At 67.1% G+C, this 44103-nt stretch carries 43 protein-coding genes (1 of these 43 running past the window's edge); 20 read left to right on the forward strand and 23 right to left on the reverse strand.

Annotation, left to right across the window (positions count from 1 at the left end; genetic code table 11):
• Window positions 1-831: the 5' portion of a metallophosphoesterase gene (locus tag VFI59_11790; protein HET6714375.1), read on the reverse strand. The gene continues 3 nt to the left of window position 1, outside the view; only the first 831 of its 834 coding nucleotides appear in the window; the start codon lies at window positions 829-831; its stop codon lies off the left edge, out of view.
• 78 nt (window positions 832-909) lie between these two features.
• Between VFI59_11790 and VFI59_11795 the strand changes: the two genes are divergently transcribed.
• On the forward strand, window positions 910-1317 hold the full coding sequence (locus VFI59_11795; protein ID HET6714376.1) for a hypothetical protein: 408 nt from the start codon (window positions 910-912) through the stop codon (window positions 1315-1317).
• A 90-nt stretch (window positions 1318-1407) separates the two neighbouring features.
• Here the strand turns inward: VFI59_11795 and VFI59_11800 are convergent, their stop codons facing one another.
• Together VFI59_11800 and VFI59_11805 are read right to left on the reverse strand one after the other, a co-directional pair.
• Window positions 1408-1932, reverse strand: coding sequence for an SRPBCC family protein (locus tag VFI59_11800; protein ID HET6714377.1), 525 nt, complete (start codon window positions 1930-1932; stop codon window positions 1408-1410).
• Window positions 1929-2255, reverse strand: a complete 327-nt coding sequence (locus VFI59_11805) for a metalloregulator ArsR/SmtB family transcription factor (GenBank protein HET6714378.1) — start codon at window positions 2253-2255, stop codon at window positions 1929-1931. Before VFI59_11805 ends, VFI59_11800 begins: the two co-directional genes overlap by 4 nt.
• A 101-nt stretch (window positions 2256-2356) precedes the next feature.
• On the opposite strand from VFI59_11805, the gene VFI59_11810 reads away from it, so the two are divergent.
• Window positions 2357-5383, forward strand: a complete 3027-nt coding sequence (locus VFI59_11810; GenBank protein ID HET6714379.1) for an Npt1/Npt2 family nucleotide transporter — start codon at window positions 2357-2359, stop codon at window positions 5381-5383.
• Here VFI59_11810 and VFI59_11815 read toward each other — a convergent pair.
• Window positions 5302-6129 (reverse strand): adenylate/guanylate cyclase domain-containing protein, encoded by an 828-nt coding sequence (locus VFI59_11815; protein ID HET6714380.1) that lies wholly within the window; start codon window positions 6127-6129, stop codon window positions 5302-5304. The genes VFI59_11810 and VFI59_11815 overlap by 82 nt on opposite strands.
• Before the next feature lie 4 nt (window positions 6130-6133).
• On the reverse strand, window positions 6134-8089 hold the full coding sequence (locus VFI59_11820; GenBank protein HET6714381.1) for an adenylate/guanylate cyclase domain-containing protein: 1956 nt from the start codon (window positions 8087-8089) through the stop codon (window positions 6134-6136).
• Window positions 8090-8180: 91 nt separating this feature from the next.
• On the opposite strand from VFI59_11820, the gene VFI59_11825 reads away from it, so the two are divergent.
• Window positions 8181-9506, forward strand: coding sequence for an adenylate/guanylate cyclase domain-containing protein (locus tag VFI59_11825; GenBank protein ID HET6714382.1), 1326 nt, complete (start codon window positions 8181-8183; stop codon window positions 9504-9506).
• 1 nt (window position 9507) lies between these two features.
• Window positions 9508-11052, forward strand: coding sequence for an aromatic amino acid ammonia-lyase (locus VFI59_11830; protein HET6714383.1), 1545 nt, complete (start codon window positions 9508-9510; stop codon window positions 11050-11052).
• Between the two features lie 31 nt (window positions 11053-11083).
• Here VFI59_11830 and VFI59_11835 read toward each other — a convergent pair whose 3' ends face one another.
• From VFI59_11835 to VFI59_11850, 4 genes are all read right to left on the reverse strand, one after another.
• Entirely contained in the window at window positions 11084-11464 is a 381-nt protein-coding gene (locus tag VFI59_11835; protein ID HET6714384.1) for a hypothetical protein, read from the reverse strand.
• Window positions 11465-11656: 192 nt separating this feature from the next.
• Window positions 11657-12811 (reverse strand): DUF222 domain-containing protein, encoded by a 1155-nt coding sequence (locus tag VFI59_11840; protein HET6714385.1) that lies wholly within the window; start codon window positions 12809-12811, stop codon window positions 11657-11659.
• 397 nt (window positions 12812-13208) lie between these two features.
• A complete protein-coding gene (locus VFI59_11845) occupies window positions 13209-14264 on the reverse strand; it encodes a pyruvate kinase (GenBank protein ID HET6714386.1) in 1056 nt (351 codons plus the stop codon).
• Between the two features lie 191 nt (window positions 14265-14455).
• Window positions 14456-14815, reverse strand: a complete 360-nt coding sequence (locus VFI59_11850; GenBank protein ID HET6714387.1) for a spore germination protein GerW family protein — start codon at window positions 14813-14815, stop codon at window positions 14456-14458.
• Window positions 14816-15153: 338 nt separating this feature from the next.
• Between VFI59_11850 and sthA the strand changes: the two genes are divergently transcribed.
• Window positions 15154-16584 carry a Si-specific NAD(P)(+) transhydrogenase gene (gene sthA / locus VFI59_11855; protein ID HET6714388.1) on the forward strand — a complete coding sequence of 477 codons (1431 nt, stop codon included), beginning with the start codon at window positions 15154-15156 and terminating at the stop codon, window positions 16582-16584.
• Window positions 16585-16663: 79 nt separating this feature from the next.
• Here the strand turns inward: sthA and VFI59_11860 are convergent, their stop codons facing one another.
• Window positions 16664-17986 carry a sulfatase gene (locus VFI59_11860; GenBank protein ID HET6714389.1) on the reverse strand — a complete coding sequence of 441 codons (1323 nt, stop codon included), beginning with the start codon at window positions 17984-17986 and terminating at the stop codon, window positions 16664-16666.
• 176 nt (window positions 17987-18162) lie between these two features.
• Window positions 18163-19032 (reverse strand): hypothetical protein, encoded by an 870-nt coding sequence (locus tag VFI59_11865; GenBank protein ID HET6714390.1) that lies wholly within the window; start codon window positions 19030-19032, stop codon window positions 18163-18165.
• 496 nt (window positions 19033-19528) lie between these two features.
• Between VFI59_11865 and VFI59_11870 the strand changes: the two genes are divergently transcribed.
• The 3 genes from VFI59_11870 (at window position 19529) to VFI59_11880 (ending at window position 20618) form a co-directional block, all read left to right on the forward strand.
• Window positions 19529-19834 carry an antibiotic biosynthesis monooxygenase gene (locus VFI59_11870; protein ID HET6714391.1) on the forward strand — a complete coding sequence of 102 codons (306 nt, stop codon included), beginning with the start codon at window positions 19529-19531 and terminating at the stop codon, window positions 19832-19834.
• 173 nt (window positions 19835-20007) lie between these two features.
• The gene (locus VFI59_11875; GenBank protein ID HET6714392.1) at window positions 20008-20190 is read left to right on the forward strand and encodes a hypothetical protein; all 183 of its coding nucleotides are present in this window, start codon (window positions 20008-20010) and stop codon (window positions 20188-20190) included.
• A gap of 272 nt (window positions 20191-20462) precedes the next feature.
• Complete coding sequence (locus tag VFI59_11880; protein HET6714393.1) at window positions 20463-20618, forward strand: hypothetical protein; 156 nt, start codon at window positions 20463-20465, stop codon at window positions 20616-20618.
• Between the two features lie 158 nt (window positions 20619-20776).
• Here the strand turns inward: VFI59_11880 and VFI59_11885 are convergent, their stop codons facing one another.
• Window positions 20777-21256: a CHRD domain-containing protein gene (locus VFI59_11885; GenBank protein ID HET6714394.1), complete on the reverse strand. Its 480-nt coding sequence runs from the start codon at window positions 21254-21256 to the stop codon at window positions 20777-20779.
• 168 nt (window positions 21257-21424) lie between these two features.
• Here VFI59_11885 and VFI59_11890 point away from each other — a divergent pair, with 168 nt between their 5' ends.
• Entirely contained in the window at window positions 21425-22684 is a 1260-nt protein-coding gene (locus VFI59_11890) for a hypothetical protein (GenBank protein ID HET6714395.1), read from the forward strand.
• Between the two features lie 142 nt (window positions 22685-22826).
• Here the strand turns inward: VFI59_11890 and VFI59_11895 are convergent, their stop codons facing one another.
• The 3 genes from VFI59_11895 to VFI59_11905 all read right to left on the reverse strand — a co-directional run bounded on the left by VFI59_11895 (window position 22827) and on the right by VFI59_11905 (window position 24142).
• Window positions 22827-23132 carry an antibiotic biosynthesis monooxygenase gene (locus VFI59_11895; protein HET6714396.1) on the reverse strand — a complete coding sequence of 102 codons (306 nt, stop codon included), beginning with the start codon at window positions 23130-23132 and terminating at the stop codon, window positions 22827-22829.
• Window positions 23133-23195: 63 nt separating this feature from the next.
• Window positions 23196-23546, reverse strand: coding sequence for a hypothetical protein (locus tag VFI59_11900; protein HET6714397.1), 351 nt, complete (start codon window positions 23544-23546; stop codon window positions 23196-23198).
• 164 nt (window positions 23547-23710) lie between these two features.
• On the reverse strand, window positions 23711-24142 hold the full coding sequence (locus tag VFI59_11905) for a group 1 truncated hemoglobin (GenBank protein ID HET6714398.1): 432 nt from the start codon (window positions 24140-24142) through the stop codon (window positions 23711-23713).
• Between the two features lie 301 nt (window positions 24143-24443).
• Here VFI59_11905 and VFI59_11910 point away from each other — a divergent pair, with 301 nt between their 5' ends.
• On the forward strand, window positions 24444-24917 hold the full coding sequence (locus tag VFI59_11910; GenBank protein HET6714399.1) for a GNAT family N-acetyltransferase: 474 nt from the start codon (window positions 24444-24446) through the stop codon (window positions 24915-24917).
• 221 nt (window positions 24918-25138) lie between these two features.
• Here VFI59_11910 and VFI59_11915 read toward each other — a convergent pair whose 3' ends face one another.
• The gene (locus VFI59_11915) at window positions 25139-26017 is read right to left on the reverse strand and encodes a phosphotransferase (protein HET6714400.1); all 879 of its coding nucleotides are present in this window, start codon (window positions 26015-26017) and stop codon (window positions 25139-25141) included.
• 809 nt (window positions 26018-26826) lie between these two features.
• Between VFI59_11915 and VFI59_11920 the strand changes: the two genes are divergently transcribed.
• Entirely contained in the window at window positions 26827-27318 is a 492-nt protein-coding gene (locus VFI59_11920) for a hypothetical protein (GenBank protein ID HET6714401.1), read from the forward strand.
• A gap of 24 nt (window positions 27319-27342) precedes the next feature.
• On the forward strand, window positions 27343-27597 hold the full coding sequence (locus VFI59_11925) for a YciI family protein (GenBank protein HET6714402.1): 255 nt from the start codon (window positions 27343-27345) through the stop codon (window positions 27595-27597).
• 159 nt (window positions 27598-27756) lie between these two features.
• Here VFI59_11925 and VFI59_11930 read toward each other — a convergent pair whose 3' ends face one another.
• Window positions 27757-29049, reverse strand: a complete 1293-nt coding sequence (locus VFI59_11930) for an adenylate/guanylate cyclase domain-containing protein (GenBank protein HET6714403.1) — start codon at window positions 29047-29049, stop codon at window positions 27757-27759.
• A gap of 1163 nt (window positions 29050-30212) precedes the next feature.
• On the opposite strand from VFI59_11930, the gene VFI59_11935 reads away from it, so the two are divergent.
• Both VFI59_11935 and VFI59_11940 read left to right on the forward strand, forming a co-directional pair.
• Entirely contained in the window at window positions 30213-30629 is a 417-nt protein-coding gene (locus tag VFI59_11935) for a CBS domain-containing protein (GenBank protein HET6714404.1), read from the forward strand.
• Between the two features lie 71 nt (window positions 30630-30700).
• On the forward strand, window positions 30701-31147 hold the full coding sequence (locus tag VFI59_11940) for a hypothetical protein (protein ID HET6714405.1): 447 nt from the start codon (window positions 30701-30703) through the stop codon (window positions 31145-31147).
• 195 nt (window positions 31148-31342) lie between these two features.
• Here VFI59_11940 and VFI59_11945 read toward each other — a convergent pair whose 3' ends face one another.
• Window positions 31343-32161, reverse strand: coding sequence for an aquaporin (locus VFI59_11945; protein ID HET6714406.1), 819 nt, complete (start codon window positions 32159-32161; stop codon window positions 31343-31345).
• Between the two features lie 194 nt (window positions 32162-32355).
• Here VFI59_11945 and VFI59_11950 point away from each other — a divergent pair, with 194 nt between their 5' ends.
• Window positions 32356-32589, forward strand: coding sequence for a hypothetical protein (locus VFI59_11950; GenBank protein ID HET6714407.1), 234 nt, complete (start codon window positions 32356-32358; stop codon window positions 32587-32589).
• A gap of 324 nt (window positions 32590-32913) precedes the next feature.
• Here the strand turns inward: VFI59_11950 and VFI59_11955 are convergent, their stop codons facing one another.
• Window positions 32914-34479, reverse strand: coding sequence for an adenylate/guanylate cyclase domain-containing protein (locus tag VFI59_11955; protein ID HET6714408.1), 1566 nt, complete (start codon window positions 34477-34479; stop codon window positions 32914-32916).
• A 340-nt stretch (window positions 34480-34819) separates the two neighbouring features.
• Here VFI59_11955 and VFI59_11960 point away from each other — a divergent pair, with 340 nt between their 5' ends.
• Together VFI59_11960 and VFI59_11965 are read left to right on the forward strand one after the other, a co-directional pair.
• The gene (locus VFI59_11960) at window positions 34820-35500 is read left to right on the forward strand and encodes a hypothetical protein (protein ID HET6714409.1); all 681 of its coding nucleotides are present in this window, start codon (window positions 34820-34822) and stop codon (window positions 35498-35500) included.
• A gap of 399 nt (window positions 35501-35899) precedes the next feature.
• Window positions 35900-36490 (forward strand): hypothetical protein, encoded by a 591-nt coding sequence (locus VFI59_11965; GenBank protein HET6714410.1) that lies wholly within the window; start codon window positions 35900-35902, stop codon window positions 36488-36490.
• A gap of 614 nt (window positions 36491-37104) precedes the next feature.
• Here VFI59_11965 and VFI59_11970 read toward each other — a convergent pair.
• From VFI59_11970 to VFI59_11985, 4 genes are all read right to left on the reverse strand, one after another.
• Window positions 37105-37389, reverse strand: a complete 285-nt coding sequence (locus VFI59_11970) for a hypothetical protein (GenBank protein HET6714411.1) — start codon at window positions 37387-37389, stop codon at window positions 37105-37107.
• A gap of 854 nt (window positions 37390-38243) precedes the next feature.
• Complete coding sequence (locus VFI59_11975; protein ID HET6714412.1) at window positions 38244-38594, reverse strand: STAS domain-containing protein; 351 nt, start codon at window positions 38592-38594, stop codon at window positions 38244-38246.
• 15 nt (window positions 38595-38609) lie between these two features.
• Window positions 38610-39176 carry a hypothetical protein gene (locus tag VFI59_11980; protein HET6714413.1) on the reverse strand — a complete coding sequence of 189 codons (567 nt, stop codon included), beginning with the start codon at window positions 39174-39176 and terminating at the stop codon, window positions 38610-38612.
• Window positions 39177-39639: 463 nt separating this feature from the next.
• The gene (locus VFI59_11985) at window positions 39640-40644 is read right to left on the reverse strand and encodes a DUF6544 family protein (GenBank protein HET6714414.1); all 1005 of its coding nucleotides are present in this window, start codon (window positions 40642-40644) and stop codon (window positions 39640-39642) included.
• A gap of 763 nt (window positions 40645-41407) precedes the next feature.
• On the opposite strand from VFI59_11985, the gene VFI59_11990 reads away from it, so the two are divergent.
• The 3 genes from VFI59_11990 to VFI59_12000 all read left to right on the forward strand — a co-directional run bounded on the left by VFI59_11990 (window position 41408) and on the right by VFI59_12000 (window position 44006).
• Window positions 41408-42184 (forward strand): hypothetical protein, encoded by a 777-nt coding sequence (locus tag VFI59_11990; GenBank protein ID HET6714415.1) that lies wholly within the window; start codon window positions 41408-41410, stop codon window positions 42182-42184.
• Between the two features lie 763 nt (window positions 42185-42947).
• Entirely contained in the window at window positions 42948-43427 is a 480-nt protein-coding gene (locus VFI59_11995) for a VOC family protein (protein HET6714416.1), read from the forward strand.
• A 183-nt stretch (window positions 43428-43610) separates the two neighbouring features.
• Window positions 43611-44006: a YbhB/YbcL family Raf kinase inhibitor-like protein gene (locus tag VFI59_12000; GenBank protein HET6714417.1), complete on the forward strand. Its 396-nt coding sequence runs from the start codon at window positions 43611-43613 to the stop codon at window positions 44004-44006.
• Window positions 44007-44103: the final 97 nt, after the last annotated feature.

A 44103-nucleotide genomic window follows, 5' to 3' on the forward strand; every position in this document is an offset into this window, starting at 1 on the left:
CGCGTGGCATCTCGAAAGACCGGCGTCGAGCCGATCCCCGGAATCGGCATCGATGAAGCGCCATCGGTAGGCTCCCGGGCGCAACGCGAGATCCAGCACCCCCCAGTTGTCGTTGCCGGTGATCCGCTTCTGCGAGCCGGACTTCCTCGAGCTGAACGACCGTGTCTCGACCCCGCCCATCCCGACCACGAACTCTCGGATGCCGTCGGCCGCGACCCTCCCGGACGGTCGCTTCCTCGCGAATCGTTCGTAGTCGTGGTCGTGCCCGTTCAGGATCACGTCGACACCGTTCGCATAAGCGGTGCGCCACCAGGCGGCGACGCCCTGCTGATTCCCGTTCTGGCCCGAGCTCCACCGCGGGTGGTGGAAGAAGAGGAGCTCGCACCGGCGGTCGTCGCTCGAGAGCACGGTGGCGAGGCGGGTCCGCTGGCGCGCGATGCGGACGTTGGAATCCAGGGAGACGACGAGCCAGCTCCCGAGCACGAACGACCGGACCCTCCCTGCCTGCACGTGGAAGTAGGACTCGTATCCGGCAGCGCCCCGCGTCATCCAGTCGTGGTTGCCCGGGCTCGGCCTGGTGATGCTCCGGAACCGTCCCCACGTGGGCTCGTAGTATCGGTTGAATTGGCTCCCCGTTCCGTCGGGGTAGGCGTGATCGCCGACCGTGAGCACGAAGTCGGGGTCGAGGGCGATCACTCGATCGGCGGTCTGGGTGTCGCCGGAACCGCTCGACCCGATGTCCCCGGCGACGACCACGTGCACGGCCTCGGCGGGCGTGACCGTGGCCAGGGTGAACGTCACCGACAGCGCGAACGTCACGATCCTCGCCATGCGCACCTCCTCACCGCCATGCCGTTGACAGGGTCCTGCTCCAAGGATAGGAGGAGGCTCCATCGAGAGGAGGGCCAGATGCACCGGAACCTCGCATCGTTGTTGGTACTCGCGAGCCTCGTGATCGGCGCCTTCGCGTTCTCGGCGGTCGCCGACGTGCGCGGAGGCGGCCAGTCGCTCGCACAACGGGTGACCGCGCTCGAGGCGAGCGCGGAGCGTCAGCGCCGGGCGATCGACGGCCTGCGTGAAGAGAACCGCCAGCAGGATCGAACGATCCAGCGACTCCTCCGCTTCCGCACCTCGGCCAACGAGCGCATCGCGGTGCTCGAGCGGCGCACCTCGAGGCTCAGCGGGCGAGGCGTGTACTCCGGTCCGGTCGACAACGGACAGGTCCGGCTCGGGGCCGACCCGGCCGACTGCGCCGGTGCGGTCGCGGAGTGGAACGCGGCCGGCACGTCGCTCGGCTGCGTCCCGCCCCCTGCGTAGACACTACGGCCCCGGACGCGAGGCGGGGGCGGACGTCGCGAACGCTCGCGACGTCCGCCCCCGGGCGGCCTTCCCTCGCAGGTACCGAACTCAGCCCTGGTTGAGCGCGTCCTCCGGAGTCATCGGGTCGCCGGTCTCCAGCAGCGACTTGAGATCGCTGAGCACCCATGCCCAACCGCCGCCGGCGCCCACCTCTTCCAGGCCGCCGGACAGCAGGGTCGCGAGACCGGGCGCGCCGTCGAGCTCGTGGGTCAGCGTCAGCTTCGTCACGCCACCCTTCCCCTCGGCGATGTCGTAGGTGAGCCTCGTGAACCCCTCGGCTTCCATCTGGGGGTCCATCACCATGCGCCAGGTCTGCACGAGCCGGTTCGGCGGGTCGGCCTCGATCACCTCGCCGTCGATCGCGACGTCGGGGGCTCCGGTCTGCCGCATCGCCTCGCTCGTATAGGCGATGTACTTCCCGCCTGGGCGCAGGTCGTAGTCGACCGTACCGCCGTAGCCGTATCGGGCCGTCCAGGCCGGGTCGGTGATCGCCTGCCAGATGCGCTCGGGTGAGGCCTTGATGTACACGCGGTACACCTGGGTGGTGACCGCCGTCTCGGTGCTTGTCGTCATGCCGTTCCCTCCCCTTCCAGCTCGTGCTTGAGCTCCGCGAGCGCCGACACCCGGCGCTCCGTGTACTTGTCGATCCACCGGTCGTGGATCAGCCGGACCGGCACCGGGTTGAGGAAGTGCAGCTTCTCCCGGCCCTGCCGGTGCGTGACGACGAGGCCGGCATCCTCGAGCACCCGCAGATGCTTCATGACCCCGAAGCGCGACATCTCGAGCTCGGACTCGAGCTGCGTCAGCGTGCGGCCGTCACGCTCGAACAGCAGGTCGAGCAGGAAGCGTCGCGTCGGGTCTGCGAGCGCCTTGAACACACGGTCGTCGTCGTTCACGGGTCGCAGCATAGGTGACCATATGGTCACATGTCAAGCGGGAGCAGCCAGTCGCGTAATGTTCGCGGCATGCTCGAGTCACCGATCCGGCCGGCATCGCCGTGAGCATCTCGAGAGCACAGCGATCGCTCGCGCTGAGGCCAGGCGAGGGGGCCCCGGTCGCGCTCATCGTCGCGATCTCGTTCTTCGTCGCGGCCGGGCTGATGATCGGCCAGAGCGGCATCGAGGCATTGTTCTTCGATCGGTACGGGGTCGATCGTCTGCCCGTGATGTACCTCGTCTTGGGAGGGACGATGTTCCTCGCGACCCTCGGGTTCGGATGGCTCGTCGTCCGCCTCGGGCGGGGCGGGGCCTGCATCGTGATCCCGATCTCGGTCGCGGCGTTCGCGCTCGCGGGAAGGGCGGCGATCGCGGCCGATGTCGCATGGATCACGCAGGCGCTGTGGCTCCTGCAAGGGGTGGGCTACTTCGTTCTCGGGCTGACGGTTTGGGGGTTGGCAGGCATCGTCACCGACACCCGTCAGGCCAAACGCTTCTTCCCGTTGATCGGCGCCGGAAGCGTGCTCGGATACGTGATCGGCGGGCTCGTGACGAAGCCGCTCGCGACGTGGCTCGGCACTCCCAACCTGCTGCTCGTCTGGGTCGCGACCCTCGTCGGCGCCGTCGGGCTGAGCACCGTACTCCTCGCTCGGGCGAACCGGCAGGCCGTGGGCACCGATCGCCGCCCCGACGCGACCGGGCAGCTGACCGTCGGCCTTCGGTACGTGGCTCGCTCCACCCTGATGCGATGGCTCGCCCTCGGGTCGATCCTGTTCTCCCTATTGTTCTTCTCTCTCTACCTGCCGTTCTCGCGCGCGGCGACCGACCGGTTCCCGAACCCCGATGACCTGGCCGGGTTCTTCGGTCTGTTCTTCGGCGTGTCGACAGGCGTCGCGTTCGTGCTGTCGCTGTTCGTGACGAACCGAGCGTTGGCCCGGTTCGGGGTGCCGACGGTGCTGCTCGTGCTGCCGCTGCTCTACGTCGTGGCGTTCGGGGTGCTCGCGATCGAGGACGGCTTCGCCACCCTCATGGTCTTCAGGTTCGCGCAGGTCGCATGGCTCCAGGGCGGCGCTTCGAGCACCACCGAGGCCGTGATCAACACGGTGCCGCCCGATCGACGTGATCAGACCAGGGCGTTCATCTACGGCGGGCCGACGCAGGTCGGCACGATCCTCGCCGGCGTGATCGCGCTCGTCGGCGAACGCGCCCTCGCTCCTCGCGTGCTCTACCTCATCGGTCTGACCGCGGCGGTGCTCGCGACGATCGCGATGATCGGCGTCCGCCGGGCTTACCCCAGGGAACTCGTGCAGGCGCTCCGTGAAGGCCGGCCCCGCGTGTTCGGTGCCGACCAGTACGGATCGGTCGCGCCCGAGCCTTTCGGACTGGCGCGGGCGGATGCCTCTGCCCTCGAGGTCGCCGTCGGGGGGCTCGGAGATCCCGACGCGCGCGTGCGCCGGGTCGCGGCGACCGTGCTCGGGGATCTGGACGCTCCGGTCGCTCGGGATGCCCTCGTCGGTGCGCTCGACGACGGCGACGACGCTGTGCGCGCGGACGCCCTCCGCTCGCTCGCCCGCTCCGGCGCGATCGAGGCCGTCCCCGACATCCTTCGACGGACGACCGATCGGGCACCGGCGGTGCGGGTCGCGACGGCCCACGCCCTGCGCACGCTCGGCGTACCGCCGGAAGCCGCATCCCATGCAGCGGCGCCCCTCATGCACGACCCCGACCCGTTCGTGCGAGTGAGCGCCGCCGCGGCGCTCGCCGCCCTCGACGACCATCGGGCCGCGACGATCACGCTGATCGAGCTCGCCGGGTCGGTCGATGACGACGTACGGATCGCCGCGTTCCGAGAGATGCGGGGGCTCGGGTCGAAGGTCACGCTCGATGTCGTGCTCGGCGGCATGCAGGACGACGCTCCGCTCGTGCGAGCCGAAGCCGCCCGTGTGTGCGCGGAGCTCGCCCGAATCAACACCGACGCCGAGGGCGCCCGCGCTCTCGACGCGTTGGTTTCGGCCGCGTGCGATCGACAGCGCGTGGTGCGGGAGGCCGCGCGCGACGGACTCGCCACGATCGGCGAGCCAGCGGTCGATCCGCTCATGCGCTCCTTGGACGCACGCAACCTGCGAGCGGGCGCGCTGGCCGCGCTCGAGCGGCTTCCCGTGGGGAACCGTGCCGACCAACTCCGCGCCTTCGCAGCCTCGACCGTGCAGGAGGCCGTGGAGCGGCACGGAGTGGGCACAGCGCTCGAGGACGACGGTGGCGAGGCCGTCCGCCTGCTCAAGGATTCGCTGCTCTTCCTGTCCGAGCGCGACGCGGTGCTCGGCCTTCGAGCCGCCGCGCTGATCGATGGCGGTGCGCAGATGCGCGTCGCGCTCGAGAACCTCTCGGCGACCGACCCAGGTCAGCGGGCCAACGCCCTCGAGGTGATCGAGAGCGTGGCAGAGCGTGACATCGTGCGACCCCTGCTGACGATCTGGGAGGGCACCCCGGCGCGCCTCGAACTCCAGACCGTGCAGCAACGACTGGAACACGACCCCGACGATTGGATCAGAGCGTGCGTCGCGCTGGCGGCACGCTCGCGAGGAGGAACGATGACCGAGACCCTGTCCACGCTCTCGACGATGGAACGTGTGCTCTTCCTGCGGAAGGTGCCGCTGTTCTCGGCGCTCCCGCCGCCCGACCTGGAGCCGATCGCCTCGGTCGCCCGGGAACAGGCCTTCGCGGACGGCGACACGATCGCCGAGCAAGGCGAGCCCGGTGAAGCGATGTTCATCATCGTGAGTGGCGACGTCGCGGTGACCTCGGGCCGCGGCGAGGAGCGGAGGGTGCTCGCCACTCGTTCGCAGGGCGACGTCGTGGGCGAGATGGCCGTGATCACGAGCGAGCCCCGCATCGCCGATCTCGTCTGCGATGGGCCCGTCCGCGTGCTGTCGATCGATCGGCCGCGCTTCGAGGCGATCCTGCGAGAACGGCCCGAGACCTCCCTCGGCGTGATCCGCGTGCTGTGTCAGCGATTGGCAGAGGGTGGGGACGAAGGCCGGTTTGACGTTGCCGACGGCACCGGGACCACGACAGCGTCGACGGGGTGACCTTTCAGCGACAGGCTCCTGCGTTCGAGCCCGTCGAGATCGATCCCCGAAGCGGCTGCGGCGGCATCGGTGACCAGGATCTCGCCCGGCCCCGCTTGGGCGGCGACGTGGGCGGCGACGTTGATCGCATCTCCCAAGGCCGTGAAGTCGCTCGTTGCCCCGCTCGAGACCACCCCGACGAACGCCGTGCCCGTATGCACCCCCGCACCGAGGGGCAGCCACGGGCCGTCGTCGTCTCCGTGCCCAGTCGCGACCAGCAGGTGCTCCGCCGCGCGCACCGCCGCGGCGGCGTGATCCTCACCCGCCGTGAGCGGCATGAAGAAGCCTACGACCTCGTCCCCAACGAACTTCTCCACGATCGCGTCGTGAGCGAGGAGCGCGTCTGTCGCGACCCTGTAGAAGCGCTGCATCAGGTGCGCGAACTCCATCGTGCCGATCTGCCTCGCGATGTCGCTCGAGCTCCGCACGTCGGCGAACAGGAAGGAGAGTTCGATCTCCGCGCCGCTGACGTCCTTCGTCGACAACCACGTCACGCATCGCGAACAGAGGTTGGGGTTCTTCGCCCACGGGGTGAAGCCGAACGGCCCCAGGAGAAGCGGCCCCACGCCCGCGAACGGGACCGAGCACAGCCTGCACCGGGGTCCCTTGGGCAGGAGGCGGAACACGAAGTGCCCGAAGTGCGCGGACGGATGTGACCCGTCGAGGTAGGCGCGCCATTCGTCCTCGGCGGTCGCGTACCTCGGCATCCTCTCAGCTCCCCGCCGTGCCGGAATCGGTGGGCTGCCAACGGAGGGTGACGACCCGTACGGGGTCGGCGATGCCTCTCAGCGAGACCGCGCGCTCACGCTCAACGGGGAAGGGCATCGGCTCGCTCTCGACGGTGCTGCACGTCACGACGATCTCACTCGACTCCGCCAACGCGCCGACTCGAGCCGCCTGATGCACACCGATACCCGCGTAGTCGTCGCCGAGCACGGTGGCCTCCGCCGCGTGCAGTCCGATCCGGACCTGCGGTGCGAACCCGTGGAGGCGGCGATGCTCAGCCAGCGTGCGCTGGATCGCCACCGCACAGGTCGCCGCATCGTCCGCGGCGCTGAACGCGGCGAAGTAGCCGTCGCCGGTCGTGTGAACGACCGCACCCCCATGTCGCTCGATGAGCGTGCTCAGGGTCTCGTTGTGCCAGCGCATGATGCCTTCCCACGCCTCGTCGCCGATCGTCTCGAGCAGATCCGTCGATCCGACGATATCCGTGAACATGAACGTCCGCCCGACCCGCCGCCCCTGGGCCTTCTCCCCCGACCTGATCAGGTCGAGGCAGCGCTGTGCCTCGAGTGCGGCGCCGAGTTGGTCGAACGTAGCGTGCGCAGCTCGGAGCTCCAGCATCGCCGACGCCTCATCGCCGTCCAGCCGGTGCGCGTTCGCCAGGCATCGGCGGGCCCCGGCGGTCTCGAACGGCAGGTCGGCCTCCGTCCACAATCTGATGGCCAGGCGGAGTTCCTTGATGGCCCCGCCGGCATCGCCTTCGAACGTGAGGACGCTTCCCAGGGCCTGGTGCGCGCTCGCCTGCCATACGGCCGCGTCGTAGCTCTGGGCGATCGTGCCGAGCTCCTCAGCCGCTGAACGCGCCTCTGCCGCATGGTGGGATGCGAGCGCGATCTCGACCGCCGCGGGGAGCAACCGGGCTCTTGCGACGGCCATCGGCTGTTCCGCGAGCGCTCCTCGGATCGACGAACGCGCCGCCACGAACTGCCCGCGTGCGAGCTGCAACAACGCCAGGCCCGGTTGGGCATCGTTGCCACGTTGGTGGGCCATGGCGAATGCTTCGTCCGCAGCGTCGAGGTCGCCCATACGCAGACGGATCTCCCCGATCTCGCGGAATCCGACGGCGGATACGGGGAGTTCGCCGAACGCCGTCAGCTCTCGGACGGCTCGTCGCGCCTCGCTCTCGGCCTCGGCGAACGCGCCTCGCAACCGCATGATCTCGGCCTGCCGCACACGGCAATGGCCGGGGAATCCGTTGATCGACTGGCGCTCGCACCATCGCTTCGTCGCTTCCGTCCATTCGCCCGCCCGACGATAATCGGCGAGATCGATGCACGCGACGATCGTGAAGCAGTAGACGATCCCGGTCGCGATCGGCGTGAGCTCGCCGGCGACCGCGGCGACCGTGGCCTCGTCGATCAGGTCCATGCCATCCTTGACGTGGGCTTGGCCGATGTGAGCCATGCCTTGGCACATCAACCCGAACGCCTGCAGGTCCGGGTCGCCGTAGCGCGTGCCGATATCAAGCATCGCCGTCGCGTGCTGCATCATCTCCTCGAAGCTCTCGCTGCTGCGAGCCTTCGCCAGCTCGAGGTAGCCGTGCTCCACCCCCTCGGACTGAGCCGCGAGCAGTCGCGCAGCACGGCGGAACCAGCCTGCCGCCTGCGCGGAACCCAATCGGTCTCCCCAACGATCGGCCAGCTGCAGCGCGACGTACGCGGCGCGCCGCTCGTTCCCTTCGTGGTTGTACGCGGCGAATGCCTGCTCGAGCGCATCGATGCATCGGGCGGGATTGGCCGTCCACCACGCCGCCTCCGCCAACAGCTCCAATTCCTCGCCGGTGAGCGAGCCTTCCGCGGATGCGTCCGCGAACGCCTCGTACGCGTCCTGCCAGGCGTGGTCCTCAAGCGCCTGACGTGCGCGACCCAGCGTGCTGGCATCCATCCCGCGGTCCTCCGAGCTTCGATGTTGCCACGACGGTCCGCCACCGGGAAGCGACCTTGTGGCGAGCGGCACGACCGGCGAGACTGCCCACGTGACGCTCCCCGAGACCCAGTACACGCTCGCTCCCGACGGCGTGCACATCGCCTATCAGGTCTCGGGCTCCGGCGACATCGACCTCCTGCTGATGCACGGCACCGTGTCGCACCTCGAGATCGCCTGGGAGGACCCCAAGCTTCGGCGCCTGTACGAGCGGCTGGGCGAGTTCTCGCGCCTGATCCGCTTCGACCGCCGGGGCATGGGCATGTCGGATCCGCTGGACCGCTTACCGACCTTCGACGAGCAGGTCGGTGACTTCCTCACGGTGATGGACGAGGTGCAGGCGGAGCGACCCGCCGTGATGGGCACCACCGATGCCGGCATGCTCGCGCTGGCGTTCGTCGCCGAACACATCGATCGGGTCTCCGCGGCGGTCGCGTTCGAGACCGCTCCCCGCCTCGTGCCCTCCGAGGACGACGACTTCGGCGTGGACCCGGAGATGCTCGCACGGATGGCGAACGCGAGCGTCGTGATCGACATCGACACCCACATCGGGATCGTGGCGCCGGCGCGCAGGGACGAGCCGGGCTTCAGGTCATGGTTCCGCCGGTACAACCGCTCGGCCTCCAGCGGCATCCGCATCGACGAGTTCATCAGGGAGAACACGCACTGGGACATCCGCGAGCTCTTGCCCTCGATCGACGTCCCCGTGCTGGTCATGAACCGCAGCCAGAACACGATCCTGCCGATGCGGAACGCGCACGCACTGGTCGCGGCGCTCCCGAACGCCCGGCTCGCCGAGATCGACGGGACCGGCACGGCGATCTTCGCGGACGACGTCGAGGACATCGCCGACGAGATCGAAGCGTTCCTGACGGGCACACGGCCGCCGCCCAGGCGCGACCGGGTGCTCGCGACCGTGCTCTTCACCGACGTGGTGGACTCCACGCGGCTCGCGGCCGAGCTCGGCGATCAGCGCTGGCGGGAGATGCTCGAGCGCCACCACCGGTTGCTCCGTGCCGAGCTCGACCGCTTCGGCGGGCACGAGGTGCACACGGCCGGAGACGGGTTCCTCGCGACGTTCGACTCACCCCGACACGCCATCCTGTGCGCACGGGCAGCAGCCGCCGCGCTCGGCTCTCTCGGCCTCGAGATCCGCGCAGGAGTCCACACGGGGGAGGTCGAGCGTTCCGACGGCGATGTGCAGGGCCTCGCGGTGCACATCGGCGCTCGCATCTCGGCCATGGCGGGCGCCGGCCAGGTCTTCGTCTCGTCGACGGTGACGGAACTCGTCGTGGGCTCGGGTCTGGAGTTCCTCGACCGCGGCGAGCACGAGTTGAAGGGCGTGCCCGGCCAGTGGCACGTGTACGAGGTGGCCTGACATGCGCGAGGTGACGATCGGCGCCGCTCCCCTCGAGATCGAGGATCTGCTCGCGATCGCGCGAGGCGCCAGGGTCGAGCTCGACGACGATGCGCGCTCGACGATCGCGTCGAGCCGGGCGGTCATCGACCGGATGCTCGAGAGCGACCAGCCCGTCTACGGCCTGAATACGGGCGTGGGACACATGAAAGACGTCGTCCTCCCCGACCAGGCACTGCGAAGCGGCCAGGTGACGCTGCTGATGACGCACGCCGGGGGGACCGGCCCGCCCCTGTCCGCCGAGCGGGTGCGTGGCTCGATGGCCGTGCGGCTGAACGGCATCGCTCGAGGAGGAGCTGGAGCGAGCCCCCGGGTGGCCGAGGTGCTCGTCGCGATGCTGAACGCCGGCGTCCATCCGGTCGTGCCGTCCCGCGGTTCGGTCGGTGCCGGCGACCTCGGCCAGATGGCCAGCATCGGACAGGTCATGATCGGCCGCGGCCTTGCCGAGCTCGGCGGCGACGTGCACGCAGGCTCGGACGCGATGCGGCAGGCCGGCGTCGAGCCGTTGCGTCTCGAGCCCAAGGACGGACTCACGATCGTGTCGTCGAACGCGGTCTCGATCGCCGAGGCAGCGATCGTGATCGAGCGGGCGCAGCGAGTCGCCGAACGCGCGGACGTGGTGGCGGCGCTCTCGCTCGAGGCGACGAGCGGCAATCCGTCGGTCGTCCGTCCGGCGGTGGGCCGGGCCAAGCCCTTCCCCGGCCAGATCGCCGCGTGCGCGGGGGTCGATGAGGCGCTCTCGGGGAGTTTCCTGTTCGAGCCCGGTGCTTCGAGGTCGGTGCAGGATCCCTTGTCGTTCCGGGTCATCCCTCAGGTGCACGGTGCTTTCCGCGTCGCGATCGCCGCCGCGCGCAGCGCCGTGCACATCGAGCTGAACGGGCGCGGCGACAATCCACTCGTCTCGATCGAGGACGACGCGATCGTGCACAACGGCAACTTCCACCCGCTCGTGATGGCGATCGCCTTCGATCAGTTGCGCGTCGCGATGACGCACGTGGCCCAGATCAGCGAGCGGCGGATGAGCCACCTGTGGGATCTGTTCTTCGAACGGATCGCCGGGGCGGGCGGGCCGCCGCCGGGCTGGACGCCCCCGCAGATGCTCGGACTGCAGCTGCGCTACCCCGCGGCCGCGACGTACTCCGCGCTGCGACACCTTGCGTCGCCGGCGACCCTGGACACCCCGCCCCTCGACATCGGCGTCGAGGATCACGCCACCGCTGCCCCCCTCGCGGTGCGCATGACCGAAGACGCCCTCGCCCTGCTCGAGGAGATCCTGTCGATCGAGGTGCTGATGGCCAACGACCTGCTCGGCATGGCGACCGACGGATCCGTCGGGCCGGATCGTCCGGTGCCCTCGCTGGGAACCGGGACCGACGCGCTCTCATCGAGCGCTCGCCGGGCGATCGGCGAGCTCGACACCGACCGGTCGACGGCGGACGTTCAGCGTGCCGTCGCGACCGCCATCTTCGGAGCTCGGACGAACGACGAGCCGACCGTCGGGACCTGAGCGCCGACGCTGCTGCGTCGCGGCTGCGCGCCTACGGTTGCTGCCAGGTCACCGACCGGACGTGGATGTAGCAGCCGAACGGCACCTCGATGCGCATCGTGCGGATCGGGCCCATCCAGCGGTAGGACGCGCATCCCTCGGCATCACGCAGGTCGGCCGAGATCGTCGCCGGCCCGATGACACCGCCGACGTCCCTGAGGAACCGGTAGCGGATGAACGCCGCCCCGGTCGCGCCGACCGAGGCCACGCACTTCACGTGCAGCTCGGGACCGTCTTCCGGGAACACCTCGCAGCCGCCCGGATTCCGCACACCAGAATAATCGGCTCCATCGCGGGTGATCGGCCCCGCGGCGAGCGCAGGCGTCGCGATCGCGGCGACGAGGGCGAGGATCAACAGCGTTCGCTTCATCATCGCTTTCCTCCTCCTGTTCGGTGGTCACGCGGCTGACCGTCGAAGCGGGGGGTGAGGCCCGTGGGGACAAGCCTGGGGAAGCCGATGGGAAGCGTGCCGGACCCATCGTTACCCGGTTCTCGTTCTCGACCACCCTAACGGTTCACGAGGATCGGCGGGAGTCGGTCGTGCGGGCGACGGCACCGCAGTACATCAGCCGGTATCGAGGAACGACCGGCGGTCGACCTGCGTCGGGCCTCGCTCGGGTCCGCCGCGATAAGGGGAGCCGTCGGCTCGGAACCATCGGACCCTTCCATCGGGGGCGCGTGCGACGCTCCACCCGTGCTCGTGGACGAGCCGGTGGTGGAAGCCGCAGACCAGCAGCAGGTTGTCGAGGTCGGTGGCGCCCCCACGCGACCACCACACGATGTGGTGGGCGTTCACGAACGCGGTCGATCCACACCCCGGGAATCGGCAACCGCGGTCGCGGTGTCGCAGCTGCCGCATCATCGAAGCGGACGGCTCCCGCCTCGTGCGCCCGAAGGCAACCGGGTCGCCCGCGTCGCTCTCGGCGACGACCTGCACGCGCGCGTCGCATGCGAGGCGCTGCAGGGTCTCGGGTGGCATCACCGCCCCGTGCTCGGTCTCGACGTTCCGCCTCCCCGCGAGGGCCTCGAGCGATGCATGGACCACCAGGGTCGCGCGATCGGCGTCGGCGTCGGCCCCGATGCGTTGCGAGCACAGTGCGAGCAGCGCATCGGCCCGTCGGGCCTCGATGTACGCACCGTCGTGCTCGTCCGGCATGATCGGGATCTGGTCGACGACACGCTGGAGCGCCTTCGCCACGACCGCGCCCTGCGCCGACGGCATGCGGGCCTCGAGGCCGAATCGCCGCCCGCCGTCCTGGTACCAGTAGCGCAGCGAACGGTCCCGCTCGAACTCTGCGGTCTCGTCGTGGGCGGCCCTCACCTCGAGGTCGGCACGGCGCCGGATCGTGGCGCACGTGACGTCGCCGGCCCACTCGACGAGCTCGCCCTCGGTCTGCGGCGTCGCGAACCGACTGAGCTCGATCACCTTGTCGATCCCGAGCATCCCGGCCTCGAACGCGGCGGCGATCTGGGGGAGATCGTGGAGCGTGGTCGCCGACTTGATGACGCGATCGGCCTTCCACCACGACATGCCGTAGCGGATCGACAGCCAGTGCGCCAGATCTCGAGCGCCCGAATCACGCCATGCGCCACGACGGTCGACCTCGGCGATCACGCCGAACAGCGCCACCTGCGCCGCTGCGATGTGGCGGTTCAGGGCGTCGGCGACGCCGATCAGTCCGTCGTCGTCGAGCTCAGCGCTCGCGAGGGATCCGTACATGGGTTCGATCGTATGCGGGAGCCGACGTTTGGACCGTGACCTGTGTCACGTGCGCGAGCACCCGCCGAGATCGGCTCTGAGCACGACGCCATCCATCCTTCGTACCTTTGCTCACCCTCGTCACGACCCGTACTCGGCGCGGAAATGGCGGAACATGGTGTCGATGATGCGGTGGCTCGCGATCTCGGGAGTGGCGGCGCTGGCGTTCGGTGCCGTGGCTCCGTCGGTCAGCCAGGCCAGGCTGCGCGACCCCTGAGGTCGCCCCCGCCGAACGACGGGTGCATATCGGGGGGCGCATCGACGTTCGTCTGCCGGAGTTCTCCAGGACTGCGCGAGGCGCGGTCGAGAGACCGGCCATGTATTCCTCGACGCTCGTGGGTGTCGCCGTGTCGATCTCCTATCGGGTCGGCAGCTCCGGCCGGCCGTCCTCCAGCAGGTCGACCTTCGTGGAGCGCTCGAACGCGCGGACGCCGCGAAGGACCATGTCGACCGATCCCACGGGATCGATGCCCACAGCCGTCTCGGCCGCCAACACGAGCCCGTGCACGCCGTCGAGGAGCGTGTTGGCGATGTCGTTGGATTCGGCGATCGTCGGCACCCGACCGGTGACCATCGACTCCAGGAGGTTCGTCGCGACGTACACCGGGCGATTCCATCGGTTCGCGTGCCGGATGATCGTCTTCTGCACGTAAGGAACGACCTCGAACGGGATCTCCCGAGACAGGTCACCTCGGTCGATCAGGACCGCGTCGGAGGCGTCGATGATGGCGTCCATGTTCCTCACCCCCGCGCGGCTTTCGATCTTGGCGATGATGCTCGACCCCTGCGGCGCCAACGATCGGATGCGTGACACGTCGTCGGCGCCCGCCGCGAACGAGAGGGCGTAGTCCGCGACCCCGCGCCGGGCTCCCAGTTCGATCGCGGCGATGTCCTTCTGCGACAGCGCCGGCAGGTCGGGCGGCGGATCGATGGTCACGCCCTTGTTGGAACCTATGCGTCCGGCGTTCGTCACCACCGCCCGCGCCAAGCGCTCGGATACCTCCGTCACGCGCACCACCGCACCATCGAAATCGATCTCGAGCACGCTGCCGACGGCCAACGCTTCGAAGAGTGACTCCGGCCACAACGTCACCGACGACGCCGATCCACTGACCGGATCGGCCGAGAGCAGGATCTCGCTACCCTCGTCGAGCACCACGCCATCGGCGACCTCACCGCATCGCACCTGGGCGCCCTCGGTATCGAGACAGATCGGGGTGGACGAGCAACCCTGCACCAGCTCGATCGAGGGCTCCACTCGTTCGAGCGGGGTGTGCGAGAGGTTGATCCGGAACAGGTCGACATCCCGAGCGTCGAGCTCACGGATGATCTCGGGGTCCATGGACGCCGGACCGAGCGTGCAGAGGATCTGGATCTTCAACGTGCGGCCTCCGGGGGCGACGGTGTCGTTCACGATATCCGTCGCAACCCGGCCACGTCCGGGAGTCGCACCCCGGAGGCGAAGGGAAGTCGGCCCTAGAGCCCGCAGAAGGATGGGTCGACAGGATCCAGCCTCGGTCGGGCGGCCGAGGCTGGGCTCCCGTCACCGGGCGTCCGCTCGCCGGCGACATCACCCCGGCCATCGCCAGCAGCCGGATCGGACGTTCAGGACTCGCGTGGCGCTCGAGCCTTGATCGCCGTTCGGGCGACCATGAGCGCCGCGAACGCGATGATCGCCGCGCCGATGATGACCTTGTTCGGGTCGACCGCGGGCCGCCAATCGACCTCGTCGCCGTGGATCACGTAGGCGCCGGCCGGACGAGCGTTCAGCCCGAAGCCGCTGCCGCTGCCCTTGCCTTCCCCTTCAGGACCCTCGCCGTTCCCGCCTCCCGCCGCTCCCTGCACCCGAGCGGCCGGGATGATCGTGACGCCGTTCTTCTCGTACGGGTCGCCGAACACCCGCCGGACGGTCAACGCGTCCTTCGCCTGCTCGATCGTCTCGAGCACATCGGACTTCGTCTCCATGAGACGCCTCCTCCCTCGGTGATTCCGACGCTCCCTACTCAACCATCGTCGCGGAGTTCTTGCAGCGTCGAGGTGCGGTTCGGCCAGGTCGCTGCAGGCCTTGGGCCCCGGATCCCGGGAGTCTTGCGACGAATGGCTCTCGCAGCCTCGGATTCGTCCTCGGCTCCGGCGTGCAGGAGTCGATCCAGGCTCCACCCGGGAACAGGTCGATCATCGTGGCATCCACCTCACCCTCGTGGAGCACGGGTTCGGAGATGAACATCGGGCGAACGACGGCGAGAGTGAGGTAGAAGGGACTCAGCGCATGGTGCGGAGCGCGTGAGTGAGAGAAGGACGGCATGGCTGAACGCTACGACCTGGTGGTCATCGGGGCCGGCCCCGCCGGAGAGAAGGGGGCCGCCCAAGCCGCGTACTTCGGGAAGCGTGTGGCGGTGATCGATCGGCGACCGCACCCTGGAGGCGCGCCGGTCGCTTCCACAGGGATCCCCACGAAGACCCTCCGAGAGACCGCGCTGTACGTCACCGGCTTCCGGAACCGTGACGTGTACGGCCTCAGCCTCGAGCTCGACCGAGAGGCCGTGCTGGAGCACCTGATGTCGCGCAAGAGCGAGGTCAGGCACACGATGGAACGAGCCGTCGAGGACAACCTGCGACGCCACGGTATCCGCTACATCCAAGGGGAAGCATCGCTCGGGCACGATCGGACGGTTCGGGTCGCCCTCGACGACGGGGAGCAACTCTCGCTGCAGGCGGAGATCATCCTGATCGCCTCGGGGTCCCGTCCGTTCAGGCCGTCCGGTGTTCCTTTCGACGATCCCGACGTTCACGACTCCGAAGAGATCCTGGAGATCCGGGAGCTTCCCGCACGCATGGCGGTGATCGGTGGCGGTCCCGTCGCATGCGAGTACGCCTCCATCTTCACCGCCCTCGGGACCGATGTGACGCTCATCGATGCCGCGGATCGCCTCCTCCCGTTCATGGACGAGGAGATCTCGCGACTGCTCGCCGAGACCTTCGAGCGGATGGGGATGAGGTTGGTCCTGGGAGCCGGGGTGGCGACGATCGAGCGATCGGACGGTGGGCTCCGCGTGCGCGTCGAGAACGGGGATGTCCTCCTCCCCGAGCAGGTGCTGTTCGCGGCCGGGCGATCGGGCAACACCGAGGGACTCGGCCTCGAGGAGCGCGGAGCGGAGCTCGACGCTCGGGGTCGGATCAAGGTGGACGAGCACTTCCAGACCGCCGCGGAGGGAATCTACGCTGCGGGCGACGTGATCGGCCCGCCGGCGCTCGCTTCCGTCTCCATGGAGCAGGGGCGCGTGGCCGTCTGCCATGCCTTCGGATTCCCGTTCAAGGAGACCGTCGACCCACTCCCGCCGTTCGCGGTGTACTCGATCCCCGAGGCCGCCATGGTCGGCCTCACCGAGGAGGCGGCCCGGGCCCGGCAGGTGGAGCACGAGGTCGGTCGTGGATGGTTCGCCGGGAACGCGAGGGCGACCATCTCGGGGTTCCCCGAAGGACTGGTGAAGTTGGTGTTCCGTCGTGAGGACAAGGCGCTCCTCGGAGTGCACATCCTGAGCGAATCAGCCAGCGAGTTGATCCACATCGGCCAGGCCGTCGTCCACGCCGGGGGAACCATCGATCGGTTCATCCACACCACGTTCTGCGCGCCGACCAGGAGCGAGGCGTACAAGTACGCGGCTTACGACGGGCTCCAGCGGCTGGCCGCCGGGTCGGACACGTCCACCATCGCGGCCAGCTCCGGTCTCTGATCAGCAGGCGGACCTCGGAGGCAGCGCCCAGTCCGAAGTGGATGCGGGGGTCGGAGGAGACTCTGACGCCGGGCTCGTCTCACCACGTGAAGCCGGGCGGGCGAGGTTGGCACTCTTCGTCGGTTCGCTCCCGCATCCAGGCGAGCCGGTCCGCGTGCCGCTCGTCGCCCGCGACGTTCGTGAGCTCCCACGGATCGTTCCGGTAGTCGTAGAGCTCCTCGGATCCGCCCGAGTAGCGCACGTAGAGCCATCCGCGGGTCCGGAAGCCGCAGTACGCGGGTCTCGCTACCCGCTGGCCGTTCCCGTCGCTCCCGTCGGTGACGGCGGCCTCGAGCGCGAAGCCCTCACGTGGCTCGGTTCCGAGCAGCGAGATCCCTTCGATGCCGTACGGGGCCGGGATGCCTGCCGCCTCGACGATCGTCGCGGTGACGTCGATGTTCAACGCGAGACGGCGATCCTGGGTGCCGGGCTCGATGTGTGAGTCCCATCGCATCGCGAGCGGTACGCGCGAGGCCCCGTTGTGCGGCATGTACTTGCCTCTGAGCCTGTGCTCGCCCCAGAAGTGACCGTTGTCGCTCGTGAAGATCACGAGCGTGTCCCTGAGGTCACGATGCTCGTCGATCGCGTCGAGGACCGTATCGACCGCGTCGTCGACAGAGCGGAGCGCCTCCTGGGTGTTTCGCCGCTGCTCGGTGATGTTCTCGATCGAGACCGGGTCCAGCTCGGCGATCCACGGAGGCTTGTCGGTCACGTCGGCCTCGTTGACGTGAGGCGCGAGGTACGGGCCGACCGTCGCGCTTCCCGCATGCCGGGGCGCCGGCGTCGCCGGTCCGTGCACGGCGAAGGGCGTGAACATCAAGAAGAGCGGTTGGTCGGCCGGGGCGTTGCGGATCGCTCGCGCAGCGAGGCGGGCCAGCACGTCGGTCGAGTAGTCCGCGCTGTCGTGGCCGTGTCTCGTCTTTGATCCGTCCGTGTGGCGGAGCTGGTAGTCGAAGTACGCCCCGTTCCGGACCGCGAACGCGTGCCACCGGCTCCATCCCGGTGGTACGTAGCCGGGTGGCGACTCGTCGTAACCGTTGAGGTATTTGCCGACCAGCACGGTTCGGTACCCGGCCTGCCGCAACCACACGGCGAGCGTTCGTTCTTCCAGGCCCCCCTCGTGGAAGGTCGACCACCCGCCGGTGCCGCCGATGTCGTCGCTGCGTCCGTTCGACCAGATGCCGGTCGAGTGCGCGTACAAGCCGGTGAGCATCGACGCCCGCGATGGGCAACACACCGACGTCGGGATCATGCCGTTCGTGTACCTGGCGCCCCGCTCGATGATCCGCCTCGGCACCGCCTCCATCCAGTCGACGGTGTGAACTCGCTGGTCGTCGGTGACGATGAGCACCACGTCGGGCATGGCTGGGTCCCTTCGGGAGCCGTTCGATGTTCCCCACGTCTAGCCCGGCGTAGGGAACGGGTCAAATCGAGCCACTCACTCGTCGTCGATGGTGGCCCGCTCGGAACCGGCGTCGAAGAGGTCGTCGAGCTCGGGCCGCGTGATCGGTGCGGCCGGAGCCAGCAGGACACGAACCGCTACGGCACGCTGCGAACGAAGCCGACGTCGATCGCGCCGACGTGGTCACGGAGGTGATGGAGGAGCGCGTAGACCAGCGTCACCTCGCCCAGCATCTCCAGCATCTCCTCGGCGGACGTCAGCAGGCCGACGGCGACCTTCGAGGCGCCATCCGCCTGCTGCCAGTCGGCCACCCCGCCCGCGAGCGAGACGATCTGGGCGCTCACCATCTCCAGCCCGAACGCGCCGGCCAGGAAGAGACCGCCAGCGATCAGGATCAGCCGGCGCGTCGCCGGCGGCAGGCGCCACACGAACCTGGCGAACGTCACGACCACCGCAGCGACCACCAACACGCCCGGCACGACCCAGACGAACGAGATCGCGCCGCCGGGCGTGATGCCCGCGGTCGTCTCGAGCAGGTACTTGAGCTCGGATCCGACCGACTCGTGCATCGCAGCAACCTCGTCGACCGAGAGGAAGAGCACGATGGCTGCCAGCGAGCCCCAGTGCAGAGCGCATCGGTCTCCGCGCTGCCTCACAGCGAGGGCGATCGTCCCGAGCAGGAAGGCCGATATCGCGAGCGCGATGCTCTGGAACCAAGTGGGGATGCTGCGCTCCGCACCGACGTCGAAGACGCGCAGCGGGTGCAGGAGGACCTCCTGCGGCCAGAGGTAGAGAGCTCCGCGCGCGGCCAATCCGGCGAACGTGAGCGCGACGACGGCGATGAGCAGCGCCTTGGCGATCGTCTCGGGACGAACGAGGATCGTCGTGACCGGGCCGTCGGCGGGCCCGCGGGTCGTCGGGGTCGCGCTCGATGACACGACCGAGGCGTCCGCCGGATCCCGAACATCGACGACATCGTCGCGCCGCCGCACCGGTCGATGCGCCATCGGTTACCCCCGAGAGATCGCCCCGTCCTGCACCGTCAGGGCACACGCTCGCTCTTCCCCTCGTCGCGACACTACCACCATCGCCCCCGGAGAAACGGCCTACGGCGCGCAGGGGAGCTCCGGGTCTCGAGCCCGTCGACGGTGGGCCTTCGACATGTGCTGCCTCGGTCACGACAGGGCAAAGCCATGTGGCATACGAGATCGTCGGGAAGGGGCGCTCGATCTCCTGCTCGCCGGGCGGCTCTCGCTCGTCATCCGTCGACCGACTCTCAACCCGCCGTCGTGGCTATCGGAGGAAGACGTACACTGGAGGTAGACGCGACCCCCGTACCTGTCGGGAGAAGACCTACTGACGGGGACTCGCCTCCATCCGGTCCCATCCGCTGGTCCCAGCGAAGGCCTGATACCCCGAGCGGGTTCCGCTCTCGATCTGGCTCACGTTGGCCCCAGATGTTCAGGGGCAACACGTATCGAGCAAACAAAGGAGAGCACACACATGAAGCACGTGCGCGTAGCAACCTACGAGATCAAGCAGGGATCCTTCCAGGAGATCGCCGACCTCGCCCGTCAGGGCATGCTTCGGACCTTCCAGGAGCAGCCCGGGTTCATCCGGTACGGCCTTGCCGACCTCGGTGGCAAGTCATGTCTGTCGTTCAGCATGTGGGAGACCCGCGAGGACGCCGAAGCGGCGGCCCCGGTGGCCACGAGCTGGGTGCGCGACAATCTCAGCGACCGGGTCGAACTGCGATCGAGCGTGATCGGCGACCTGGCCTTCTACGAAGGCGTTCCGGCGACGCTCTGACCGACCGGTACCGAGCGAGGAACGGGAGCCCACTTCGGTGGGCTCCCTTCTCGTTCAGGGACCTCGCCGTCCTGCCCCACTCCATACGTGAGATGATGTAAGTCAAGGCACCGATCACCCTTCCGACCCGCCGAAAGCCTGATCGCCGAGGGCCTTGCGGGAAGGAGAAGGACATGTTGGCTGCATTCGCAGGGATCGGGCTCGTCTTCATCGCCGTCGTCGCGCTCGCGATCGTGACGATGCTCTGGGTGATGGGCATGGTTCCTCCCTCGGAACGAGGGGCTGCCCACGGCCTCTTCGCGAGCGGTCCCGCTTACGAACCTGCGAACGATCCATCTCGCTCGGGCCGGCCATGATGACCGAACCCGAGCACCGCCACGAAATGGCGGTCCGCGCTTAGGCCTGTCTCAGCATGACGTTTGCCAGATCCAGTCGCCCGTCTGTTGGAACTTCCAGGCCACCGTCTGTTGGGGCTTCCGCACAATCGTCGGCTGGAGTTGCCAGCCGGTCAGTTGGAACCGTCTTCGCTGGAGTTACACCGAGAGGGCTGGTGGATGAGAGCACCGGCGAGAGCTGGGAGATACCAGCCCGCCCATGCTAGCGCCTGAGCTGAACGAGAGAAGGTCCGATGAGATCACTCTGGATACTTGCCGCCGTGATCGTCGCCGCACTACTCCTTTCCGCCACCACCCTTGTGGGGATCCTCATCGGCGCGGGGTTCCTCGGACTTGCCGTCCTCTTGATATACCCGCCGGCGGGGTTCAGAACAGCGCTCCGCTCGTAGTACCCCCAGCAGTCACTTCGATCGTTGTCACGGAGGGCGAGCCGGAACATGCTGGCCCCGTGAAGAGGTACATGACCATCAGCTCGGTGACGCTGCGAGCAAGAACATCGAAGGAACCGGGCGAGAGAGAGACCCGCCCAGTTCCTTCGTCTACTCCCCTACGATGGTCCTCCCGCGAGTTCGCCTCGGATCGCGCCAGCCGGGTACCGCCGGTTGTGCACGTTCACGTAGTAGCGCCCGGGGTTGTCGATGATCCGCTGGATCAGTTCGGAGTCGACGCCCTCGGCGCAGCCGTGCACGTGGTTGATCGTCGCAGGCAACGCGTGGCGGGAACTGAACAACGTCACCTTGACCGGACCCGCCTCCCCCGCCTGACCGCGATGGATGTGCGCAGCCATCGGGCGACCGATCTTGTTCCAGAGCAACTCGAAGCACACGCTCCCGTTCGAGGCATCCAGCTCGAACGTCGCGTCGCCTCCGCCGTTGGGATCGCCTGGCCCGGGAACCTCCTGACCCCCGAACATCCCCACCGGGCCGATCGTGACGGGACCGCCACCGAACGCCTCGCCCATAGGGATCAGGGCCCCCAGCACCGTGACAAGCACGATGCCCCTCACGATTCGCGTCCGTCTTGACATGACGCCAACTCCTTTCACTGTGCGCCGAGACCCTCCCACCGGGCGTGCGACATCCCCAACACCGTAGGCCAGGTCGCGGATCCTCGCGAATCACCTGGCCCCGGGCCCAGAACGAGATGAAGCGCGATCCGCCTTGACCCGCAGGCACCGCCGCAGCACGATCGGTGCATGAGCGTCGAGACCCGGCCCATCGGGCGGCGAGTGTTCCTGGTCAGGGCGGGCCGCGGCGTGCTCGGGGCCGCCGTCCTCGGGCTGGCCGCGTGCAGTGCGGACGAGGCGCGTGACGCCGGCGGCGAGCCGTCCACGGACCCGCGGTACTCGCTCGGGCTGCCCACCGCCGACCTGCTGGCCCGGACGAACCTCACCGCCCCGACCGGGATCGACCACGGCAGCGACGGCAACGGGTACTGGGAGGCCTCGCCCAGCGCGTCCAAGACCTGGGACATGCGAGACTTCACCGCGTCCGGGCACTTCGACTGCGACGCGACCAGCCCGGACACCTACCCGACCGGCCGGTACAACAACCCGGGCGCGCCGACCAACCACCAGAAGAACTCCCGGCCGATCCGGCTGGGCTACACCACGCCGGCCACCGCCCCGGCGATCATCGGCGCCAAGGTCACCGGTGACCAGTCCACCACGCTGGGATGGACCGATCTCAAGCACGGCTCATACATCCAGGGCTTGATCGACGACGGCATGGACCCCGATCTCGCCTACGACGAGATCATGGGCAACGCCAACATGGACGGCGACCCCCGGGTCTACTTCGCCAACGGGTCCTGGGCAGTGGTCGACGGCATCCGCTGCCACAACACCTGGGACGGCTTCGGCGTCTACGGCAACGGCACCCGAACCGCCACCGGAACCATCTACATCCGCAACAGCTGGTTCTGGAAGAATCGCGACGACGGCATCGAGAACGACGAGCAGCGCCAGCTGCACCTCTTCGACTGCCTGTTCGAGGACGGGCACACGCTGCTGTCCACCCGGGCCAACGACGAGACCGGATCCCCGATGGCAGCCAACACCCAGACCGTCGAGAACTGCGTCGTGAAGTTGACCTCCGGGCCGGGCGGGCACAAGCAGCCCTCGGACGTATTCACCTCCGGCTACATCTACAAGATGCAGACCAACTCGCCATACCTGGCGATACGGAACACGATCATCTCGATGGTCGGCGACTTCAACTCCGCCGACGGTCCGATGCTGCCGGAGCGGTCGGGCGATCTCTACGAGAACGTCACCATCTGCTGGCTGGGCACCGGGGCCTACCCGGGCAACACCCCGGCCGGCGTCACCGTCCACACCGGTGCCACCGCCCAGACGCTGATCGACGAGGCCCTCGCGCTGTGGAAGGCTCGGCACGGCGTCACCGACTTCGACACCGTCGACATGGCGCGGATGCTGGCGCCGTACAGCTTCTAGTCCGGTGGTGCCAGCAACCTCGCTGGTTCGAGTTCCGAGCACGGAGGCGGTTCCGGACGGAGTCCTGAAGGCGACCGGGCCGTAAGGCTGCGACGCTGCGCGGTTGCCCAGGCCTGGGCGATCCCGTCACCCGATTCCCGGCTCAGGGAAGACCTTTGCCACCGCGAGCATGCAGCTCGATCCGCTCCGGCATCCCCTCCAACAGCGGCACGGTCTCCGCGACGTGAGGCTGCAGTTCTGGAGCCTGTAGAGCCTTGGTGTGCTCCTCCTCGGAGGTCCACAGGTCTACGACCCAGATGTGGTCGGGGTCGTCGGCGGGCTCAGCGACCAGGTACAGCAGGCAGGCAGCATTCTCATCGAACAGCTTCCCCGACTCGATCAGGTTCTGAACGACTCGGTTCCGTTCGCCCCGCTTGGCGGTCAGCCGATTGAGCAGTACGTATGTCACGAGGCGCACGGTACCAATGCCGGCAGCGAGAGGTCCACAACCTCAGTGTCGGCCGACCCTGGCTTACGAGCGTTTGGCGTCGAGGAGTTGCAGGAGATCGTGCGCGGCGAGTTCGATCTCCTTGTGGTCCCACTCGGACGCTCTGTAGACGCACGCGATCAAGCCTGATCGATGGATGCGCTTGAAGTCGCCGTAGACAAAGGCATGACGCGCCTTCGTCTCCTCGGCGGCCCCGACGGTGAGGCCGAGGAACCACTGCGCGTACCCCTCCCAGCCGTGCACATCGAGGTAGGCGTTCTCGTCCTCGGCCGAAGGTTGTTCTGTCCGCCACTCACTCCTGACGACGTACTGGCGTGCTTCGATGAGTCGCTTGGCGTTCTGGACCGCTCCGTCGTTGACCGTGTAGGACGCCACCCGCTCACCTGTGGTTGTGGCGTTACCCCAATCCGCTTCCGGGAGAAACCCAGGAGGGCAAGGACAGGCCCGCATGGGATCCGCGCGAGCGGGCCTCCCCCTTTCGACGTGTCCGCCTTGAACCAGGTGACACCGTGATGACCCCAGCCCGGGTCGAGCTTCTCTCAGGCTGAGGCCATCGATCCCTCGGTCACTTCCCCCTTGTGCGCCGCGAACGCCTCCAGGACTTCGTTCTTCTCACGCGAAGGGACCCCGAAGTGATCGAGCGTGCGTCCCAGTTCCGCCGCGACCTCATCGAACTCCTCCGGGGTGATGTGGAGCTCGCGATGGGCCTCTTCCAGACCGAGGGGGGTGCTTCCCTGCTTCGTGGCCGTAAAGGCGAAGGGGCCACCGGCGACGTTGCAGACCCAGAGCGTGCGCATGAATTTCAGGCCAGGCAGTCTGTCCAGTTGGTCGGTGTGCCATTCACGAAGCTCGGGGTTCTTCGATGCTCGGCCGGCGATGGGGTTCTGGACGACCGCATCGCTGAAGTGATCGACCACCGCAGCGATGGCGAATACGCCACCCAATCGTTCGTACAAGCTTGGCTCAGCCATGACGTTCCCTCCCTCGGCCCGTGCACGGGCATGGTTTCCGGCGGGCCGGGTCAGGGGTTGGTCGAAGACCCCCTCGCTGGCCTGTACGAGTGGATACCGTTGCGGGCCGCCGCGAGGTTCATCGATGCAGAGGATCCAGGATATCTGCCATGGACTTCCCGCGGGTCTCCCCGTCGATCCCGACCTACGATCGGTGATCCGATGAGACCTTGCACCGTCGGCCTCGACCAGGCCGTCAGCCCCTCGTCACCCCCGGGTCGTCCGGTCGGGGCGGCGAGCCGAGCGACAGTATCCTCGTCCGATGATCACCTTGCGGGACCTCCAGGACTCCGATCGTGACGCCGTGCTGGCGTTGCGCCTCGCGCCGGGCCAACGCAGGTTCGTGAGCACGGTGCCGGAGTCCTTGGCCGAGGCGGCGGAAGAACCCGGCGCGCAGGCGATCTCGTGGGCCGTCTATCGAGACGAGACGCCGGTGGGGTTCGTGATGATCGCCGACGAGGTCGAGGAGCCGTACATCCCCCGCTACGTGTGGAAGCTCTTGATCGACGAGCGGTATCAGCGTCAGGGAGTGGGAACGGCGACCCTCGACCTCATCGTCCGGTACTTCCTCGATCGACCGGGTGTCGACTCGATCACGACGAGCGCGGTCGGGGGCGACGGATCGCCGATCCCCTTCTACGAACGCTACGGCTTCGAGCGCACGGGCGAGATGCATGACGAGGAAGTCGTCCTTCGTCTGGATCTGCGGAAGCACGAGGCTCGCGGCAGGCGCTGAGGGACTTGACCCCCCGACCTTCGCGTTGTTGGGCGAGGAGAATCTCTCTCCTTAGCTAACGCCCTGACCTGCCGAGTCGATCCGTGCGCGTAACACACCGCTCTCGTCAGCCTTGTACTCGCGGATGTTGGAACCGACACGGACGACCCCCAGGATCGGAGACCCCTTGCGGGATCAGGGGTGGGAGGGATCGAGGGTTCGTCGCAGCGCGAGTCGCAGGATCACGGCGAACCATCTGTCGAATCCTGGTCGATCTTCCTCTGGCAGCGCGTCCCGCTGATGGAGCCATGCGATCGCATGCGCGATGCCACCGACCCGAAGGGCGAGGTCGAAGGTCGCCCGATGGCCCGGCCCCACGGCTCGAGGTAGGCGTCCCGGAGCGTCGCGAACCAGGGATCTCCAGCCGGTAGCCGGTTCATCTCGACGAGGAATCGGAAGGTCTCGAACAACGAGAAGAACGGATGCGCGATCGACGCGTCACCCCAGTCCAGCACCCTGAGCACGCCTTCCTTCAGGTAGACGTTGTTCATATGAAGGTCGTCATGCTGCACGGTGGGACCGATCATCGCAGCGCTGAGTTCCGCGCATAGCTCCGAAAAGCTTGGGAGGAATGCTTCGAGGGCGTACTTCTCGGCAGGCTCGAGGGGCAGCTCGGCGAGCAGCAACTCGTCGTAGAGGGCTGGGAGGAGCCCCAGACGGAGATCAGGTGCGCCGCGGGCGAGGTGTTCGTTGGCGCGTGCCGATTCGCCCATGTGCAATTCCGCGTACGTCGGCAAGATCTGGAGCCAGCGCTCAGGCGGGTTGCCGAGCGTTCGAAGTGGCTCGCCGGCGTCGGCCATCAAGAGCCACCGGCGGTCGGCGTCGTGGGCGATCACCTCCGTCACGGCCGCCCACCTGGTGGACAGCGCAGCCGTGAGCGACACCTCGAAGGCCGGCCGGGGTGCGCACGCCTTGAACCACACGACCTCGCCGTCGATGGGGGCACGGAAGACGGCGGCCCACGGCTCGGTCTGGAAGTGCTCGAGCGGCCCGGTGATCGGCAGCCGAGTACGTACCCACGACTCAGCGGCGTCGATGTCGACAGGTCCACCCGTACTCATGGGCGTCATCTTCGCTCACCAATCGAGACGCCTCCCGTGGAGAGCGGGCGGGTGGGTACGCTTCCCGTGCTGGTACGCCGGAGCGAGCGAGGTCCGCCTCGGGAGCGTTCACGCGGGCGGATGGACGATGCGCGCGGTCTACGCAGATCCGGCGACGAACGATGGCAGCATCTTCTCTGATCACCTCGTTCTCGTGTGGACCAGCGGAGGACACACGTACGCACTCGGGTTCCACTTGGCTCGCTCGCGCCACAAGACTCAGATACTGAACGAGACCGTGGCCCTTCGGTGTCCTTGGTGTCCCCAGAGAGGTAGCGCTGCCCTGGGCCTGGGCGCTGTTCATCGAGAGAACTGGATCATCTTGATCCGTCACCCGGGATCAGGATGTGCATGCCGGCCTCGTGTACCCCCCTGCGGGGTCCGACGGACGGCTAGCCTGGGCCAGGCTCCCGATCCTGGTGCAGTACCTCCGAATCGGCCGCTGCTAAGCGACGACGTTCGATCGAGAGGTCTCCGAGTCGACCCCTGGCTGCTGCGGAACCCGAGGACACTCGGCACCGTAGAACCTGGCCATGCGGCCCTACCCCACTTGGCCGTGGCTCGCCATCGTGTCGTGTGCAAGGTTGTCGGTGCGAGGGTCCTCCGGCTCCGGCCCGCAAGCGCCGACGGGGAGGTGATGGGCGATGGTTCTCCTGTGGGTGGTCGGTGCAGCGGCCTGTTGCGCTCTCTGTGCGTGGGGGTTGTCCGCAGTGGTGCGCCGATCGAAGGAAGGCAGACTCGGGCACAGACGCAGGAGCGAGGTGCGGTAGATGACCGTCACAGATCTGGAACGAAGTCCGTCGGCCGGGCACTCGAGCAAGGGTGCGCAACGGACCGAACCAGCGGTGACGCCACGGCACCATCCCTGGCGTCACTTCGGCAGGCACTACGCGGAAATGGCCGCCGTCATGGCGGTCGGTATGGTCGCAGCCGCAGCTCTCTACATGACGATTGTCAACCTGATGGTCGAGCCGATCTCGTGGGAAGAGGCACTGATCCGGTATCCCGTGCAGACACTACTCGTGGTCGCCGTGGGGATGTCGCTCCCAATGATCCCCTGGATGCGGCGTCGCGGTCACAGCCGAAGGAGCAGCTGGGAGATGGCGGCAGCGATGGCGCTTCCAGTCATCCCGTTCGCCTGTCTGGCCTGGTTCGGTGTCGTCGAGGGCGCGCAGTGCGGTCTTTACTGCATCGTTGGGTTCGTTGCCATGCTCGCGCTCATGCTCTACCGGCGCGCAGAGTATGCCGGCCCGATGGCGTAGGAAGCCGCACGCTGAAGGAGATCGATGCGCTTCCTCTACTTCTACCTGATGAGAGATGCACCCGATCGCGTGCGAGCGACGGCGCCCGAGCACGCCGCCTACTGGCACGAACACGGGTTGGGGCACTATCTCGGCGGACCATTCGCGGACAGATCGGGAGGCCTGATCACCTTCGATGTCGCTTCCGCTGCCGGGGCCGAGCGACTCGTGGCCGATGACCCCTTCGTCCGGGAGGATCTCCTGGAGGGCCGCTGGGTCAAGGAGTGGATGATCGACTGAACACACCCTCGCGACCTTCAGGTGAGGAGGCTCCCATGGCGAGATGGTCGAGACGACATGCGCCGGCCGTGGGAGCGCATCAAACCCCTTCCAAACGCGGCGGCTCGAGACTCGCTTCACTGTCTACCTTGGAGTGCCTCCGGCTTGTTTATGCAAGTGTTATGCAAGGGCCACATCAGGCGCCGCGACCCTGCTGGCGAGCAGGGTGTGAGCCTTCATGTGGCCCTTGCCCTTCAGGTCCACGACACGAGGTGGTGCGAATAGGCACTTGCCTCGGAGGCGCCTGAAGACGGCATCGGATACTAGGATGCTTCCCGGCGCGGCGGCGGACTCGAGCCGACTGGCCACGTTCACCGTGTCGCCCCAGACGTCATAGGCGAACTTGCGGTGACCGATCACGCCGGCGACAACGGGCCCGCACGCGATCCCGATGCGCACGGAGATCGCTTCGCCGCCGGGCCATCGACAGTCCGAGAGACTCTCGCGTGCCCCGAGGGCCATCTCGACCGCGGCCTCTACGTGGTCCGACCGCGATCGCGGAACGCCTGCGACCGCCAGGTACGCGTCGCCGATCGTCTTGATCTTTTCCAGGCCGCACCGATCGGCGAGTTGGTCCAGTCGCGCGAACACCTGGTCCAACGTGACGACGAGTACATCGGGTTCGATGTCTGCCGCGCGAGCAGTGAAGCCGACCAGATCGGCGAACAGGACGGTGACGTCGGGGCACCATTCGGCGATCCGGGCGTCCTCGATGTCCGGTTCGAGAGTCTTCAGCCTGTCGATGATCGGCTCGGGGAGGATGTTGCGCAACAGCGCGTCGCCCCGTTCGCGCTCACGATCGAGCTGTCGCTCGCGCAAGAACAGCAACCGCGCGAATCGCTCGAGAACGAAGGCCCCCGCGGTTCCCGCGACCGCGAATGCGAATAGGTAGATGTCGGGAAGGAGCAACTCGATGTCTCCGGCGGTCTCGAAGATCACCCGGATGACGTTGTAGTAGACGATGACGAGGACGCCCCCGAGCGCCGCGTACGGGTATTGCAGACGGAACAGGACATAGGTGAAGGCCAGGACCAGCATCAGGTTGACGACGCCGGTCCAGTTTTCGGGATGGCGCGTCACGATCCGGTGGATGTCGGCAAGCGAGGTGCTCACGAGCACGAGGATGACGATCGCCCACTGCCACCACCCCGCGTAACTGCGAACGAAGGTAGATGCGAGACTCAGCGACGCGACGCCGACCCCGGCACCGAGGGTGACGACGAGATGCCACGCCATCCCCTCGTCTGCCACCGCGTTGCTCCCCCTCGTCAGTAGGGGGAGCAGGCCGAAGAATGCCCACACACCGATCGCGAACAGGAGGGCGGTGCGGACGTATCCGACGTTGTCGCGGAAGTATTGCTCCTGAAAGCTGCGCTCTACCCTCGCGTCGGAGAATCGGAGTGTTCGACGCATCGCGAAGAGGTGGTCGGGGACGCCTCTCCCCCGCGGCACCGTCGCGGGAGGAGAGACGACACCGCTCCAACCGCTGGACATGCCTCGATCACCCGCCTCGATCGAAATGGATCCTGGACCTCACGGTGGCCGGAGGTGAACGCCTCGAAGGCGCTATGCGGCTCGGGACCCAAACGCCCTCTTCCGCTCCTCGAACTCCTCCTGGGAGATCTCACCCCTGGCGAAGCGGTTCTCCAGGATGGTTCGAGCATCGGTCGGTTCGTCTGATCGTCGGTGGGAGCGAGAGGCGAACGTTCCGACCGCGAACACGAGGATCGCGGCGAGACCTCCCCATAACAGCAGCATCATCAAGACTCCCCAGAACCAGTCCCATCCGTCCATCATCAGGAACACCTCCCTTCGCCTATCGCGTTATGCCCTCATCGTCTCGAGCGCTAGGGTCGAACGCCTCGTCTTCGTCGGGACCAGCCACCCACCGCAAGCCTCCACCGGCATGCAGGCACGCGGACGCGGGGTGCTGCCCAACTCGCGAGACGGCTTCTCCAAGGCAGCTGGCAGCGGCATCGACACGGGCTCGGGCAGCCGCAACTCGGCTGCAGGTCGCCATCACGCCGGCTCCGATGGCCGTGATCAAGGCAACCCTGGGACTTAGGGGCGCATCCCACGTAAGAGCGTGAGGCGGTTGCCGGTCAACCACGTCAACATCACGGCCATCAGCCCGACAGTGTTCATAGAACGGAGCATGACGACCGGAGGGCCGGCGGCACGAGCGAATTCGAGTGCGGCCTCGATCCCATCTGTCACGAACGTGTAGGTCGTGCCGCCCTGCACGGGCTAGCCCTTGGGATTCCCCGGAGGCGCCCCACACGGCGCCGGACGAGAGGAGACACCGAGATCAGGAAACCCCCAGGTGTCGTGGCCATCAGACTGCCCTGCCCGCCTCCGCGCGGTCGCCAGCCGCGTCACGCATCGGCAGGAGTGGGACAAGCCACCGACGTGCAGTTGACCGTCGAACGGGCCGTCGTTGATCTCGGTCGCCACCGGCTGGGCGAGTGTCGTGCTCGCCTATCGGGAGCTCGGCCGATCAAGCACTGGCCTCCGCCGTTTCCTCTGACGTGGGGGTGGGTATCGCATCATCTGCTACTGAGGTTGAGGAGGCGGTCATGGCACAGATCGTGCGCGACGTGATGAGTTCGGACCTCGTGACAGTCGGGGTCGAGGACTCGCTGATCGAGGCGAGCAAGGCGATGCGGGAGCACGACATCGGCGATGTCATCATCGTCCAGGACGAGCGGCTGCTCGGCATCCTCACCGATCGAGACATCGTCGTACGCGGATTGGCCGAGGGGAAATCGCCGAACGCGCCCGCCTCGGAGATCGCTACCACAGAGGTGAAGGTGCTCTCCCCCGACGACGACGCGACCGAGGCGGTGCGCTGGATGCGAGAGGCCGCCGTCCGCAGACTACCGGTCGTGGAAGCGGGCCGGCCGATCGGGATCGTGAGCATCGGCGATCTCGCGGTCACGCTTGACCCGTCGTCGGCCTTGGCCGACATCAGCTCCGCTGAGCCGACCGGCTGAACGTGGCGTCGTCCCAGGAGTCCCCGGCGCTGAACCGCGACCGTCCTCTCCGAGCGTATCTCGAGGACCACTTGATCGGATCAGAGGTCGGGCTGCGGACGGCTCGTCGCCTGCACCGCCACGCCGAGGGTGAGCTGCAGGACTACATACAGGAACTGGTCACTCGCATCTCCGACGAGCAGCGGATCCTTCGGGAGGCGATCGTCGCGGCCGGACGCACGGTCGAGCCGGTGGCGATCGCCTCTCGAGCCTTCGGAGCGGCGACCTCACTGGGCGTCTGGGTGCGCCGGGCGTTGCCCGAGCCAGTGCCGTCGACCCTTGAAGACGTCGAGGCGCTGATCGTCGGCGTTCGAGGCAAGCGCCTCGTCTGGGAGACGATGGTCCAGGTTGCTGCGGCCGATCCTGGGTTCGATCGGTGGCCGTTCGCGCGGCTCGCCGCCGAGGCAGAGGTGCAAGAGCGTCGGCTCGTCGGGTTCCACCAGCATGTTGTGAGATCCATGCTCGGTGTGACTGAGTGACGGCGACGCCCCGAGTCGGGACGTGTTCACTGGCAGTGTGACTCGGCGCGCTCCGGGGAGGTGCAGGTGGAATCAGGGCGCGCCTGAGGCGACAGATACGTCCGTGAGGTCATGCGCGTTCATGGCCGCGCTCTACGCGGAGCACCCTCGTCGTGGTCGATGTCTGCACCACCTTGCGCCGTCGGATGGGATCGCTCATGACTCCTCCGGATGCGCGACCTCGGTGTCCAGAGCTCCCTGAGCGGCCCCCGACCCCGCTCGTCCTCCCCCGGACCCTCGAAGTGCGAACGCTGCGCCGGCCGCCAGAAGCGCGCCGGCCAACGGTCCAGCCACGTACACCCAGTAATCCGTGAAGTTCGCCCCAACGAGGTTCGGACCGAAGGTGCGGGCGGGATTCATGGACGCGCCGGAGATCGGACTGCCCCACAGGCCGGCGAGGGCGATGTACGCGCCCACGCCGAAGGCCCCGACGATCCCGATGTTCTGCGCACCCGAGGCCGTGCCCAGGATCACGCTCACGAGACCCAGCGTGAGGACCGCCTCCATCAGGAAGGCGTCGAACGACGAGTAGCCGGTTGCCGGGTAGTTGGAGCCGAACGTCGCGGAGACGTGGATGACCGATTGGAGGAACCACGCCGCGAGCGCCGCACCGGCCAGCTGGACGACGATGTAGCCAGGCACCCGTCGCCACGGGAAGTCCCCCCGGAGCGAGAACGCGAGGCTCACCGCGGGATTGAGGTGGGCGCCGGACACCTTGCCCATGAACAAGATGATGGCCAGGACCATCAGCCCCGGCGCGACGACGGCCGCCGTCCGACTGATGGTGTTGGGGAATGCTTGGCCCATCATCCCCCCGCCCGCGGCGACGAGCACGAGGAAGAACGTGCCCAACAACTCGGAGAATAGCCGGCGCCATTCCTGCTTCGGATCCTTGAAGTCCTCCATCGGCTGGAAGACTTCTCCCTCGAACCATCGCTCGACGCGCCCGGTCGCTCCCGATCCTGCCTCAGACATGACTCCCCCTCCCCCGGAACCGTCACCCGGCAGATCGAGGATGTCAATCCGCCCCTCGTGGCCGTGACATATGTCTCGGGGCGAGCCGGCCAAGGTGGATCAAGGCACAGGCGGTGCGAGCGTGGGACGTTGGGAGGTGGTGAGAGCTAGGCTTCGGGTCTGTCGATCTGCCTGGACCCCCCCAAGCTGAAGTGGTGGAAGACGAGATCGCTCCGGAGGAGCTTGACGCCTTCCTTGAAGGCGTCCGACAGTCGTTGATAGAGAGTCACGGCTTCCTCGATGTTGATGCGATGCTCGGACTGCTCGATATGACGATGGAAGAGTTCGAGGTGGTCGCGCAGCAAGAGAACTTCCCGGCGGCGGAGATCATCGCTCCGGGCTGGGCCCTGTGGGATCTCGCGGACGTCGTGAAGTGGCGCGATTGTTAGCTGACTTCCCAGGCCAGATCCGACATCAAGGCCCCACGGAGTTGGAGCAGTTGGTATCTCGCCGAGCGGTGAATAGGGTCGAGGATGCAAGTTCCGGCCGCCTCAGAGTCTTCGTACCCGAGGGGTGACTCGTCGGGTCTGGAGGCCCCAACTCCTGATTGGCTCGGCTCCCTCACCGACCAACTCCACTGCCTCGGGTTCGATCGCCGAAGATCGACCTCCTCCTTCAACTGTGAGTACCTTGGAGTGCCTTCGGGTCGTTATGCAGATGTTGGGCAGGCATAGGCCGGGTCATCGAGGTGAGGGTCCGCTCAGCTCGCAGTGTCACTCCAGCGGGCAGCCGCATGTGCCGATCCATACGGCCCCGTGGTTGGCGTCGATCGCGACGCTGGAGGCGAAGAACTCATCCGGCATCGCCATATCGACCACGTCGGCCTCGTCGTCGTTCGCGTCGAGCACGTAGACATGATCGGCGGCCGCGACCCAGATGTGGCCGAGGCCGACCTGGGCATCTGCGATCGTCCCTTCGAACCCGACCGCGCGGCCACGCTCGCCCGTACGCGGATCGATCGGAGTCACGGTCGACGCACCTTGGTCGACGAGCCAGAGCTGGGCGGGCGCCTCCTCCCCCATCGGTCCGACGAGGAAAGCCTCCTCGGGAATCTCGAATCGTCTGTACCGCTCGGAGGCGACGGCGAACCGAAAGATCTGCCGGTTATCGCAGTCGCAGATCCACACGTAGTCGGCGAACGGCACGACGGCGCCCGGAGAGACCGCGTCGGACGGCCACCGCTGCACCTCGAGGGTCACCGGATCGACGCGGCCGAGGACACCGTTCGTCGTAACGAACCACACGGCATCCTGTCCGATCGCGAGCGTGGCGACGCCGCCTTGGATGTCGAGCGACGTCACCGGCTCGCCCGATATCAAGTCGACGCGGACGAGTGAGTCGGCGTCGGCGTCGGATCCCAGCCATTCCGACCCGAAGCCGATCACGGAACTCTGGTGGTCGTCGCCGACGTCGAAGGTGTCACGCATGGCGCCGGTCTCCAGATCGCGTGTACGCACCTCCGACGGGGTCATCTGGAACAGGGCGCCGTTCTCGACCGACAAGGCATGCCACAGGTGGTCTGATAGGAGTCCGTCGTCGACCGTGGCGGCGATCTCTTTCGTCCGGGCGTCGAGCCGGACCAAGCTGACGGTCGAGGACGGGCTCGGTCCTCCGACGACGGCGATGAGCGCCGCGAGACCGACGACGGCCGCGACGAAGACGACGGCTGACACGACGGCCGTGCGACGGCGGGTGGCCTTCCGCTCGTCCGCCTCGATGGCGTCCAGCCGCTCTATCGCGTCGGCCGGATCGATCGGACGAGGAGCCGGCTCCCCATCGACCGAACGGACCGCAGCCACTTGCCAGGTCCCTGAGACGCCCTTCAGCTCGTGCGACACCAGGTCGTCGAACTCGATCGTCGACCCGTGCACGAGATCCTTCACCGTGCTCGTCACAAGGACTTCGGCGGCTGCGGCCAGAGCCATCACACGGGCGCCGATGTGTACTGCGACACCGCCGAGATCGCCCTGGATCGTCTCAACCTCCCCGGTGTGGAGCCCGACCCGCACGTCGATGCCGAGGTCGTGAACGTTGCGTGCGATTCCCACGCCGGCAGCGACCGCACGTGCTGGTTCGGGGAACGTCGCCAGGAAGCCGTCACCGGTAAAGTTGCCCTCACGCCCGCCATGTGCCCGGAGTTGGGCACTGACGACCTTACGGAAGCGGGTCAACAGCGTGCGCCATCGGGCATCGCCGAGGTCCGAGGCCACGTGCGTCGAACCCACGATGTCCAGGAACAGCACGGTGGCGAGCCGACGGCCGCCCGTCGAGTAGCTCACTCGGCATCCTGGGCACAGACACCGCTCGGATGCAACCCTGGGGGCGATCTAGTCGACGACGCCCGCGCTCCAGCCCGAACGCACCAGAGCGCTTTCGCGGCCCAGCGATGCTCCCATGTTCCGAGTTACGTCCCCGCGGGTCAAGGTGGGAAGGGAGTGTCTGCGCGTCAGGTAGGAGCAGCGCCGAACACTCGTCCGAACTCCCTCTCCTCTGTGAACGGACGCCGCTGCCCGCTAGAGGATCGGACCCGCTTGGCAAGGACGTCAGCGTCCCCGAAGCGCCTTTACATCGTCGATCAGCGCGGAGTACGGTCGCCGCGAACCGCGGAAGGGAGGGTCCGTGGGCTCGGGCCCATCGTTCATGCGCTACGCCATCCGACTCGCCGTGCTCGTGACAGCCGTCGCGGTCGTCGCTTGCAGCGGTGGCGAGCCGGCCCCACCGTCGCTCGCCCAGCGATTCGTCACGGCCGCGGATGCTCCAGGAAGCACGATCGACCCCGTCGAGGTGCGGGAAACCGCAGAGGAGATCGACGCGTTCGTCTCGCTCTTCAGCCAACACATGGTCGATGCCGACCGAGACGAGATGACCACGGTCTTCCGGGAGGCGGGCTTCCAAGAGGCGGGGACCGAGGTGCGCTTCATCGGAGAGACGCATTCGCCGGACGTGCCTCACATCTTCAGCTCGTTCTACGAGCTCGGATCCGAGGACGAGGCGACGAGCGCGCTCGACTGGCTCGTGACGGATGCGAAGAAGCCATGCCCCGAGAGCTGTGCCACGGTGATCAGCGAGTTCGACGTGCCTGGCATCCCGGATGCGAGCGGTGTCCGCCGGCTCACGACGGCCGAGGCCATCGAGGCCGCTGGGACGCCGAACCAGATCCCCCGCGACAGCTACTGGGTGGGGTTCACCCTCGGTTCATCCGTCTACACGATGGATCTCGCGGGACCCCCGGGATCCGTCACCGTGCAGCAAGCTCGAGAGATCGCGAGCGCCTACTACGACCGGCTCGTTGGCAACTAGACGGTTCCTCCGGTGGAGACGATCGTCACGGTGTGTAGGTCGCCGGTGAGCCCCTGCTCAGAGATCAGGGGATAGCTATTCATGCGTCAGCCCCCGCGATCGAGGCTGCCTTCCGTCTCGTCCTCTTCGGAGGAGGAGTGCACCGTACGCCTGTGCCTCAACGGGGTCATCGGGTTGCAGCGATGCGCCAGACGCCTGGTGCAGGCACGAGGAGGTTTGCCCGCTGCCGAGTTCGGGCATCCTTTCGTCGCCATCACAAGGAGACCCCATGGGCGAGTCAGTCGTTCTTGGCATCACCGGTCTGGTGGTCGGGGCGATCGCCGGGCGAAGAGCTTGAAGGAGATCCAGGAACGGCTAGGCGCTGTCACCCGCTAGGGAACGAGCCGAAGGGAGGTCACCATGAACCGGGCCCAGATGGAAGAGTTGCTCTATGAGTCACTCGAGACCGAGCAGGGCGGCGTGCAGATCTACGAGACGGCCGTGCAGTGCGCTCGTAACGACGACCTGCAGAAGGAATGGACGAGGTATCTCGAGGAGACGCGCAACCACGAGACGATCATGCTTCGTGTCCTCGACACGTTCGGCCTCGAACCCGACCGCGAGTCCCCTGGCCGGCACATCGTGAAAAGCAAGGCCGAGACGCTCGTCACGTCGATGAAGACGGCTCTCGCCTCCGACCCGGCCACGGCCCAGCTGGTCGCTGCCGAGTGCGTGGTCGAGGCCGAAACCAAGGACCACATGAACTGGGAGCTGATCGGGGAAGTCGCGCACAACCTGAAAGGCGTCGAGGCGAAAGTGCTGAAGGAGGCCTACGGCGAGGTCGAAGAGGAGGAGGACGAGCACCTGTACCACACGATGGGATGGGCTCGAGAGCTCTGGCTCGAGTCGCTCGGTCTGCCCGCCGTCCTCCCGCCCCCCGAGGAACAGAAGCACACGAAGACCGCGATCGGAGCGGACCGAGCGAAGCAGGCCCGCAAGGAGATGCTCTAGAGGTTGAGCAAGTCGCTCGGATCCTGGCCGAGAGCCAGCGCGACGCTTGGCCTTCGCATGTGGGCGACGAGATCCGCCGGCCTGGCGTGTCTGGACGACGACGCAATCCCACAGTTTCAGCACCGCGTGCAATGCGCGGCCCTCACGCGACGGTTCTGATGCGAGCACGACCTCACTTGCGAGATCGACCGACGCCGGCCCAGGCCCGAGATTGACGGCGGCGGCCGCATCAGAACCGAGTCGCCAAGCGAGCACACCCTCGGATGTGGCGAGCATCTGAGCCGGAGTCCCGGCCCGCAAGACTGGGCGGATCCGGTTCAGGCGGCGGCACCACGCGGCACGGAGCCAGGATCGTGTCGCTGGTCCTCGACCGACGTCGCGACCGGGCCGGGTGGAAGCCACGCGTCCACGCCCGATGCGGTGAAGCCTCTGCCCGCCCTGAGGTCCATGGGGATTGGCGTGCGCCCGGAGTCACGACCCCGGCCATCCTCACGTCCCCGGCGCCGGCAGGTCTAGCTCGAACCACACGACGTTGAGCCCCCTCTCGCGGCCCGCGCCCCAACGAGGGCGGTATCCGCCGGATCAAGCTGCTTCGCCCGATCCGCCGGATCCGGTCAGCGAATGTTGCCGATCATGTTCTTCACCGTCTCGTGCTTGGTCTTCATGATGTTGCTCAGTGCAGTGAACCGGCGGCTATCCTCTTGCATCGAGTTCTGCAGTTGGAGGTACCGGAGATTGAAGCTCATCTGCATTTCTTGCATCTCTATCAATGCCCGCACGAACTCCGCCTGCGCATCCTGGATGCTTGCCGACAGCTCAGCTAACGTTGCGAGATCCGCATCCGCCCCTTCCAGAACGCGCATCGCCCTATTGACCCGCTTCCTGTTGCCCTTAGCCACATTTGCCCCCTTCCGGATAGCGTCCCCATGATGAATGAGCGTATTCTCGGCTCAGCGGGCGCCAACCGAGCGGGCTCGCTCACTCGACCCTCGCATCGAGCAGCTCACGCGCTGCGGCTCGCCGAGAGAGACAACATCTGGTCGTCACGAACGCGAAGTGATGTGCCCGGCGAGCCTTCCCCGTCCCGCCGAACACATCACGGTCCGCTCTGATGGTGATAACCCGCCGGGCGGACATTTGACTTCTCGCCACTTACCCACCGGCCCGCTGTCGAAACGGGTCTTGAATCCTCTTTGGGACTCGGCAGTGTCCTTGAACGCATATATCTAGCCCAGTCCACAGATTCCGTGTCCCCAACGGCCCTCCCGTCAACGATGCGATCGAAGGCCTCCATGGCCTTCAGAGCGATCTCGGGAGGGCGAACGTTGTCGAGCGCGAATCGAACGATCATGAAGTCGTCCATGGACGCCAGACCTCCCCATCGAGTGCAGCCAGTCGTCGAAGAGGTCCACTAGTTACCCCGCCCGTCTCGAGTCAAACGGATCTGACTTTGAGGGACTGCCCAGACCATCCGAGGATCAGTGAACGACCCATTGGATCTCCTCAAGTACGTCAGTTCGGTCCGTAGTCCCCGTGTACCCCACCACGACGGAGGAGGAACGTTCCCCGACCTTGTCGCGGCTTCGCAACGGGGGCAGAGTTGCGGAATGCCTCAACCACTTTGTGGACAACGCGAAGGGGCGGCGCAGCCACGCCACCCCTTCGCTTCCTCGGAGAGGAGCGTCGCCGGGCGGGTCCAGTCCCCCGCCGATGCGTCACGGCGACGCCGAACGTCGACCCCTGGCTCGACCGTCTAAACGGCTTCGTCGCGCTCCTTTGGAGGATCGATCCAGTCCAACCGATCGTCCATCTTGGTGAGCTGCATGACCTTGCTCACGACGTCGTTGCATCCGCGCACGAAGGACACCTTCCGGTGACTATCACGACCAGCGACGTGTGCTCCCACGAGGACCGAGAGTCCCATCGAGTCGAGGAACGACAGGCCACGAAGATCGAAGACGATCTCGGAGGCGTTCTCATGCTCGCCCAGTGCCTCTTCGAGCTGCGACACCGTTGCCATATCCAGCTCGCCTGCGAGTCGGAATACGGTTCGCTCGTCCTGGGCATCGACATCCACTCGGAACGGCAGATCGACAGTGTCCATGCGCATCCTCCCAGGTCAGGGTTGGCACGAACGTCCTGTGGGTACCCGCTCTTCCAGGAAACCTATATCGAACATCTCCAGCGAAGGGAAGCCCCAATCCTGCGCAGAGAAGTGATCTTGCCGGCCGACGATCAGGCCCCTCTCCTCGCTCGATCCGCCCTCAACCGGATCGTCCCCCCGCCGGCGTTGGGGGGGCGACACGACGACGCGCGTCTGGCCCTCAGTGAGGTCGCTACCAACGCTGTTCGCCACGCCGGACTGCGGGATCGGGATGTCGTGCGCATGGTGATCGAGGCCGACGACGAGCATGTCAGGGTGGAGGTGGAACAACCCACGCCTGCGGCTGAGGTCCGGCTCGTCGAGCCGGGCATCGACGGTCCAGACCGAGTCGGCGGCTTCGGGCTTCACATCGTGGACCAGACCGCCGACAGGTGGGGTTACGAAGCAGGTCCCCCCGGTCGGGTCTGGTTCGAGTTCAGGCGCTAGATCTGTCTCGCTCAGTCGAGCCACCTCCAAGCCGACGCGCCACGTGTCGCCCTCAAGCCGCCACGACGACGCAACCGCCCGTCGGCGATCCAGCATCAGGCCCTACGCCGACAGCCACGAGTGCGAATGCCACGAGCCATGCGGTAGAGACGCTCCCGGTCCCTCCGAGGGCGTGGTTTCGTTTCACTTGGGGCCGGTGTCGCGGCGATCGCGCGCAGAGGCGACCACGGTGAGGGGGCTTGGAAGTCAGCACGCTATGGGACGGATGGCTCCTTGACCGGACGTTGACCAGCTCTCGACGTGGCGTGCTTCTCAAACCGCGGACACTTGAGGCGTGCAAGGTTCATCACGAGACCTGGAGTCGACCTCCGGAAGACTTCGGTCCGTCCGGCGGCGGATCACTCTGTTCCGTCGGGCCGACCCAAGCACAGGGCGAGCTTCGCGCCGAGGCATCTGCAGAAGGCGTGACGTTGAGTGCCGCCGAGTACCTTGGAGTGCCTTCGGGTTGTTCTGCGGCGCTATGCAACCAGAGCATCAAACCGACGCTGCGAGATGGTGGTCATTCCACAAGGCTGAGGTCAGTGATCTCGTAGCGGAAGAACTCGGCGTCCCGCCAACAGTCGACGCCGTCGAACCAGCCTCCTCGACCCGCGCTCGGGATAGTCAGACCGCCGAACGTGGAAACGCGAGTGAGCTCGTGTACGAACCGATGGAGGCGGGCCTGCTCGTTGTTGTCGGGGGCACCCCACCGATCGAGAGCGATGGAGCGCACACGCGCATGGTGGTCAAGCGTGTAGTCCAACGTCAGATCAAGGTCGTCGACGGGATACCTGGCGGTGATGTGATGTGGGTCACGGGCGCTCCAGGCAACGCCGAAGCGGGGCAGCATCGCGGTCGGCACCCAGACGGCTTCGGCGCCTGCGCGACCCGCGGCACTACGAGAGACGTCGGGTCCCTCGGCAAGCATGAGGTTGATCCGCCCCAGGAGCTTCCACTCCATGGCTCCGTCGCCGTCGACGTACCGGTCTGAGCCAACGACGACCCTCGCAACACGAGCGGCCCACAGATAGCCGTGCAGGGGCGAGAGTATCTGTTCAGCCCGGAAGGGGAGCCACCACTTCCCGACCCTGACAGCGCCGTGCATCCGGAGACGCGCCGATTGGGCCAACGGCGTCCCCGAAGCGATCGATGCGCGAAAGTACCGATGAACGAGGTCGGGCAGTCCCTGGAGCTCGCCGTCTGAGAACGAACCCTGCGCGTGCAGACGCCCAAGTCGAGCATCCACCGACCGAAGTGAGGTCATGACCGCCCAGCTCGTGTCAGGCCGTATCCGCGGACCATCGCGCCGACCGCGTCGTGATCTTGAGCGCCGCCGACCAGAAGTCCCGCGAGCCGAACCGATCGCCAGCCTGGCGGCGAGGAGTGACGAAGGTTGCCACGGCGGCTCAGGGCTTTTCGGTGGCGTCGGCTCGCTCGACGAGCGGTCATGGGTGAACCGAAGATGGATGGCGGTCGCCATCGAAGTCCCCCAGAGGGTTCCGGTTCCTGCTCTTGGGACAAGCATCCGTCCCCGAGGTCCTTCCGGATCGAGTCGATGGTCCGTGGACCAGTAGGTCCTCGACGTGTGACCTGTAAGGGCGAGACAACGTGCTGGTCAGGGCGTTGAGCAGCGGAAACGGTCGTTGCGTACCGTTGTTTCGGAATCGACACACGCTCCTCTCAACCGGAAGTCGAAGGACGGTCAATAGCAGTCATCCGACCGCGCCGCTTGGAGCCTATTCGAGGGCGACTTCCGAGGATCACCGAAGACTTCCTCATCACCTGAGTGGGGGGACCTCTCCGTACATTCGGGAACGCTCGCCCAGCAAGGGAGGCCTTACCCGGATAGGACTCTTGCCTCTACAGGCGGGTTATCCCATCGGGGAGAGTGACGATTGAAGGTACTTGATGGAGGGAGACCTCGGATGACAACCAGACGAGAAAGGAAGGTCGGACTCTCGCTCGCCGGGGCAGGAGTCGGCGTTGTCGGTGTTGCAATCGTCGTGGTCGGCCTGACGACCACCAGTGGCGGCCCCGACTGGGTGGGGATCATCACGGCGATCGCAGGAGTGGTCATTACCTTCACCGGCCTGTTCCAGGCTTATCGGGGGGACACTCCTCACGCTGCTTGAGCCACTACGGCGTTGGACACTGCAGCCCGGCGACACCCGTAGCTCGAGGGCAGGGAAGCGAGCAGCGCCTTCCCCACCGCGACGGGACGGTCGGCCTGGGTCCGCGCGCGACAGTGCTCCTACCGTCGGGGTGAGGGTTGAACCGGGGTGAGTCGGATGAGTCGGATAAGCGTGAAGGACACCTCGCTCCAATCGGTAGAGCATCCATCGCCGGCCGCGAGGGGAGGACATGTTCTGAGTGATCGGCTCCGGCGCGGCAGCGGAGCGACCCGGATCGTCGTCACGACCTTCGGCATCCTCGCCGCGCTCGCCGGGATCGAGCACGGGATCGGCGAGATCCTGCAGGGACCCGGCGCGCCGGACGGGCTCATGATCCGATCGTGGCCTGACGCCGAGGCGATGGAAGTGCTCCAAGGCGAACCTGCACTCACCGTCATCCCGGACCTGCTCGTCGCCGGGGTGCTCACGGTGCTGGTCGCCGCTGCGACGGCGATCTGGTCCGTGACATCAGCCGATCGCAGGAGCCGAGGCATCGGGCTGATCGTGTTGTCAGCCGTGCTCCTCGTGGTCGGAGGTGGGTTCGGGCCAGCCCTCGTCCTGGTCATCCTAGGGATCGCGGCCACACGCGTCGACGTCGTGCCACGTCGACCGCCGGGCCCTGTGTGGCAGGTCACCGCGCGAGCCTGGCCATGGTTCACCGCTGCCGGAGCGGTCGGGTACCTCGGCCTCATGCCGGGCACAGTCGTACTGTCCACGTTGGGGTTCGAGAGCGCCGGACTCACCGTGGGCCTGTCGCTCCTCGCGTTCGGCGGGCTGGTGGGGGCGCTGATCACAGCGCGGGCGAGGGATCGAACCGGATCGATCACCCTGTCGATGCCACCGGGCCGTGCCAGAAAGCTGGCACCTCCCACACATGGAAGAAGCGGCTGCTAGATCAGTCGCTTCTTTCTGCTTTGTCGCCAAGGAGCGTCGCCGGGCGCGTACAGGGCAGCGGGGCGGACGCACCTCACGGTCTCGGCGGACTTCCCGGGGCTCGAGGACCGCGAGAAGGCCGAGCTCCTCCGGAGTCTCACGCAGCAGAGCGTCGATGACGTGAAGCGCCTAATCGAGACCGACCTGTGCCGGAGATCGGTCGCTGTGATGGCCCGGCGTGCAGGCTCCATCCTCGCGCCGAGCCTTCGCTTCGACGTGGACGGGTGGCCGAGGGCCTGCTGGAGGAGCGACCCCTACAGGCCCACGGGCGGCGACGTCAGCGAATCTCCACCGCAGACGCACGCGGTCGTCCCGCCGCTGACGCTGCACCCACCGCCAGACCGGGACGCTTCATCTCCCGACCAGCGCCTCAGCGATCGCGAAGATGCGCTGGACGATGCAGACCCAGCGGTAGGGCAGGAGGCCGGACCTTCCCTTTCACGATGACCGTGCTTCCCCAAGCGATCTCTGCGCCAACCGGCACGCACTCCCCTGGGAATTGGTGCCTACCCGGAGCCTGGTAGTGGATGCCCGTCTGCCGCGAGCGCGAAGGTTCCCACGAATGCGAGCGTCACGACGGCGAGGGCGATCCGTTTCACCTGATACCCCCGACCTTGCGATGTGGTGTGGACGGCCACCCTGTCATCGATGAGTTCGGTGCGCCTGTGCCGTCATATCCTGCGATGAGGTAATCCCGAAGTGGCGCTCTCAAAGGAGGGACAAGATGCGCAACCCCTTTCCGTGCCTCTGGTTCGACGGCAAGGCTGAGGATGCGGCGACGTTCTACGCGAGCCTGCTTCCCGGCAGCAGCGTCGACAAGGTCTGGCGCTCCCCCGCCGACACGCCCAGCGGGCCAGCCGGGATGGTCCTGACGGTTGACTTCACCCTCAATGGCCAGCACTTCCAGGGCCTGAACGGCGGGCCGGATTTCAGCTTCAACGAGGCGGTTTCGTTCGTCATCGAGTGCGAGGACCAGGACGAGGTCGACCGGCTGTGGGATGCGCTCACGGCGGACGGGGGCGAGCCGGGCCCGTGCGGATGGCTCAAAGACCGATTCGGGCTGTCGTGGCAGATCGTGCCGCGCCAGCTGACCGAGCTGGTTGGAGATCCCGATCCGGAGCGTGCGCGCCGCGCCATGGAGGCGATGCTCAGGATGGCCAAGATCGATGTCGCCGAGCTCCAGCGGGCGGCCGAGGCGCCCTAGAGTCTTCTGTCGTATGTCGAAGTTGATCACGGAGTACGCCTACATGACGGATGTGTAGAGCGGAATGGCTGGTCCCGGATGGAAGGCGAAGCGCAGAGAGAAGGCCCGAACGCGCCCTTGCCGAGGTCGATCGCATCGTGGGCGCGTGATACTCATCCGAGCGAGCCGATCGAAGGAGGCGTCATGATCGAGGTCAGGAGCCCGGCTTTCTCCGAGGGCGACACCCTTCCCGTCGAGTTCACGTGTGACGGCGACAACGTCTCGCCGCCGCTCAGCTGGTTGGGCGTCCCAGAGGGCGCCTCAGAGCTGCGGATCAGCCTCCGAGATCCAGATGCGCCGCGCGGCACCTTCACGCACTGGCTGGTCGTTGGGGTCGATCCAGCGTCGACGGACGTCGGCCGGGGGACGGTCCCGGCGAGCGGCACCGAGGAGGGGAACAGCTTCGGGGACGACGCGTACGGCGGTCCGTGTCCCCCGCGCGGTGACGACCCACATCGGTACGTCTTCACCGTCGAGGCCCTCGACGCAGCCGGCAACGTCCTGGCGTCGGGAGCGGTCACGACCAGGTACGGACGATGAGCCTGGTCAGGGTCCCCGTGTCGCGGACGCTCTACGGGAAGCCGTCTTAGGGCGGCAGGCTCCTCGCGTGACTTCTGACTTGCTGTGGGAGGTACGC

The organism is Actinomycetota bacterium (assembly GCA_035697485.1).
Taxonomy (GTDB): Bacteria; Actinomycetota; UBA4738; order UBA4738; family HRBIN12; genus JAOUEA01.

What these genes read in the sequence shown, in the direction of transcription:
- VFI59_11795 (HET6714376.1), top strand. Translation starts at nt 910, where the DNA reads ATGCACCGGAACCTCGCATCGTTGTTGGTACTCGCGAGCCTCGTGATC.
- VFI59_11800 (HET6714377.1), bottom strand. Translation starts at nt 1,932, where the DNA reads ATGACGACAAGCACCGAGACGGCGGTCACCACCCAGGTGTACCGCGTG.
- VFI59_11815 (HET6714380.1), bottom strand. Translation starts at nt 6,129, where the DNA reads ATGCCGAGGTACGCGACCGCCGAGGACGAATGGCGCGCCTACCTCGAC.
- VFI59_11820 (HET6714381.1), bottom strand. Translation starts at nt 8,089, where the DNA reads ATGGATGCCAGCACGCTGGGTCGCGCACGTCAGGCGCTTGAGGACCAC.
- VFI59_11830 (HET6714383.1), top strand. Translation starts at nt 9,508, where the DNA reads ATGCGCGAGGTGACGATCGGCGCCGCTCCCCTCGAGATCGAGGATCTG.
- VFI59_11835 (HET6714384.1), bottom strand. Translation starts at nt 11,464, where the DNA reads ATGATGAAGCGAACGCTGTTGATCCTCGCCCTCGTCGCCGCGATCGCG.
- VFI59_11840 (HET6714385.1), bottom strand. Translation starts at nt 12,811, where the DNA reads ATGTACGGATCCCTCGCGAGCGCTGAGCTCGACGACGACGGACTGATC.
- VFI59_11850 (HET6714387.1), bottom strand. Translation starts at nt 14,815, where the DNA reads ATGGAGACGAAGTCCGATGTGCTCGAGACGATCGAGCAGGCGAAGGAC.
- sthA (HET6714388.1), top strand. Translation starts at nt 15,154, where the DNA reads ATGGCTGAACGCTACGACCTGGTGGTCATCGGGGCCGGCCCCGCCGGA.
- VFI59_11860 (HET6714389.1), bottom strand. Translation starts at nt 17,986, where the DNA reads ATGCCCGACGTGGTGCTCATCGTCACCGACGACCAGCGAGTTCACACC.
- VFI59_11865 (HET6714390.1), bottom strand. Translation starts at nt 19,032, where the DNA reads ATGGCGCATCGACCGGTGCGGCGGCGCGACGATGTCGTCGATGTTCGG.
- VFI59_11870 (HET6714391.1), top strand. Translation starts at nt 19,529, where the DNA reads ATGAAGCACGTGCGCGTAGCAACCTACGAGATCAAGCAGGGATCCTTC.
- VFI59_11875 (HET6714392.1), top strand. Translation starts at nt 20,008, where the DNA reads ATGTTGGCTGCATTCGCAGGGATCGGGCTCGTCTTCATCGCCGTCGTC.
- VFI59_11880 (HET6714393.1), top strand. Translation starts at nt 20,463, where the DNA reads ATGAGATCACTCTGGATACTTGCCGCCGTGATCGTCGCCGCACTACTC.
- VFI59_11885 (HET6714394.1), bottom strand. Translation starts at nt 21,256, where the DNA reads ATGTCAAGACGGACGCGAATCGTGAGGGGCATCGTGCTTGTCACGGTG.
- VFI59_11890 (HET6714395.1), top strand. Translation starts at nt 21,425, where the DNA reads ATGAGCGTCGAGACCCGGCCCATCGGGCGGCGAGTGTTCCTGGTCAGG.
- VFI59_11905 (HET6714398.1), bottom strand. Translation starts at nt 24,142, where the DNA reads ATGGCTGAGCCAAGCTTGTACGAACGATTGGGTGGCGTATTCGCCATC.
- VFI59_11910 (HET6714399.1), top strand. Translation starts at nt 24,444, where the DNA reads ATGATCACCTTGCGGGACCTCCAGGACTCCGATCGTGACGCCGTGCTG.
- VFI59_11915 (HET6714400.1), bottom strand. Translation starts at nt 26,017, where the DNA reads ATGAGTACGGGTGGACCTGTCGACATCGACGCCGCTGAGTCGTGGGTA.
- VFI59_11920 (HET6714401.1), top strand. Translation starts at nt 26,827, where the DNA reads ATGACCGTCACAGATCTGGAACGAAGTCCGTCGGCCGGGCACTCGAGC.
- VFI59_11925 (HET6714402.1), top strand. Translation starts at nt 27,343, where the DNA reads ATGCGCTTCCTCTACTTCTACCTGATGAGAGATGCACCCGATCGCGTG.
- VFI59_11930 (HET6714403.1), bottom strand. Translation starts at nt 29,049, where the DNA reads ATGCGTCGAACACTCCGATTCTCCGACGCGAGGGTAGAGCGCAGCTTT.
- VFI59_11935 (HET6714404.1), top strand. Translation starts at nt 30,213, where the DNA reads ATGGCACAGATCGTGCGCGACGTGATGAGTTCGGACCTCGTGACAGTC.
- VFI59_11945 (HET6714406.1), bottom strand. Translation starts at nt 32,161, where the DNA reads ATGTCTGAGGCAGGATCGGGAGCGACCGGGCGCGTCGAGCGATGGTTC.
- VFI59_11965 (HET6714410.1), top strand. Translation starts at nt 35,900, where the DNA reads ATGAACCGGGCCCAGATGGAAGAGTTGCTCTATGAGTCACTCGAGACC.
- VFI59_11975 (HET6714412.1), bottom strand. Translation starts at nt 38,594, where the DNA reads ATGGACACTGTCGATCTGCCGTTCCGAGTGGATGTCGATGCCCAGGAC.
- VFI59_11980 (HET6714413.1), bottom strand. Translation starts at nt 39,176, where the DNA reads ATGCTGGATCGCCGACGGGCGGTTGCGTCGTCGTGGCGGCTTGAGGGC.
- VFI59_11985 (HET6714414.1), bottom strand. Translation starts at nt 40,644, where the DNA reads ATGCTTGTCCCAAGAGCAGGAACCGGAACCCTCTGGGGGACTTCGATG.
- VFI59_11990 (HET6714415.1), top strand. Translation starts at nt 41,408, where the DNA reads ATGAGTCGGATAAGCGTGAAGGACACCTCGCTCCAATCGGTAGAGCAT.
- VFI59_11995 (HET6714416.1), top strand. Translation starts at nt 42,948, where the DNA reads ATGCGCAACCCCTTTCCGTGCCTCTGGTTCGACGGCAAGGCTGAGGAT.
- VFI59_12000 (HET6714417.1), top strand. Translation starts at nt 43,611, where the DNA reads ATGATCGAGGTCAGGAGCCCGGCTTTCTCCGAGGGCGACACCCTTCCC.